Source organism: Streptomyces hypolithicus, assembly GCF_052934925.1.
Genome location: NZ_CM128811.1, coordinates 3460234 through 3517904, shown reverse-complemented (window position 1 = coordinate 3517904; position 57671 = coordinate 3460234). Strand labels below are relative to the sequence as shown.

Annotated in this window: 48 protein-coding genes (2 of these 48 only partly in view); 18 read left to right on the top strand and 30 right to left on the bottom strand. The window is 71.4% G+C overall.

Features of this window, described 5'->3' with window-relative positions; translation table 11 throughout:
• Positions 1–390 carry the 3' portion of a poly-gamma-glutamate biosynthesis protein PgsC/CapC gene (locus tag ACU6WZ_RS16685; RefSeq protein WP_447028844.1) on the top strand. The gene continues 93 nt to the left of window position 1, outside the view, so 390 of the gene's 483 nt are visible here — the last part of the coding sequence; its start codon lies off the left edge, out of view; it ends in the stop codon at positions 388–390.
• A gap of 29 nt (positions 391–419) precedes the next feature.
• Positions 420–1502 carry a C40 family peptidase gene (locus ACU6WZ_RS16680; protein ID WP_447028843.1) on the top strand — a complete coding sequence of 361 codons (1083 nt, stop codon included), beginning with the start codon at positions 420–422 and terminating at the stop codon, positions 1500–1502.
• A gap of 55 nt (positions 1503–1557) precedes the next feature.
• Here the strand turns inward: ACU6WZ_RS16680 and ACU6WZ_RS16675 are convergent, their stop codons facing one another.
• On the bottom strand, positions 1558–3426 hold the full coding sequence (locus tag ACU6WZ_RS16675; protein ID WP_447028842.1) for a DUF8823 domain-containing protein: 1869 nt from the start codon (positions 3424–3426) through the stop codon (positions 1558–1560).
• A 175-nt stretch (positions 3427–3601) separates the two neighbouring features.
• Complete coding sequence (locus tag ACU6WZ_RS16670; protein ID WP_447028841.1) at positions 3602–6043, bottom strand: hypothetical protein; 2442 nt, start codon at positions 6041–6043, stop codon at positions 3602–3604.
• A 201-nt stretch (positions 6044–6244) separates the two neighbouring features.
• Here ACU6WZ_RS16670 and ACU6WZ_RS16665 point away from each other — a divergent pair, with 201 nt between their 5' ends.
• From ACU6WZ_RS16665 to ACU6WZ_RS16655, 3 genes are all read left to right on the top strand, one after another.
• A complete protein-coding gene (locus ACU6WZ_RS16665; protein WP_447028840.1) occupies positions 6245–6982 on the top strand; it encodes a GOLPH3/VPS74 family protein in 738 nt (245 codons plus the stop codon).
• Positions 6983–7320: 338 nt separating this feature from the next.
• Complete coding sequence (gene relB, locus ACU6WZ_RS16660) at positions 7321–8178, top strand: type II toxin-antitoxin system RelB family anti-toxin (RefSeq protein ID WP_447028839.1); 858 nt, start codon at positions 7321–7323, stop codon at positions 8176–8178.
• Between the two features lie 225 nt (positions 8179–8403).
• Entirely contained in the window at positions 8404–8613 is a 210-nt protein-coding gene (locus ACU6WZ_RS16655) for a DUF397 domain-containing protein (protein ID WP_447028838.1), read from the top strand.
• Between the two features lie 102 nt (positions 8614–8715).
• Here ACU6WZ_RS16655 and ACU6WZ_RS16650 read toward each other — a convergent pair whose 3' ends face one another.
• From ACU6WZ_RS16650 to ACU6WZ_RS16635, 4 genes are all read right to left on the bottom strand, one after another.
• Positions 8716–9831 carry an ADP-ribosylglycohydrolase family protein gene (locus ACU6WZ_RS16650; RefSeq protein ID WP_447028837.1) on the bottom strand — a complete coding sequence of 372 codons (1116 nt, stop codon included), beginning with the start codon at positions 9829–9831 and terminating at the stop codon, positions 8716–8718.
• A 142-nt stretch (positions 9832–9973) separates the two neighbouring features.
• Positions 9974–12550 carry a bifunctional FO biosynthesis protein CofGH gene (locus ACU6WZ_RS16645; protein ID WP_447034077.1) on the bottom strand — a complete coding sequence of 859 codons (2577 nt, stop codon included), beginning with the start codon at positions 12548–12550 and terminating at the stop codon, positions 9974–9976.
• 110 nt (positions 12551–12660) lie between these two features.
• Positions 12661–12864 carry a hypothetical protein gene (locus ACU6WZ_RS16640; RefSeq protein ID WP_447028836.1) on the bottom strand — a complete coding sequence of 68 codons (204 nt, stop codon included), beginning with the start codon at positions 12862–12864 and terminating at the stop codon, positions 12661–12663.
• 133 nt (positions 12865–12997) lie between these two features.
• The gene (locus tag ACU6WZ_RS16635; protein WP_447034075.1) at positions 12998–13834 is read right to left on the bottom strand and encodes a TIGR03619 family F420-dependent LLM class oxidoreductase; all 837 of its coding nucleotides are present in this window, start codon (positions 13832–13834) and stop codon (positions 12998–13000) included.
• A gap of 184 nt (positions 13835–14018) precedes the next feature.
• On the opposite strand from ACU6WZ_RS16635, the gene afsR reads away from it, so the two are divergent.
• Positions 14019–17276, top strand: coding sequence for an SARP-family global regulator AfsR (afsR, locus tag ACU6WZ_RS16630; protein ID WP_447028835.1), 3258 nt, complete (start codon positions 14019–14021; stop codon positions 17274–17276).
• A gap of 192 nt (positions 17277–17468) precedes the next feature.
• Positions 17469–17633 carry a hypothetical protein gene (locus ACU6WZ_RS16625; protein WP_447028834.1) on the top strand — a complete coding sequence of 55 codons (165 nt, stop codon included), beginning with the start codon at positions 17469–17471 and terminating at the stop codon, positions 17631–17633.
• 36 nt (positions 17634–17669) lie between these two features.
• Here ACU6WZ_RS16625 and ACU6WZ_RS16620 read toward each other — a convergent pair whose 3' ends face one another.
• The 4 genes from ACU6WZ_RS16620 to kbpA form a co-directional block, all read right to left on the bottom strand.
• Complete coding sequence (locus tag ACU6WZ_RS16620; protein WP_447028833.1) at positions 17670–18065, bottom strand: PIN domain-containing protein; 396 nt, start codon at positions 18063–18065, stop codon at positions 17670–17672.
• Positions 18065–18346, bottom strand: coding sequence for a hypothetical protein (locus tag ACU6WZ_RS16615; RefSeq protein WP_447028832.1), 282 nt, complete (start codon positions 18344–18346; stop codon positions 18065–18067). Before ACU6WZ_RS16615 ends, ACU6WZ_RS16620 begins: the two co-directional genes overlap by 1 nt.
• A 110-nt stretch (positions 18347–18456) precedes the next feature.
• Positions 18457–21018 (bottom strand): protein serine/threonine kinase AfsK, encoded by a 2562-nt coding sequence (gene afsK, locus ACU6WZ_RS16610; RefSeq protein ID WP_447028831.1) that lies wholly within the window; start codon positions 21016–21018, stop codon positions 18457–18459.
• A gap of 188 nt (positions 21019–21206) precedes the next feature.
• Positions 21207–22055, bottom strand: coding sequence for an AfsK-binding protein KbpA (gene kbpA / locus ACU6WZ_RS16605; RefSeq protein ID WP_447028830.1), 849 nt, complete (start codon positions 22053–22055; stop codon positions 21207–21209).
• A gap of 284 nt (positions 22056–22339) precedes the next feature.
• On the opposite strand from kbpA, the gene ACU6WZ_RS16600 reads away from it, so the two are divergent.
• The 3 genes from ACU6WZ_RS16600 to ACU6WZ_RS16590 all read left to right on the top strand — a co-directional run bounded on the left by ACU6WZ_RS16600 (position 22340) and on the right by ACU6WZ_RS16590 (position 25103).
• Positions 22340–22987, top strand: a complete 648-nt coding sequence (locus tag ACU6WZ_RS16600) for a TetR family transcriptional regulator (RefSeq protein ID WP_447028829.1) — start codon at positions 22340–22342, stop codon at positions 22985–22987.
• A gap of 105 nt (positions 22988–23092) precedes the next feature.
• A complete protein-coding gene (locus tag ACU6WZ_RS16595; protein WP_447028828.1) occupies positions 23093–23743 on the top strand; it encodes a pyridoxine/pyridoxamine 5'-phosphate oxidase in 651 nt (216 codons plus the stop codon).
• Positions 23744–23861: 118 nt separating this feature from the next.
• Entirely contained in the window at positions 23862–25103 is a 1242-nt protein-coding gene (locus ACU6WZ_RS16590; protein ID WP_447028827.1) for a flavin-containing monooxygenase, read from the top strand.
• A 248-nt stretch (positions 25104–25351) separates the two neighbouring features.
• Here ACU6WZ_RS16590 and ACU6WZ_RS16585 read toward each other — a convergent pair whose 3' ends face one another.
• From ACU6WZ_RS16585 to ACU6WZ_RS16575, 3 genes are all read right to left on the bottom strand, one after another.
• Positions 25352–25819: an ATP-binding protein gene (locus ACU6WZ_RS16585; protein ID WP_447028826.1), complete on the bottom strand. Its 468-nt coding sequence runs from the start codon at positions 25817–25819 to the stop codon at positions 25352–25354.
• Positions 25820–26330: 511 nt separating this feature from the next.
• Positions 26331–26864, bottom strand: coding sequence for an EF-hand domain-containing protein (locus ACU6WZ_RS16580; protein WP_447028825.1), 534 nt, complete (start codon positions 26862–26864; stop codon positions 26331–26333).
• A 240-nt stretch (positions 26865–27104) separates the two neighbouring features.
• On the bottom strand, positions 27105–27479 hold the full coding sequence (locus tag ACU6WZ_RS16575) for an STAS domain-containing protein (RefSeq protein WP_447028824.1): 375 nt from the start codon (positions 27477–27479) through the stop codon (positions 27105–27107).
• 227 nt (positions 27480–27706) lie between these two features.
• Between ACU6WZ_RS16575 and ACU6WZ_RS16570 the strand changes: the two genes are divergently transcribed.
• The gene (locus ACU6WZ_RS16570) at positions 27707–28321 is read left to right on the top strand and encodes a sigma-70 family RNA polymerase sigma factor (protein WP_447028823.1); all 615 of its coding nucleotides are present in this window, start codon (positions 27707–27709) and stop codon (positions 28319–28321) included.
• The gene (locus ACU6WZ_RS16565) at positions 28318–29481 is read left to right on the top strand and encodes a zf-HC2 domain-containing protein (protein WP_447028822.1); all 1164 of its coding nucleotides are present in this window, start codon (positions 28318–28320) and stop codon (positions 29479–29481) included. The genes ACU6WZ_RS16570 and ACU6WZ_RS16565 overlap by 4 nt, the downstream gene beginning before the upstream one ends.
• Before the next feature lie 45 nt (positions 29482–29526).
• Here ACU6WZ_RS16565 and purU read toward each other — a convergent pair whose 3' ends face one another.
• Both purU and ACU6WZ_RS16555 read right to left on the bottom strand, forming a co-directional pair.
• A complete protein-coding gene (gene purU, locus ACU6WZ_RS16560; protein ID WP_447028821.1) occupies positions 29527–30405 on the bottom strand; it encodes a formyltetrahydrofolate deformylase in 879 nt (292 codons plus the stop codon).
• Positions 30406–30434: 29 nt separating this feature from the next.
• On the bottom strand, positions 30435–30881 hold the full coding sequence (locus ACU6WZ_RS16555; protein WP_447034074.1) for an SCO4402 family protein: 447 nt from the start codon (positions 30879–30881) through the stop codon (positions 30435–30437).
• A 171-nt stretch (positions 30882–31052) separates the two neighbouring features.
• Here ACU6WZ_RS16555 and ACU6WZ_RS16550 point away from each other — a divergent pair, with 171 nt between their 5' ends.
• A complete protein-coding gene (locus tag ACU6WZ_RS16550; RefSeq protein WP_447028820.1) occupies positions 31053–32396 on the top strand; it encodes an ABC transporter substrate-binding protein in 1344 nt (447 codons plus the stop codon).
• Positions 32397–32459: 63 nt separating this feature from the next.
• On the opposite strand, the gene ACU6WZ_RS16545 is transcribed toward ACU6WZ_RS16550, so the two are convergent.
• Both ACU6WZ_RS16545 and ACU6WZ_RS16540 read right to left on the bottom strand, forming a co-directional pair.
• Positions 32460–34034: a hypothetical protein gene (locus ACU6WZ_RS16545; protein WP_447028819.1), complete on the bottom strand. Its 1575-nt coding sequence runs from the start codon at positions 34032–34034 to the stop codon at positions 32460–32462.
• Between the two features lie 250 nt (positions 34035–34284).
• The gene (locus ACU6WZ_RS16540; protein ID WP_447028818.1) at positions 34285–35670 is read right to left on the bottom strand and encodes an NsdA family TPR-like regulatory protein; all 1386 of its coding nucleotides are present in this window, start codon (positions 35668–35670) and stop codon (positions 34285–34287) included.
• A gap of 253 nt (positions 35671–35923) precedes the next feature.
• On the opposite strand from ACU6WZ_RS16540, the gene ACU6WZ_RS16535 reads away from it, so the two are divergent.
• The 3 genes from ACU6WZ_RS16535 to ACU6WZ_RS16525 all read left to right on the top strand — a co-directional run bounded on the left by ACU6WZ_RS16535 (position 35924) and on the right by ACU6WZ_RS16525 (position 39187).
• Complete coding sequence (locus tag ACU6WZ_RS16535) at positions 35924–36622, top strand: bifunctional DNA primase/polymerase (RefSeq protein WP_447028817.1); 699 nt, start codon at positions 35924–35926, stop codon at positions 36620–36622.
• 40 nt (positions 36623–36662) lie between these two features.
• Positions 36663–37484, top strand: coding sequence for an ABC transporter ATP-binding protein (locus tag ACU6WZ_RS16530; RefSeq protein ID WP_447028816.1), 822 nt, complete (start codon positions 36663–36665; stop codon positions 37482–37484).
• A gap of 80 nt (positions 37485–37564) precedes the next feature.
• Positions 37565–39187 carry a transporter gene (locus tag ACU6WZ_RS16525; RefSeq protein ID WP_447034073.1) on the top strand — a complete coding sequence of 541 codons (1623 nt, stop codon included), beginning with the start codon at positions 37565–37567 and terminating at the stop codon, positions 39185–39187.
• 83 nt (positions 39188–39270) lie between these two features.
• Here ACU6WZ_RS16525 and ACU6WZ_RS16520 read toward each other — a convergent pair whose 3' ends face one another.
• Positions 39271–40146: an alpha/beta fold hydrolase gene (locus ACU6WZ_RS16520; protein ID WP_447028815.1), complete on the bottom strand. Its 876-nt coding sequence runs from the start codon at positions 40144–40146 to the stop codon at positions 39271–39273.
• Between the two features lie 555 nt (positions 40147–40701).
• Positions 40702–41394: an iron-dependent transcriptional repressor DtxR gene (locus ACU6WZ_RS16515; protein ID WP_447028814.1), complete on the bottom strand. Its 693-nt coding sequence runs from the start codon at positions 41392–41394 to the stop codon at positions 40702–40704.
• A gap of 176 nt (positions 41395–41570) precedes the next feature.
• Between ACU6WZ_RS16515 and ACU6WZ_RS16510 the strand changes: the two genes are divergently transcribed.
• On the top strand, positions 41571–42326 hold the full coding sequence (locus ACU6WZ_RS16510) for an SIS domain-containing protein (RefSeq protein WP_447028813.1): 756 nt from the start codon (positions 41571–41573) through the stop codon (positions 42324–42326).
• A 66-nt stretch (positions 42327–42392) separates the two neighbouring features.
• Here ACU6WZ_RS16510 and ACU6WZ_RS16505 read toward each other — a convergent pair whose 3' ends face one another.
• Positions 42393–43754, bottom strand: coding sequence for a PAS domain-containing protein (locus ACU6WZ_RS16505; RefSeq protein WP_447028812.1), 1362 nt, complete (start codon positions 43752–43754; stop codon positions 42393–42395).
• A 549-nt stretch (positions 43755–44303) separates the two neighbouring features.
• The gene (gene pdxH / locus ACU6WZ_RS16500) at positions 44304–44927 is read right to left on the bottom strand and encodes a pyridoxamine 5'-phosphate oxidase (protein WP_447034072.1); all 624 of its coding nucleotides are present in this window, start codon (positions 44925–44927) and stop codon (positions 44304–44306) included.
• 314 nt (positions 44928–45241) lie between these two features.
• Between pdxH and ACU6WZ_RS16495 the strand changes: the two genes are divergently transcribed.
• Positions 45242–46342, top strand: a complete 1101-nt coding sequence (locus tag ACU6WZ_RS16495) for a citrate synthase 2 (RefSeq protein ID WP_447028811.1) — start codon at positions 45242–45244, stop codon at positions 46340–46342.
• An 83-nt stretch (positions 46343–46425) separates the two neighbouring features.
• Here the strand turns inward: ACU6WZ_RS16495 and ACU6WZ_RS16490 are convergent, their stop codons facing one another.
• The 9 genes from ACU6WZ_RS16490 to ACU6WZ_RS16450 form a co-directional block, all read right to left on the bottom strand.
• Positions 46426–47103, bottom strand: coding sequence for a TetR/AcrR family transcriptional regulator (locus tag ACU6WZ_RS16490; RefSeq protein ID WP_447028810.1), 678 nt, complete (start codon positions 47101–47103; stop codon positions 46426–46428).
• Positions 47091–47828 carry an enoyl-CoA hydratase family protein gene (locus ACU6WZ_RS16485; RefSeq protein WP_447028809.1) on the bottom strand — a complete coding sequence of 246 codons (738 nt, stop codon included), beginning with the start codon at positions 47826–47828 and terminating at the stop codon, positions 47091–47093. Before ACU6WZ_RS16485 ends, ACU6WZ_RS16490 begins: the two co-directional genes overlap by 13 nt.
• Positions 47825–49414, bottom strand: a complete 1590-nt coding sequence (locus tag ACU6WZ_RS16480; protein WP_447028808.1) for a 4-coumarate--CoA ligase family protein — start codon at positions 49412–49414, stop codon at positions 47825–47827. The genes ACU6WZ_RS16485 and ACU6WZ_RS16480 overlap by 4 nt, the downstream gene beginning before the upstream one ends.
• 44 nt (positions 49415–49458) lie before the next feature.
• Entirely contained in the window at positions 49459–50622 is a 1164-nt protein-coding gene (locus ACU6WZ_RS16475; RefSeq protein WP_447028807.1) for an acyl-CoA dehydrogenase family protein, read from the bottom strand.
• Positions 50619–52601, bottom strand: coding sequence for an acetyl/propionyl/methylcrotonyl-CoA carboxylase subunit alpha (locus tag ACU6WZ_RS16470; protein ID WP_447028806.1), 1983 nt, complete (start codon positions 52599–52601; stop codon positions 50619–50621). The genes ACU6WZ_RS16475 and ACU6WZ_RS16470 overlap by 4 nt, the downstream gene beginning before the upstream one ends.
• A gap of 44 nt (positions 52602–52645) precedes the next feature.
• Positions 52646–54262, bottom strand: coding sequence for an acyl-CoA carboxylase subunit beta (locus ACU6WZ_RS16465; RefSeq protein ID WP_447028805.1), 1617 nt, complete (start codon positions 54260–54262; stop codon positions 52646–52648).
• 46 nt (positions 54263–54308) lie between these two features.
• Positions 54309–56102 (bottom strand): acyclic terpene utilization AtuA family protein, encoded by a 1794-nt coding sequence (locus ACU6WZ_RS16460; RefSeq protein ID WP_447028804.1) that lies wholly within the window; start codon positions 56100–56102, stop codon positions 54309–54311.
• Positions 56103–56128: 26 nt separating this feature from the next.
• Positions 56129–56932, bottom strand: a complete 804-nt coding sequence (locus ACU6WZ_RS16455; RefSeq protein WP_447028803.1) for a TIGR03084 family metal-binding protein — start codon at positions 56930–56932, stop codon at positions 56129–56131.
• Positions 56933–57032: 100 nt separating this feature from the next.
• Positions 57033–57671, bottom strand: the 3' portion of a protein-coding gene (locus ACU6WZ_RS16450; protein WP_447034070.1) for an EamA family transporter. 342 nt of this gene lie beyond the right edge of the window; 639 of the gene's 981 nt are visible here — the last part of the coding sequence; its start codon lies beyond the right edge, outside the window; the stop codon is at positions 57033–57035.

Here is a 57671-nt window from a genome sequence, read left to right as displayed (position 1 = left end):
TCCCCCGGCGGCATGATCACCCCCGGCTGGCTGGCCCTGACGCTCGTCGAGGACCTGCAGCGCGCGGCGATGGTCGTGGGCGTCACCGTTCTGACGTACGTCACCACGCTCGCCGTCCAGCGCGTGGTGATCCTCTACGGCAAGCGGCTGTTCTCCACCGTCGTGCTCATCGGTGTTCTCTTCCAGGCGACCGTGATGATCATCCTGTCGATGGAATTCCCGCTGATGTACACGAATCAGACGCTCGGCTTCATCGTCCCCGGCCTGATCGCCTACCAGCTCGTCCGCCAGCCCAAGGGCGCGACCCTGCTCGCCACCGGTTCGGTGACGCTCATGGCCTACGTCGTCCTCACCGCCGGAATCCTGCTCGGCGCGCTGCCGTCCGTCTGACCGTCGACCGTCCCAAGGGAGCTGACCTCATGAGTGCCAAGACCAAGCGCGGCCCCCGCCGGGGGCTGCACGCCGCCACCGTCATCGCCCTACTCGCCGGCAGCGCGTACCTCACCGTGGAGCTCCGCCAGGAGGAGCAGGCCAAGGCGCCCGCCGTCCAGGCGGTCACCGACACCCCGGCCCTGAAGACCTCGGGCTCCGGCCTGGCGTCCGGCAAGCAGACCTGGGAGCGCCTGAAGAGCCCCGCGCGCACCGTCCTGCGGGCCGAGGGCGGCCGGGTGCTGGCCACGTTCACCGACGGCGCCCGCACGGCGACGCTCACCGGACCGAGCCGTACCTTCACCGAGCCCGCGATGACCAAGTCCCGCATCGTCACCGACGACTGGGTGCGGCTGATGCCGGAGCCGTGGACGGAGGGCGCCGAGAAGGAGCAGTGGTTCAAGGACTGGTTCAAGGAGTTCTTCGCCTCCAAGGAGGACGACATCTTCGCGATCGCCTTCCAGTACGTCGACCAGGCCCCCGTGAAGAAGGACTCCGAGGGCATCTCGTACGCGGGTGACGCCGACTTCGGCCCGATCAACCCCGAGGGCAGCGAAGGCAACGACTACCGCCTGGAGGAGTCGGACTTCTTCGACTACCTGGGCATCCCGTACACCTTCCGCGACGGCACCTCGCTGCAGCCCGAGACGATGCGCGCCCGTTCCATGGACTGCTCCGGCTTCATACGTACCGTCCTCGGTTACCGGGCCCGCTTCCCCCTGAAGGCCACCGACAAGCTGGGTGACGGCCTGCCACGCACCGCGAACGGCATGGCGCGCACGGAGCTGGGCAGCGACGTCATCAAGCTGGCGGGGGTCGCGCCGGATTACCGGCCGAAGTCGATCGACGTGCTGCAACCGGGCGACCTGGTGTTCTTCAAGCTGGACAAGCGCACCAAGGAGCGGATCGACCACGTCGGCATCTTCCTGGGCCACGACACCGACGGCCATAAGATCTTCGTGTCGAGCCGCGAAGAGGCCAACGGGCCGACCATCGGCGACAAGGGCGGCACGTCCCGCCTGGACGGCAACGGCTACTACGCGAGCACCCTGCGCAGCGCGAAGCGTCTCTAGACCGCTGTCAGGACCCCGCCGTAAGGTTCAGGGTGTCTGTCCGGAGGACCGCGGCTCAGCGCAGCTCCTCCGGGCACGCCGTGCCGCGGGTCAGACCGTACGGCGCGGCCAGCCGGTACACGCCCGGCCTCGGCGCCAGCAGCTGCGTCCACTCGTCGCCCGCGGCGTCCTCCTCGGCCTTCACCAGGCAGCCGTTCGGGTTGGTGTACGTGCGCGGGACCGTCCCCCGGAGCTTCGACTGCGCGGTCTCTGCGGGCGGTTCGACGCGCTCGCCGTCCGCGTCGACCAGGCCCAGCCACGGCGAGTACGGGATCCGGATGAGCACCCGGCCCGCCGACTTCACCCGGACCGTCACCTCACCGGCGCCCGCCCGGTCCACGACGGTGGGCGGGTCGGCCAGCGGGGTGGGGTCCTCCACGCGGAACAGCCGCCAGTTCTCGTCGCCCCAGATCTCGTTCAGGTACGGCGGCCGGCCGGAGCCCACGAGTTCGTACTCCTGGGTGGCGCCGGACGGGTCCGGGTCGCCCTTCGGCAGCACGACGTAGTGCACGGCCCAGCGGTCCAGCCACTCGCGGTAGGTGTCGGCCTGGAGCGTGTCGTCGTAGAAGAGCGGGTTGCGCTCCATGTCGGCCTGCCGGTTCCAGCCGCGCGCGAGATTGACGTACGGGGCGAGCGCCGAGGCCTCCCGGTGGCTGCTGGCCGGGACGACCTCGACCCTGCCCTTCTCGGCGCCCACCTCCTGCAACTGGTTGACCAGCGGCGCCAGCTCGCGCGCCCAGGACGCGGTCGGCGCCGTGCGGACGACGTCGTCGACGCTCTTGACGCCGATCCAGACGTTGAAGCCGACGAAGGCCACCACGACGGCGTACCACTTGAGGGTGCGGGGCGCGGTGAACGGCAGCGCGGCGAGCAGCACGACGCCGGCGAACACCATGGCGAGGCGTGAGACGTTGCTGCCGATCTGTGAGTCGATCAGCCAGGTCAGCATCACGCCGATCCCGTAGACGGCCGCGCCGAAGCGGACCGTCTTCCACTCGGCGGGCACGAGCACCAGGACCAGGACGGCGAACAGGACGGGCAGCGACGCCGTGGCGACCGACATCGGCTGCGTACCGGAGAAGGGGAACAGCCAGGAGGACAGGGCGACGACCGCGACCGGGGCAAGGCCCAGCGCGTAGGCCCCGGGGCGGCGCCGACCCAGGAACAGCGCCGCCGCGACGACACCGAGGAACAGCCCGGCGACCGGGCTGCTCGCCGTCGCGAGCCCGGCCAGCGGCGCGGCGACGGCCGCCTTCGCCCACCGGTTGGCGGCCCAGCGGCGCGGCCAGCAGAACACCGCGGCGACCGCGCCGAGCGCGAACATCATGCCGAGGCCGAACGTGACGCGGCCCGACAGGGCGTTGCAGAGCAAGGCGAAGACTGCGGCGAGCGAGCACCACAGGGGGTTGCGGACGGCTCGGACGCGCACCAGGATCAGCGCGGTCAGGCCGGCCGACACGGTACCGACGATCATCATCGTCGAACGCACGCCGAGGACCGACATCAGGTAGGGCGAGACGACGCTGTACGAGACGGGGTGCATCCCGCCGTACCAGGCGAGGTTGTACGCCGAGTCGGGGTGCCGGCCGACGAACTCGGCCCAGGCGTCCTGCGCGGCGAGGTCGCCGCCGCTGTTCGCGAAGAGGAAGAACCACGCGATGTGAACGGCCGCTGCGGCGGTCGTCGCGAGGATCACGGGGTGCCGCAGGAAGCGGCGCGGACCGCCGGCCGGCGGTGCGGAAGGGGCGGCGGGTCCGGGGCCGGAGGCGGCGCGGGCGGGCGGCACCGACAGGCGTACGGCCGGCTGCGGCTCGGCCCGTACCCCGGCGGCGGTGGCGGTAGTGCTGTCGTCGCCGTCGGCGCGCGTGGACCCAGCGGTGGTCATTACTGCTCTCCCCGTCTCCACGGCTTCCCGGTTCTACCGGGTACCTGCACCCCCCCGACACACACCAGGACGCCGTCCCGGCGCCCATAGTTGCCCGGACGCTAACACGCACGCCCGACGCCCTGCTGCCGCCGGTTCCCACACCCGGCGGCAGCGTCGCGCTCATCGGCCCGCGTCACCCGACTCGGGTCAACTTCTCCCCGATCCCCGGCTCGACCAGGTCCTTCTGGAGCGCCACGGGGACCTTCACCTGGCTTGCTCCCTCGCCCACGGTCAGCTCACCGACCTCGGTACCGGCCCTGGCGGCGTGCGCGATGGTGGAACCGCCTTCGGACAGCACGAGGTTCACCTTCAGCCCCGCCCAGCCGACCGCCTTCACGTCCTTGGTCGCGACGACCGGCACGGTCCCGCCCAGGCCGTCGTCGACCGTGCCGACCACAGCGCCCTTCTTCACGAGGGTGCGGGAGGTCAGCGCGTCCTGCGTGGCGAGCATCAGCTCCTTGCTCGCCGCGATCGCGGTGCCGAGGATCGGGGTGGCGTGCTGGGCGAGGACCGCACCGACGATCAGCTGGTCGGTCCCACCGACCTGCTTGTGCGCGGCGAACAGGAGGTTGCCGCCGGCCTTCGTCGTGCTGCCGGTCTTGATGCCGAGGGCCCCGTCGTACGGAACGAGGTCGTTCCAGTTGCGCCAGCTCCTGCCGGACGGGTCGGTCCAGGAGGGCAGCTTGGTGACGTCCGTGAGCGCCGGCATCTCCACCAGCCGCAACCCGAGCTTCACCTGATCCTCGGCCGTGCTCACCGTCGTCGCGTTGAGACCGGACGGGTCGGTGTACGTGGTGTTGGTCATCTTGAGGTCCTTGGCGGCGGCGTTCATCTTCTCGACGAACGCCTCCTCGGAGCCTGCGTCCCAGCGTGCCAGCTGCCGCGCGATGTTGTTCGCGGACGGAATCATGATGGCCGCCAGCGCGTCGCGCAGGGTGAGCTTGTCACCCTCCTTGACCGTGTTGAGCGTGGACTCATTGTCCGACTCGTCGAGCCGGCCCTCGGCCTCGCCCTTCGCGTCGATCTCGATCGACGGACCGTCCTCGCCGCGTTTCAGCGGATGCTCCTTGAGGATGACGTACGCCGTCATGGCCTTTGTCACGCTGGCGATCGGTACGGGCTTCTGCTCCCCGGACGATCCCAGAACGCCGGCCCCCGACGCCGCCACGTAGGCCTGCCCGTTCTGGGGCCAAGGCAACGAAGGCTCTTGTCCTTCGAACGTGAACTCCGACTTCCCGGTCAGCGTCAGCTGCGGATCTGGCAGCGGGCGTACGGCCTGCGCGACCGCAAAGACGATCACGAGCAGCAGGGCCAACGGCGTCCAGATCTTGACCCGCCGCACGGCGGTCCTGACCGGGGTCTCCGGTGGGGGCGGGGTGTTCGTCAGCTCGGCGAGCAGATCGAGCGGCGGCCGGGGCGGCAGCGGCTGCTGCCGGGTCCGCTCGGGCTCGGGGACGGGACCGGTCGCGGCGTCGGACTTCGGAGCGGCGGTGGGCTTCGGCGCGGCGTTGGGCTTCGGCGCGGCGTTGGACTTTGGCGCAGCGGTGGCGGGCCGGGCCGCCCGCACGCCGTCCGGCTTCAGCGGGACGAACGTGCTGGTCCGCTCGGCGGCGGTCTCCGGCTCGGCGGAAACCTTCAGCGCGGTGGTCGGCTGGTCGACGGCCTTGCGCGGCGGCGCCACCGCCTTGAACACGGCAGTGGCCTGATCGACCCCACCCCGGGCACGGGAGTCCGGGCGGTCCGTACGATCGCCGGCCGCGGCCCCTTCGGCTTCCGCTTCTGCTTCGGCTTCTGCTTCGGCTTCTGCTGCGCCCGTACGCCCGGAGTCGCCGGCGTTGTCGTCGCCCGCCGGGACGTCGGCCGCGCCCGAGCGATCCACCCCTGCGGAGTCGTCCGCAGCCACGGAGCCGGCCTTCGGCGTGCCCGGACGTGCCGAGCCGTCGTCGTCGCCCGACGTGCTGTCTACGGCCCGCGCGCGCGGCGTGCCGTCGGCATCGAGGTCAGGATCGGGATCGGAGTCGGCGGCTGGTGGGCTGCCGATCTCGTCGGCACCGGACTCGTCCGCGGCGGCCGGCGCCTCGGCCTCACGGGCCGATTCCTGGGCGCTCTCGCCTTCGGCCGCGCCGGAAGCCGCGCCGGAAGTGGCTTCGGCTGCCTCGGAGGCCGCGCCCGGAGTCGGCTCGGCCCCGTCCGCACCGGCCGTCGGCTCCGCCGGAGGGGGTCCGGTCGGGGCGTCGGACGTATCCGAAGAATCCGACGCGTCGGACGCGTCGGACGCGTCGGACGCGTCCGGCGAAGGGTCCGCCGGAGCCGGGTCGGACGTCGCCACCCAGGCCGCGACCGCCGCCCGCAGGCGCACGTCGCTCTCCGGGGGCTCCGGCGTCGCGGAAGGTTCCGGGGGCATCTTGAAGACCGCTGTCGGCCGGTCCTTCCGCTCCGCCGCCCCGGCCTCCGGTTCCGGGCCCGCCGAAGCGTCCCGTTCACGGGAAACAGCCAGCCGCGGGTCACGTTCGCCCCGGGCCGTCTTCGCCGAGGACTTCCGCTGCTCCGACCTGTCGGGGGACTCGCCCGCCACCGATGCCTCCTTCATACGCGCCCGCGCAAAACGCCCACGGTTCGATGTCCGAACCATGTACCAGTGTCCCGTCTGAGACCCCGCACTCCTCGCTAGACGAGAACGACATACCTACTGGTTCCCGTACGAACCACCCAGGCGCTCTCGACAGATGAATGTGAGAGGGGTCACCCTGTCATTCATCCACGCGGGGAGGCATGGATGGGCAGGAGCCGAAGAACGATTCCGGAGGAGCTTCTGCTGCTCGCTCTGGACCCGACAACGGGTACCACAGCGCAGCCGCAGTCGCTCGACCTCGGCCTGGCCGGGGCACAGCTAGTGGAGCTGGCTCTGGCAGGACGGATAGCCCCAGACGGGGATCGTATCGCCGTGGTGATGGCACGGCCGACAGGAGATCCGACTTTGGACTCCGCACTGGAACTGCTGCGCAGGCGCGGCAGCCCGGTACGGGCGGTCCACTGGATTGGCGGGCCCCGGCTGGGGCTACGCCAGACGTACCTCTCGCATCTGGAACGGTGCGGCATGGTCCATGCCGTCGCGGGGCAGATGTGCGGGGTACTGCCGACAACTCGCTACCAGGCGACGGAATCGGCGCTCAGCCGGGAAATCAGGTCCCGGCTGGACAGCGCGATCCGCACCGGCGTACCGCCGGACCCGCGGACCGCGGCGCTCGCCGCGCTCGCTCACGCAGTGGGACTCGGCAAGCATCTCTACCCCGGCAACGAGGGGCGTTCATCGCGCTCCCGTCTAAGGGATCTGATCAGGCACGACCCCATGGGCGGACTCGTGGCGCACGCCGTGATGGACGTCCAGAACGGTGTGGGCGCACAGCCACGCCGCGCGGCAGCCGCAACGGGTGGTGGCCGGCCACAGTCGGCCGTACCGATGCAGCAGGCACCGTCGCGCCACGACGGCATGGCGCGCGCCGTAGCGCACTGAGCCGCATCGGCGCGGCACCGCAGCACCGCAGGACCGCAGTACCGCAGTACCGCAGCACCCGTAGGTAGGACCACGCCGCACCGACGTCCCCCAACGACCCGGTTCGGGAGCCGCACCACAGCGCGCGGGGTAGTGGACCGGTCGGCCAGGCCATCCTGGACCAGACCGGGCCGCCACCCCGCGCGCTCGCGTCAGCACCGTGTGTGCCCGTTTTCCAGCGCGGCCGGGAGCATTGGTGGCAGTCTGCTGAGCACAAGCGGGTGCCGGAGCAGGTCAGCCGCCTGCGGAAGTACATACGCGGCACCCGCACAACGCATTCAGCCGGAGGTGCAGTACCCGTGGCGTCCAACGTCAACCCCACCGTCAGGCGACGCCGATTGGGCCAGGAGTTGCGCCGACTCCGCGAGCTCAAGGGCATGACGGCCGAAGAGGTGGCGGAGCGCCTGCTGGTCTCCCAGTCGAAGATCAGCCGCCTTGAGAACGGCCGCCGATCCATCAGCCAGCGCGACGTACGCGACCTGTGCGGTGTGTACGAGGTCGAGGACCACCGCATCGTCGACTCGCTCATGCAGATGGCCAAGGACTCCCGCCAGCAGGGCTGGTGGCACGCCTTCGGCGACATCCCGTACAGCGTCTACATCGGTCTGGAGACCGACGCCGCCTCGCTGCGCGTGTACGACCCGCAGATCGTCCCCGGCCTGCTCCAGACGCCGCAGTACGCCGAGGCGCTCATCACCGGCGCACTGCCCGAGACGGCGGCCTCCGACGTCGAGAAGCGCGTCAACGTCAGACTCCGCCGACAGGAACGCGTCCTGGCGACCGAGCAGCCACTGCGCCTCTGGGCGGTCATCGACGAGGCCTCGCTTCGCCGCGTCGTGGGCGACAAGCAGCTGATGCGCGAGCAGCTGGAGCATCTGGTCGAGCAGTCGCAGCTGCCCCATGTGACCGTCCAGATACTGCCGTTCGACATGGGCGCGCACCCGGGCATCAGCGGCCACTACGCAATCCTGGAATTCCCGGACGCGGCGGACTCCAGCGTCGTCTACATCGAGGGCGTCACGAGCGACCTCTACCTGGAGAAGGCGAACGACGTACAGAAGTACAGCGTGATGTACGAGCACCTGCGCGCCCAGGCGCTCAACGTGGAGGCGTCACGGCAGTTCATCGCGGACATCGCCAAGGAGTACGCGCGCTGACCCGGCCGGCGCTGATCCGGCCCGCCGGTGCGGCCCCCGAATCGGGGCCCGCACCGAGGCGGCCGGTACCGTACACCGTCCCCACCCCCCTACGGAAGCCTCTTCCGGGATAAGCCATCCGGTCGGGTGAACGGCCGCTTCACTCGGATCAGTTCACGAGTAGCGTCGCTCACGCCAGCAAGAACGTTGGCGGCTTACCTCACGACCAGCAACATCGGAGCGAACATGGCAATCCATCAGGGCGCTACGGACACCTGGACGAAGTCCTCGTACTCCGGGGGCAACGGCGCGTGTGTAGAGGTCAAGTCCCCCGTCACCCACGCCGTCGCGGTACGGGACTCGAAGGCCCCCGACGGCCCTTCGATCACCTTCGCGCCCGGTTCCTGGACAGCATTCGTGGGCGGGGTCGGCCAGGGCACGTTCAACCTCGGCTGAACGGCCGTTCCTGCCGGGGCTGTCTTACCGCTGATGAGCCCTCTCGACCGGTTCGCCGTCCTGGCCGAGGGGGCTCCACCATGCCCGGCCGGCGTCGCCCCGTCAGCCCCTCGGGTAGCGGCTCAGCCAGCCGGGGGCGCTGACCGCGGGCCCGTGCAGCGCCGCCCCCTGCGTCATCTCCATCGCGAAGTCGTCGGCCAGTTCGAGCATCGTGCCCCGCCCTTCGAGCTCCGAGAGCCACCCCGGCGGCAGCGCGGTCTCCCCGTGCAGCGCCCCGAGCAGGCTGCCGCACAGCGCGCCCGTGGCCTGGGACGCGCCGCTGTGGTTGACGGCGAGGGTCAGGCCGTGGCGGATGTCCTCGCCCACCAGGGTGCAGTAGACGGCGACAGCCAGCACGTCCTCCGCGGTGCGGCCCTCCCCGAGGGACTCGACGAGGGCCGGCGACGGCATCCCCTGGCGTACGGCGCCGAGAGCCTGCTTCAGGGCGTCGGTGACCGGCTGGTGGCCGGGGCGCGCGGCGAGCTGGGCGAGGGCGCGCTGCACGGACGCGTCGACGGTCTCACCCCGCGCGAGGCCGTGCACGACGACGGAGAACGCCCCGGCGGAAAGGTACGCCGTGGGGTGCCCGTGGGTCTGGGCGGCGCATTCGACGGCGAGCTGGAACACGAGCGGCGGCTCCCAGCCGACGAGCAGCCCGAACGGCGCGGACCGGGTGACAGCCCCGGAGTCCCGGGCGGTGGGGTTCCTGGGCCGGTCGAGCGTGCCCATGGCGTCGTCGGCGAGCCCGGTCAGGCACTCCCGGGAGGGGTCGCGGCGGGCGTACAGCCACTCCTCGCGGGCGAGCCAGCCGCAGTCCTTCCTGCGCTCGTCCGGGCCCCAGTCGCGCTGCGTGGCCGCCCACCGCAGGTGGGCGCGGTACACATCGGTGGGCGGGTGCCAGGCGCCCGTGTCGCGGCGCACCTGGGCCCGTATGAGGCCGTCGACGGTGAAAAGCGTGAGCTGGGTGCCTGCGGTGACGGCGCCGCGTCGGCCGTACGCGGGGACGAGATCCGTGACGGCGTCGCCGCCGTGTGCGGCACAGATCTCGTCCAGGCCGAGCGCGGCCACCCCGGCGCCGAGCGCGTCGCCGAGCGCACCGCCGAGCAGGCAGCCCCGGACCCGGCTGCGGAAGTCCTGCTGCTCGGCACGGCCCCATATGGATGTGAATGGTGCGCTCACCGCTTCTGCCCTTCGCCCGTGGCCGCCCTACATCGTCTGCGCAGCACGTCTGGCGCAGCACTGTAATCGAAGGGGAAGTCACGACTCGGTCGCGGATCAGCCGGTGATCAGCCGCGGACCAGCCGCGGACCAGCCGGTGATCTTACGCATCCGTGCTGCCGCCTCGCTCCAGCACCGGCAGCAGCTCCGGAAGGTGCCCGTCCGAATCCCTCGCCGTCCGCTGCCGCTCGTCCGGCACCTCGCCGTACAACGTGGTTCGCGGTGTGGCGGGCCGGCCGACCGCGTCCGCGATCGAGATCAGCTCCCGCACCGACCGGTAGGACCCGTAACTGGATCCGGCCATACGGGAGATGGTTTCCTCCATCAGCGTCCCGCCGAGGTCGTTCGCCCCCGAGCGCAGCATTTCGGCCGCACCTTCCGCGCCCAGCTTCACCCAACTGGTCTGGATATTGGTGATGTACGGGTGCAGCAGCAGCCGGGCCATGGCCGTGACCGCCCGGTTGTCGCGCATCGTCGGGCCGGGCCGGGCGATACCGGCGAGGTAGACGGGCGCGTTGGTGTGAATGAAGGGCAGCGTCACGAACTCCGTGAAACCGGCCACGTTCTTGGACAGCGCGGCCTGTTGGATGCGGGCCAGTGTGCGCAGGTGGCCGAGCCAGTGGCGGGGCTGGTCGACATGCCCGTACATCATGGTCGACGAGGACCTGATGCCCAGTTCGTGCGCAGTCTGTACGACCTCGATCCACGTCGCGGTCGGGAGTTTGCCCTTGGTCAGGATCCAGCGCACCTCGTCGTCCAGGATCTCGGCGGCCGTGCCCGGGATCGACCCGAGCCCCGCCTCCTTCGCCGCCGTGAGCCACTCCCGGATCGACAGGCCGGTGCGCGTGGCGCCGTTGACGACCTCCATGGGTGAGAACGCGTGCACATGCATGTCCGGTACGCGTTCCTTGACCGCCCGCGCGATGTCGAAGTACGCCGTGCCCGGCAGGTCGGGGTGGATGCCGCCCTGCATGCACACTTCGACCGCGCCGATCTGCCACGCCTGCTCGGCCCGGTCGGCGACCTGGTCCAGCGACAGCGTGTACGCGTCCGCGTCGGTGCGCCGCTGGGCGAAGGCGCAGAAACGGCAGCCGGTGTAACAGACGTTGGTGAAGTTGATGTTGCGCGTGACGATGTACGTCACGTCGTCGCCCACCACGTCCCGGCGCAGTGCGTCGGCGATACCACACAGCGTGTCCAGCGCGGGCCCGTCCGCGTGCAGCAGCGCCAGTGCCTCGTCGTCGGTGAGCTTCGTCGGGTCGGCTGCGGCCTGTGTCAGCGCCTGCCGGACATCGGTGTCGATGCGCTGGGCCACCATGCCGGGGACGGCGGCCTCCCGCAGCGCCCCCCAGTCGCCGTACACGTCGTCGAAGTCCTCCCGCCGGTCGCCACTGCGGCCACGGGTGTCGATGGTGCGGTGCAGATCCGTCCGCCCGCTCGCGGTGAACCCCTCGTCGGGCTCCTGCCACGGCAGTCCCTTCGGCCGTACACCGTCCCGTGCCAGCCCCGTCTGCGGATCAGCGAGCGCATGGACGTGCGGGACCAGCCGGGGGTCGAGCCAGGGCTCGCCGCGCTGGATGAACTCCGGGTAGATGGTGAGCCGTTCGCGCAGCTCGAATCCGGCTGCGGCGGTCTTCGCCGCCAGCTCATCGATGTGCGGCCAGGGCCGCTCGGGGTTGACGTGGTCGGGGGTGAGCGGCGAGACGCCGCCCCAGTCGTCGATGCCCGCGCCGATGAGGAGGGCGTACTCCGCGTCCACGAGATTCGGCGGCGCCTGAATCCGGGCGCCGGGCCCCAGGATGTGCCGGGCCACGGCGATCGCGGCGGCCAGCTCGTCCAGTTCGGCGTCGGGCATGCCCCGCATAGCGGTGTCCGGCTTGGCGCGGAAGTTCTGCACGATGACTTCCTGGATGCCGTGGTAGGCGCGGGCGGTCTTGCGCAGCTCGAAGAGCGCGTCGGCGCGCTCCTCGTACGTCTCGCCGATACCGATCAGAAGCCCGGTCGTGAACGGCACATTGGAGCGTCCCGCGTCCTGAAGCACCCGCAGCCGCACGGCCGGTTCCTTGTCCGGGGACCCGTGGTGCGGGCCGCCCGGCTCCGACCACAGCCGGGTGGCGGTGGTCTCCAGCATCATGCCCATGCTGGGCGCGACCGGCTTGAGGCGCTGCAGGTCGGTCCACGACATGACGCCGGGATTGAGGTGGGGCAGCAGCCCGGTCTCCTCCAGCACCCGGATCGCCATGGCCCGTACGTACGCCAGCGTGTCGTCGTACCCCTCGGCCTCCAGCCACTCCCGCGCCTCGGGCCACCGCTCCTCGGGCCGGTCGCCCAGCGTGAACAGCGCCTCTTTGCAGCCCATTTCGGCGCCCCGCCGGGCGATGTCCACCACCTCGTCGGGCGACAGGAACATGCCGTGGCCGGCGCTGCGGAGCTTCCCGGGAACGGTCACGAAGGTGCAGTAGTGACACTTGTCGCGGCACAGCCGCGTCAGCGGAATGAACACCTTGCGCGAGTACGTGATGACCCCGGCCCGCCCCACGGCTTCCAGCCCCGCGTCACGCACCCGCGCGGCCGACGCGCTGAGATCCACCAGGTCCTCGCCGCGCGCCTGGAGCAGCACGGCGGCCTCGGCGACGTCGAGGGCGACCCCGTCCCGCGCCCGCCTCAGCGCCCGCCGCATCCCGTTGGGAGTGGTAGTGGTCTCGTTTCCGTGCGGTGCGCTCGTCGTCATGCCTCCGAGCATACGAGCGCACCCTCGCCGCATCCGGGGCACCGAGCCGCCACCGGCGGTCAGGGGGTGGACATGGAGCTGAACACCACCACACCCAGGATCATGCCGACGACCAGCCCGAGGGCGGCGACGATCAGGCCCGTGACCGCCAGCGGCTCGTCCCTGGACTTGGCGATACCGCCGAAGACCAGCCCGAGGACGCCGAACAGCGGCGGACAGAAGAACAGTGCCACCACGCCGAAAACGATCGCGACAATGCTCAATGGACTTTTCTGCACGTGCGTCCCCTCCCCCGAGGTGCCGGCCGCACGGCCGGCGCCTTCCCTGCCAGGTGGCCAAGGTAGCGGCGGCCGGCCGCCCCGGCACAGAGGGCGGAGGGTCCCGCTCGTATTCCGGTCAGATATACGTCACGTAGGAAGCGAACTCGTCGAGCACGCGCAGCACTTCCGCCTCACCCGCCGCCGGCAGTTGCAGCACCACCTCCGTCACGCCCAGCTCCGCGAAGTGCGCCAGCTTCCCCGGCGACGGCACGACGGCGTACGGCACCACGTGCAGCGACTTCGGGTCGCGGCCCGCCGCCTCCCACGCCCCGCGCAGCACCGGGACCGTCTCCGTGAGGCCGCGCCCACCGATCGGCAGCCAGCCGTCGGCGTACCGCGCGATGTGGTCGAACAACTTCGGTCCCGCCCCGCCCCCGAACAAGGTGCGCGGCGCCCCGCCGTGCGGCTTGGGGTGCGCGTCACTCGCCCGTACGGACGCGAAATCGCCGTCGTACGCCGTCGGTTCGGCGGCCCACAGCGCCCGCATCACCGCCAGCCGCTCCCGGGTCCGCTCCCGCCGGGTGGCCCACTCGACACCGTGGTCGGCGGCCTCCTCCCGGTTCCAGCCGTAGCCGACACCGAGCGTGAAGCGGCCGCCCGAGAGGTGGTCGAGGGTGGCGACCTGCTTGGCCAGGTCGATCGGGTCGTGCTGGGCGACCAGGGTGATTCCGGTGCCGAGCCCGAGCCGTTCGGTGACCGCGGCGGCCTGGCCGAGGGCGACGAGGGGGTCGAGCGTACGGCCGTACTCGCGCGGGAGTTCACCGCCAACCGGGTACGGGGAATCGCGGGACACCGGGATGTGGGTGTGCTCGGGCAGGAACAGCCCGGCGAACCCGCGCTGCTCCAGCTCCCGGGCGAGCCGTACCGGCGTGATCGTCTCGTCGGTGAGGAAAATGGTGGTGGAGATGCGCATGCGGGACTCCGTCATCGAGGCTCCATGTCGTCACGCCGAACCTACGCCCTACGGTTCCCCGCCGACCCCCTTCCCTTGCACGGGCGTTCACGCCTCAATAGCAGGGTGGACGCCCGTCCCGTCCGACACGTCCGACACGTCCGACACTCATCCGGCACGTCCGACACTCAGGGGAGCCGCAGGCATGACGGAACCGACTGGACCCCTCGCCAGACGCGCACTGCTGGCCACCGCCGCGGGCGCCGCCCTCACCCTGGGCACCGTGCGCTTCGCCCAGGCCGCTCCGCCGCCGGGCGGCGGCGAGCAGACCCGCACCGTACGCGACACCCTGCCGCCCGGATCGCCCGACTACGTCTACCTCCCGGTCGAAGTCCCGCGCGGCGTGCGTGAGATAGCCGTCGCCTACACCTACGAGAAGCCCCCGGTGCCCGCAGGCGCCCAGGGGAACGCCCTCGACATCGGCATCTTCGACGAGCGCGGCACCGCCCTCGGCGGGCGCGGCTTCCGGGGCTGGTCGGGCGGCGCCCGGACGGAGTTCTTCCTGCGCTCCGACGACGCGACCCCCGGCTACCTGCCCGGCCCCGTCCGCGCCTGGCGCGGAAGCGACGCCCTGAACACCGGGTCGCCGCAGCAGCGCGCCCTGCTCGCCGCCCTGCTGCTCCGCGACGGCAGGACGGCGACCGCGTCCGAGCTGATCGACGGGATCTGGGGCGAGGACCCGCCGTCACAGGCACTGGCGGCGGTACGGACGTACGCCTCCAGGCTCCGCAAGGCACTCGCCCCGGGGGTACTGGTCAGCGAGTCCGGCGGGTACGCGATCCGGGCCGGCGGCGGCGCCCTCGACCTGGCGGTGGCCCAGGAGCTCGCCGCCGACGCCGAGAAGTCCCGCGCGTCCGGCGACCGGTCCCAGGCCCGCACGCTGATCAACAAGGCGCTCGGCCTGTGGGACGGCGAACCCCTGGCGTCGGTGCCGGGCCCCTACGCCGAGAATCACCGGACGCGGCTGGAGGAATGGCGGCTCCAGCTCACCGAGACCCGCCTCGACCTGGACCTGGAGGTCGGCTGCCACGCGCAGGCCGTCGCGGAGCTGACCGCCCTGACGGCCGCGCATCCCCTGCGGGAACGGCTGCGCGAACTGTTGATGCTGGCCCTGTACCGCAGCGGCCGCCAGGCGGAGGCACTCGCGGTGTACGCCGACACACGCCGCCTGCTGGCCGACGAACTGGGTGTCGACCCGTGCCCGGAACTCTCCGCGCTCCAGCAGCGCATCCTCGCCGCCGACACCGACCTGGCCCGCCCCATCGAGCCCCCGGCCGCGGCCGCCCCCGCGTTCCTGCGCCCCGCCCAGCTCCCGGCCACCGTCGCGGACTTCACGGGCCGGGCGTCGTTCGTACGCGAACTGGGCGACCGCCTGGCCACGGCCGAATCCAGCGTCATGGCGGTGTCGGCGCTGGCCGGCATCGGCGGGGTCGGCAAGACGACGCTCGCCGTGCACGTCGCGCACGCGGCGCGCCCGCACTTCCCGGACGGGCAGCTGTACGTCGACCTCCAGGGCGCCGGGGCGCGGGCGGCCGAGCCGGAGACGGTCCTGCGCGCGTTCCTGCGGGCCCTGGGCACCCCGGACACCGCCATACCCGAGACCCTGGACGAACGCGCCGCCCTCTACCGCTCGGCACTCGACGGCCGCCGCGTGCTGGTCCTGCTCGACAACGCCCGCGACGCCGCCCAGATCCGCCCGCTGCTCCCCGGCACGGCGGGCTGTGCGGCGCTGGTGACGAGCCGGGCACGGATGGTGGACCTGTCGGGGGCGCACCTGGTCGATCTGGACGTCATGTCCCCCGACGAGGCCCTGCAGCTCTTCACGAAGATCGTCGGCGCCGAACGGGTCGCCTCCGAACGCGAAGCGGCCCTCGACGTGGTCGGCGCGTGCGGCTTCCTGCCACTGGCCATCCGCATCGCCGCGGCCCGGCTGGCGGCCCGCCGGACGTGGACGGTGTCGGTGCTGGCGGCGAAGCTGGCGGACGAGCGGCGCCGGCTCGACGAGCTCCAGGCGGGCGACCTGGCGGTCAAGGCGACGTTCGAGCTGGGCTACGGACAGCTGGAGCCGCAGCAGGCCCGCGCGTTTCGCCTGCTGGGCCTGGCGGACGGCCCGGACATCTCCCTGGCGGCGGCAGCGGCCGTACTGGACCTGCCGCTCCAGGACACCGAGGACCTGCTGGAATCCCTGGTCGACACCTCCCTGCTGGAATCGGCGGCCCCCTGCCGCTACCGCTACCACGACCTGGTCCGCCTCTACGCGCGCGCCTGCGCCGAACGGGACGAACAGCCGCCGGTGGAAAGGGAATTGGCCCTGTCGCGGCTGCTGGACTTCTACCTGGCGACGGCGGCGGAGGTGTACGCGCTGGAGCGGCCGGGCGACCGGCTGGTGGCCCACCTGGAGCCGGCCCGCTACCCGGGCCTCACCTTCGACGGCCGCCACCGGGCCCTCGACTGGCTGTACGCCGAGGCGGAGTGTCTGCTGGCCTGCGCCCAGCAGTCCACCGGTGCTGGGTCGGTGCGGCGGGCGGTCGACCTCCTGCTGGCGGCGAAAGACCTCTGCGAGTCGGGGGCCGGCTTCCGGCGGTACGAACAGGCGGCACACACGGTGCTCGGCGCGGCGCGCCGGACAGGCAATCGCCGGGCGGAGGGCCGCGCCCGTACCGCACTGATCAACGTGTTCCACATCGCGGGCCGCTTCGACGAGGCCGAGTCCGAGGCGGAGCGCGCGATGGCACTCGCGGCGGCCACCGGAGACCCGATTCCCGGCTGCTACGCGCCGAACATCCGTGGGTTCATCGCCATTTACCAGACCCGGTACGCCGATGCGGAGAAGTACCTCGGCATCGCGATCGACAACTTCCGTGCCGACGCGAACCACCCGAGCGAAGCCAGCGCACTGTGCAACCTCTCCCGTGCTCACCTGGCCATGGGCCGCACGAAAAGCGCCGTGGAACTGGCCGAGCGAGGCGTGGAGATCTACGACCGGCAAGGGCTCACGCTGCGCCTGGCCAATGGGCGTTACGCGCTGGGCATCGCCCTCGGCGAGGCAGGGCAGTTCGGGCAAGCACTCGACCAGCTGACGGAGGCGCTCGGGATTTTCCATGAGAACCGTCAGCCGCTGTGGGAGGGCGTAACCCATTTCCGGCTCGCCGAGGTACACCTCGCCGCGAGCCGCCCGACGCTGGCAGCGGCGCATGCCGAACAGGCCATCGCCCTGCGGGGCATCGGGGGCGAATGGCGGCGCGGCACCGTGCTGACGGTGCTGGGGAAGGCTCTGAACCAGCTCGGCCAGGCGGACAGGAGCCGCGCCTGCTGGAGCGAGGCGCTCGCGATCTTCGAAGAGCGGGGGGCCACGGAAGCGGCCGAGGTCCGTTCCTTGCTGTCGCAGCCGGCCGCGGCGTGAGACTGACCGGTCGTTCATCGTTCGTTTATCGCGACCCGGCAGTCTTTGCATATCGATTCGCCGCATCGGGGGGCAGACGGATCGACCGCGGCCGCGCCATCAGGTTGGGGCGGCCCAGCCCGTCCGGCAACCCTCGGGGGAGTTGCCGGGCGGGCTCACACGACCGTTTCGCCGATACACCTTGGAGCGACGATGAGCGACGCAACGCAGCCGACGGGCAGCCCCAAGCCCCTGAACAACCCCATGTCCGGCACCGGCAAAGACATCGCCAGGCCACTGGACAACCAGGTGTCGGGGGCGGGCCAGGGTGTGGCGAAGCCGCAGGACGACCACATGTCGGGCGAGCCCGCCAACTAGTGCCGCGGCGGTGGCGTCAGCCGGCCGGCGCCGGCCTCACAGTGCCCGGATCCGGACCCTTGGTGCGCAGAGCTTCGCCATGTCGTCCGCGTCCGAGGTGTAGAGGACCACGTCACCCGACCGCCGTCCGGCGATCACCGCGAGCGCGGCATCGATCGCGTACTTGTGGCCGTGCAAGCCGGTGTCCGCCAGCAGTGTGATCGCGGCATCGGCGATCTCTCTCGTGACAGGCTCGACCTCGATGCGGGACAGCCGCCAGTCCCACACCAGACGGCGGATCCTGCTGTGGTAAGCCTCGATCAACGTCATGGAGCTGGTGACCACGCCGATACCGACCCGGTCCGCGTCCTTGAGCCGGGCCAGCATCGCCCGCTCACCCGAAACGGCCCGTGACAGGCCTTCGGAGTCCAGCACGTAGCACGTTTCGGCCATCAGGCCGCCGCCTCCGTGGAGTCCCCGCCCGCGGCACCCTTGCGCTCACCGAACCAGCGCTCGTTGTCGCGCCGCTCCGCTTCCGCGGGCGCCAGCTCCTCCTCGGTGACCGGGCCGTACTCCCCCTCCAGGTCCGCGACCAGCTCACTCAGCCTGTCCCGCTCGCGTTGGCGCTCTATGGCCCGCGTGACGTACGCGCTGAAGCTTCCGGGGCCCACTTCGCCACGGATCTCCTCCGCCAGCTCCTCGGGCAGCGTGACCGTGTACTTCTTGGTTGCCATACCACAAACCATACCGCCGCCGTAGTGACCCACGCCACTTCGATAGGGGGGCGGAGGAGTGGGAGGAGGGCAGTCCCCGCAGCGCGCCCCGCAGCAGACCCCGCCGCCCGTCAGGCCCGCGCCCCCGACGCTCTCCCCGTGGCCGTGCCCTTCACCGCGTCCAGCGCGTACACGCAACGGTCCTTGCTGCAGGCGTACACCACCCCGCCCTGCGCCACCGGCGACCCCGTGATCTCGCCACCCGTCGCGAGCTTCCAGCGCAGCTGGCCGCCGCTCGCGTCCAGGGTGTACAGGCAGTGGTCCACCGACCCGAAGTGGACGCGGCCGTCCGAGACGACGGGCGCCCCGACGACCTCGCCGCCCGCGGCGAAGCGCCACTTGGGTGTGCCCGTCACCGCGTCCAGGGTGTAGAGCGCGCTGCCGCTGCCCACGTGGACGTTGCCCGCGGCGACCAGTACCGGCTCAACGGACTGCCGGGACTCCGTCGCGATGCGCCAGCGGTCCTTGCCCGTGGACGCGTCCAGGGCGTACACCGTGCCCAGATAGTCGGCGAGGTACACCCCGCCGCCGGTGATCGCCGGCCCCGGCGCGAAGGCCGGCGGCGAGAGGAACACCGCGGGGGCCTCGAAGTGCCACCGCACCCGGCCACCCGCCGCGTCGACGGCGAGGACGCGGGTGCCGGCCGCGACGTAGACGCAGCCGTCCGCCGCCGGCGTCAGCCGGACCGGGACCCCGCCGCAGGACGCCGCGTCGCCGACGGGGTACGACCAGCGTTCGCCGCCGGTACGGGCGTCGAGGGCGCGCAGCCTCGCGTTCTGCCACACGTACACCGTGCCGTCGTGTACGAGCGGTCCGGCCTCCGGCGTCTCGAAGTCGGTCTGCGCACCCGTCAGCTCCCACAGCTTCTGGCCGTTCGACGCCTCCCAGGCCTGGACGCCGCCGCCGCGCGTGCCGGTCACGACGGTGCCCCGGTCGGCCTTGAGGGAGTACACCCACGCCTCCGTCTGCAGCCGCCACCGCTCCTGGCCGTCGGCCGCGTCGAGTGCGTACAGCGTGGGCCCGTCGGACGCGTGGATACGGCCGCCCGCGACCGCCATCGCCCAGGCCACGTCCCGGGTCTTGAACCGCCGGCGGCCGCTCGCCACGTCGAGGGCGTGCACCTCGAAGGAGGTGACATAGACGAGGTCGCCCGCGACCGCCGGGGTGCCCCACACGTCGTTGGACATACGGAAGCGCCACGGCCGCCATCCCCCCGACGGCCCCGCCCCGTCCGCCGACTGGGCGGGAGGCGGAACGGACGGCGAGGGAGACGCCGGCGGAGAGGCCGACGCAGACGGTACGGGCGAGGGGGCGACGCCGCCGGTGACCGCACCGTTGGCGTCTCCACCGTTCGCTGATCCGCCCAAGCCGGCCGGGGGCCTGATCCACCCGGTGGCCCCCTCCGCCGGCCCCACGCCGAAACCGGCCCGCGCGGCGGTCTCGGCCACCCGCGGCCCCGGCCCGATCGGAACCCTGGCCCCGGGCAGCCGTACGGCGTGCTGCGGAGCGTGCCCGTGGAGCGCGCCACGGCCCGCGCCGGGTGCACCTTGCCCCGGCCGCGCCAGGACGTACCCGTCGTCCGCACCGCCGCCGGGCCCCTGCCCCGCAGCTCCCCGTCCCCGGCCGGGGACGAACGGGGGCGGCGGCGCGGTAGGCCGGGGCGGGGCGGAGTGCTCACGCGCCGGCGGCGTGCGCGGGGCGCTCGGTGCGCTCGGTGCGCTCGGGGGCACGGTGGGCCGCCCCCCGCGGCGGTGCTCGATCATCGCGGTCGCCCGCGCCGGCAGCCACGCCGACGCCGTACCGCTGTCGTCCTGCCCCGAACCGAACAGGTGCGGCGACAACTGCGCCTGGAGGTCGGCGGGGCTGGGCCTCAGCACGGCCTCCATCTGCATGCACGACTCGATCAGCGGCCGCAGCTCGTCGGGCAGCCCCGCCACGTCGGGGCCCTCCCGCAGCAGCATGAACACCGTCTCGACCGGGTTCGCACCGTGGAAGGGGGCGTGCCCCGTCGCGGCGAAGACCAGCGTGGAGCCGAGCGAGAAGATGTCACTGGCACCGGTCACGCTGCGCGAGTCGCGCGCCTGCTCGGGCGACATGTAGGCGGGCGTACCCACGGCGACGTTGGTCATGGTCAGCCGGGTGTTGGAGACGCCCGAGGCGATGCCGAAGTCGATGACGCGCGGCCCGTCCTCGACCACCAGGACGTTCGACGGCTTGAGGTCGCGGTGGACAAGACCGGCGCCGTGAATGGACTGGAGCGCCTCGGCGATACCCGCCGCCAGCCAGCGCACCGCCTGGGCCGGCATCGGCCCGCATTCATTCACTATTTCTTCGAGGGAGGGAGCCGGTACGTACGCCGTGGCCAGCCAGGGCACCGCGGCCCGCGGGTCGGCGTCCACCACGGCCGCCGTGTAGAAACCACTTACGGCCCGGGCTGCCTCCACCTCACGGGTGAAGCGGACGCGGAACAGCTGGTCCTCGGCGAGCTCGGTCCGCACCGTCTTGATCGCCACCCGCCGGCCCGACGCCGAGCGCGCGAGATAGACCAGCCCCATGCCGCCGGCGCCGAGCCGTCCCAGCACCTCGAACGGGCCGATCCGCCGCGGATCGTGCTGCGTCAGCTGCTCCACCACTTGCCTGCCACCTCCCCGTTCGAGGCCACGAACACAGCCCCATGCAGCGTCTCACCACTGGGCACCACCCAGCGGTGCGCACCCTGATTCTTCCTGTCAGAGGCGGTGGTGGCGAACCCGGGGGCGGACCGGGGTGTCTCACCCGGATTCGGACAGTCGCGCACGAGCGTAATGCAAGCAAAGTGCCGTTAGGCCGCGATTTCCTCGGGTTCGGCGAGCACGGCGAAGGTGGCGCCCTGGTCGTCGGTCAGCACGGCGATCCGCCCGTAGGGCGTGTCGAAGGGGGGTGCCTGGACGCGGCCGCCGAGCTCGACGACCTGCGCGGCGCACGTGTCGCAGTCGTCGACGACGAAATAGATCATGAAGTGGTCGGGCATTTCGGCCGGGAAGGCGTCGCCCATGACGCTGCGCCCGCCGATGGCGGTGTCGGGTCCGGGGTCGGCGTCCGCCGGGGACCACGTACGGAAGTCCTGGCCCGATTCGTCCAGGTCGAAGCCCCGAAAACCGAAGACCGTCTCGTAGAAGGGGTCGGTGCGCTCCTTGTCGCGCGCGTAGACCTCGGTCCAGCAGTACGAGCCCGGCTTGTCCCGCTTTTCGAACCCGCCGTGGTCTCCGGCCTGCCAGAGCCCGAAGACGGCGCCGCCGGGGTCGGCGGCCACGGCCATCGTGCCGAGCGGGGGCACTGGCTGCGGGTCGGTCACCATTTGGCCGCCCGCGTCCCTGATCTTCCGGGCCAGTGCGGCGGCGTCGTCGGTTGCGAAGTACATCCCCCAGGCGGTCGGCATGCGTCCGTCGCGCTTCGGGGTCAGCCCGGCCACCTTCTTCCCGTCGCTGAGCGCATGGACGGGGCCCCGCGGCAAACGGGCCCGTTCCACCTGCCCGACCGGGCTTGGGTCCCCCTGTCCGGCCGGGCTCGCGGGCCCGGCCGGGTCCTCGAAGGTCCAGTCGAACAGCGCCCCGTAGAACCGCTTGCCCGCCTCCACATCGGCGAGCGCCACATCCACCCAGCACGGCATGCCTTCTGCGTATACGGCCATGGGTCCGGGATCCTTCCGTCACCCCGCATCACCCTCACGCTAACGGGACACTGGCCGGGACGCAGAGCGAGAAACGGGACGAATGCCCGCAGAAAGGGCCCACTCAAGTTGGCCAAAGTTGTCCACAGGCTGTTGATGAGGCTATTCGGGCAGGAGTCGACCCGAGGGTGATGCGGGGACGGCGAGCAGCCGACGCCCGCCCGCCCGCACGGGTGGCAGACGGCCGGTTCCCCATTTGCAGTCGGCCGAATCGCGCTCCTCCACCCCGTCGGTAAGCTGACTGCATGACAGGACAAGTGCGCACCGTCGACGGCCGCGTGGCTGGCCGAAGAGGCCAGGCGACGCGGCAAAAGCTGCTCGACTGCCTCAGTGAGATGCTCAGCTCGTCGCCCTACCGGGACGTCAAAGTCATCGACGTCGCCCGCAAAGCAGGCACTTCACCAGCGACGTTCTACCAGTACTTCCCCGACGTGGAAGGCGCCGTCCTCGAGCTCGCCGAGGAAACGGCCAAGGAAGGCGCCGGGTTGACGGATCTCGTCGCCGGACGCTCCTGGGTCGGCCGGGCCGGCTGGGCGTCCTCCGAAGAACTCGTCGAGGGCTTCCTCGACTTCTGGCGCAAAAACGACGCCATCCTCCGCGTGATCGACCTGGGCGCGGCGGAGGGCGACAAGCGGTTCTACAAGATCCGCATGAGGATCCTGAACTCCGTCACCAACTCCCTCACGGACGCGGTGAAGGATCTCCAGTCCAAGGGCAAGGTCGACAAGGACATCAGCCCCGCCGCGATGGCCGGCTCCCTCGTAGCGATGCTCGCGGCGGTGGCATCGCACCAGAAGGGTTTCCAGAGCTGGGGCGTGAAGCAGACCGAACTCCGCCCCAATCTGGCCCTGTTGGTACACCTGGGCATCACGGGAAAGAAGCCGACGAAGTAGCTCCGAAGAGGCCCAGGAGCCTGCCACCAGTCCTGTCTACGCAGCGGCGGACCCCCGCGGTCCCGCCGCTGCGGCATTTCCGCGATCATGGTGTGAGATGGCGGCATGACCTTCCAGGACCTGCTCCGCTCCCAGCGCGTCTGGGACACCGAACTCCCCGTGTTCGATCCGGCGGCCGCACCCGTCGATCCCCTCACTCTCTTCCACCAGTGGTTCGCGCAGGCCGCCGACGCCCGGCAGCCGGAGCCGCACGCGATGACCCTGGCGACGGTGGACGACGCCGGCCTGCCCGACGTACGGACGCTGCTGCTGCACGACGCCGACCACCGCGGCTGGCACTTCGCCTCCCACGCGACCAGCGCGAAGGGCCGCCAGCTGGCCGTCCACGCGCACGCCGCGCTCGGGTTCTACTGGGCCACGCAGGGACGGCAGGTGCGGGTCAGGGGCCCGGTCTTCACCGGTACACCGCAGGAGAGCCAGGCCGATCTGCACGTGCGATCGACCGGCGCGCTCGCCTCCGCCCTGGTGGGGCGGCAGAGCGAAGTGCTGCCCCGACAGGAGGACTTGGCATGTGCCTCCGAGGCCGCGTGGGAGCGCGCGCGGGCCGAGCCGGGCGCCACCGCACCGACCTGGACGTTGTACGTCGTCGAGCCGCACGAGGTGGAGTTCTTCCAGGGCGACGAACGACGCCGGCACGTACGTCTGCGCTACCGGCGGGACGGCGCGGCCTGGGTCCGTGAGCTGCTCTGGCCGTGAGGCGCGGCTGATGTGAAGCGGGGCTGATGTGAAGCACGACTGTCCGTGATCGTTTCGCAACCCGAATCGGGACTTGACCGAGACCCATCAACCATCTGCGCCGTTACGCTCACAAATCATGCCCGACACCACTGCCGATATCGCCGGCGACACCACTGCCGAACGCCCCACCCGCCCCGTCTACGTCATCGGTGGCGGACCCGGCGGCCTGGCCGCCGCCGCGGCGCTGCGCGAGCGAGGCGTGCGGGCCGTCGTACTGGAGAAGTCCGGCTCGGTCGGCGCCTCCTGGCGCTCCCACTACGACCGGCTGCGCCTGCACACCACCCGCCGCCTGTCCGGCCTGCCCGGACTGGCGATGCCGCGCTCGTTCGGGCGGTGGGTTTCGCGGGACAACGTGGTGCGGTACCTGGAGAAGTACGTGGAGTTCCACGCGCTCGAGATCGTCACCGGCGTCGAGGTCTCGCACATCGAGCCCGCCCCGGACGGCGCGGGCTGGCTGCTGCACGCCACGGGCGGGCGGGAGCTGACCGGGGCGGCTGTGGTCGTCGCCACCGGCTTCAACCACACGCCGTACGTCCCCGACTGGCCGGGGCTGGAGTCGTACGGCGGCGAGGTCGTGCACGCGAGCCGGTACCGCAACCCGGGCCCGTACGCGGGCCGGGACGTCCTGGTCGTCGGCAGCGGCAACACCGGCACCGAGATCGCCGCCGACCTGACGGACGGCGGTGACCGGGAGGGCGGCGACCGGAGCGGCGCGGCCGCCGCCCGCGTGCGGCTCGCGGTGCGCACGCCGCCGTACATCCTGCGCCGCACGACGGGAGGCTGGCCGGCCCAGCGCACCGGAATCCTGGTGCGACGGCTTCCGGTCGCCCTGGTCGACCGGGCGGGCGACCTGGTGAGCCGCGTCTCGGTGCCCGACCTGTCGGAGCAGGGCCTGCCGCGCCCGGCCGGTGGGCTCTACTCGCGGGTCAGGGCCGGTGCGATCCCGGTCCAGGACGTGGGCGTGATCGACGCGGTGCGGCGGGGGAAGGTCGAACCGGTCGCCGCCGTCGCCTCGTTCGATGACGGCAAGGTGGTCCTGGCGGACGCTTCGCGGATCAGCCCGGACGCGGTGATAGTGGCGACAGGCTACCGGCGGTCCCTGGAGGACCTCGTCGGCCACCTCGGCGTGCTCGACAGCCGGGGCAGACCGGTGGTCCACGGCGCACGCACACCGCCGACGGCCCCCGGGCTGTACTTCACCGGTTTCACCAATCCCATCAGTGGCATGTTCCGCGAACTGGCCATCGACGCCCGGAAGATCGCGAAGGCGATAGCAGCGACCGGCAGAGCGGCACCGGCCGTCACCCCCGGCAGGTGACGGTCCCGGCCCCGGTCCCCGCCCCCAGGACCTGACAGTCGCGGGGTCGACGGCCGGGTGGCGGCGCTCTTCTGCTCGCCCCGAGCACCGCACAAGGGCCAGCACCCGGTTCCGGCGTGACCCGCACTCGCCAAGGACGGCCGCGGACCCGGCTCGGGCTGCCCTCGGCGTCCCCTCGCAGCGAATCGCCTCACCAAAGGGTCGGCCGGGCGTCGCCAACCGTCAACAAGGGGAAGGCGATTAGTGAATCATGCGGTATTTGTGACAGCACACGACGGCTCGTACGCAACGGCCTCGTACGCCCCCGACACCACCACGGGCGCCCCCCGGCCGACCTCGCACCAGATGCGCTTGCCCGCGCCCTCGGACTGCCAGCCCCAGCGGTCGGCGAGACCGTCGACCAGCTCCAGGCCCCGGCCGCCGGTGTCCTCGCCCTGCGCGTGCCGGGGCCGGGGCGGGCAGGCGCTCACGTCGGCGACCTCGACGCGGACCACGCCGTCGTCGGCGGTGCCGAAGAGCATCCGCAGGACCGCCGGACAGCCCGTGTGCACGACCGCGTTGGTGACCAGCTCCGAGATGAGCAGGATCAGGGTCTCGGCCAGCGGCTCGTCGACCCGTATCCCCGAGCCGACCAGTCGCGAACGCGCCCACCTCCGGGCACGCCCCACCTCGGCGGGGTCGACCCCTACCTCCAACTGCACCTGAAGCACCTGCACCGCTCACACCATCCGAACCGGCGGACACATCGCCTCGCGACTCCACAGGGTCACGGAACGTGATTCCCTTATGAAACAGCATGGTTGACGTACAGTCACCGCAACAAGCGCTTCGGGCATATTCCAGCGCGAAGGAGTACGCGTGCTGCATACTGTGCGACGCACGCTGCGGGAAGTCGAACGGAAGCGCGCTCGTCGCTCCCGCATGGTACGAGCGGCGCGCATCGCGCGGCCCGGGGTCACCGCACGGGCGACGCCGGGACTGCTGCGCATCACAACCACTCGCATCCCACGGAGCGTACCGGAGGCCGTGCCCGACTCCGGCCCGTGACGAGTAACGCCAAGGACACAACCCGGTATCGACGCACGGTAATCGTTCACCAGTCGGACAGGCCGGCCACCACGGAGTCACGGCTCCACTGCGTACGGCCACGGAACGTACGAAAACGCACGTTCCGTGAGCGTCGCGTCACCGGACCCCGGCAGGGTGGCCGGCAGTCAGCACGTCGACTCAGCCGCCGGCCGGCAGGTCCGGCTCCGCCGTCGTGTAGTAGGCCGCGAAGGCGTCCAGCACCTCGTCCTCGCTGATGAGTCCGTCACCGTCCGCGTCGAGCGCCCTGGCCACCTTGCCCGCCGACTCCGCCCGCACACCCAGCACCTTGAGGACGCGCTCGGCGGCCTGCGGTGTGACTCCGCTGCCATCGTCCTCGGCCGCCACGGCGATCGCCGCGTGCAGGAAGGGGCGGGCGATCTCGGCAAACCGCTGCGGGCTGTCGCGCAGCCGCTTCACCGCGCCGGTGACGAACTCCTCACGCGACACACGCTGGTCTCCGTCCACGTCGGCGATGCCGGCCATGCCCTGCCAGAAGGCTTCCGCCCCCATATAGAGCGCCTGCCCCTTGTCGCAGCGGGCCGTCGTGCCGAATTCGGCCAGCAGCGCCGCCGCGGCGGCGCTGAAGTCCTCACGGTCGATGTATCCGTTGCCGTCCTGATCGAAGCTCGCGAAACGGGCTGCCGTCTTGCGCTCGTACTCTGCGCTGTCCATGGGGGGAGAGTACGACGAAGGCGGCCGCGCCGGGGCATTCTCAGAAGCTGTTGTCCAACTCCCGCTGGGCTCGGGGCGTCTGGTGCGGCCGATCGCAAGGCGCCGGAGTGTCCTCAGGTGGGGTCTCCCCTGCTCGAACGGAGTTGAGAGCTTGGGGAAGGAGCCATCAGGACATTTCGGCAACGCCGCGAGCGGCCGGGCCAGGCGTTCCGAGCCCAGCGGGAGCTGGACAACAGCTTCTCAGGCGGAGAGCGCCTGCGCCTCGTCGTCAGCGGCCGTTTCCACGTCCGGGAAGACCTCGAAGAGGCGGCGTACACCGAGGGCCGCGAGCACCCGGTTGACGTGCGACCCCTCGACGGCACCGCGGGCGGGCAGTATCAGCCGCAGGTCCCCGCCGCAGGAGTGCATCAGACGGCGGGCGGCGATCATGACACCGACTCCGCTGGAATCGCAGAAGAGAACCTCGGACAGGTCGAGCACCACACGGTGGCGGCCCTGCGCCACCGCGTCGTGGACGTGCTGGCGGACCGCGGGAGAGGTCACCAGATCCAGCTCTCCGGATACATGCAGTACGGCCCAGGCGTTGTGCTCGGCCTCGATCACCTTTAGCGTCACGCGACTGGACCCTTCGTTCCACGGATACGGAAGTCCTTGTTCCATATCGCGGCTTCCCCACCGGTCGCCGACAAAACCCAACCGTAGAGGAGGGGCTCGATCCTTATCATCGCGGTCCGGGGAGCGGACGCACTTACCGCAAAGGGGCGTGCGTTGTCAGCGGCTCCGACTACATTCGGGGAAGTGACGAGGGGCACGGTGGGCAGGCGCACAGGGCTGGGGGCCGGATGGCGAAGGAAGCACCACCCCGCTGGGACCGCAGGATGCAGCAGCGGCTCGCCCGCGGCGAGGCGGCGGCACTCGGCGAGCTGTACGACCGGTTCGCCTCGCTGGTGCACAGCCTCGCCCACCGGGTACTCGACAACGACGCGGCTGCGGAGCAGGTCACGCGCGAGGTGTTCGGTTACGTCTGGGAGAACCCGGATGCCTACGAACCCCGGCAGGGCTCGATGAGGTCCTGGGTCGCCAAGCTCACGCACCGGCAGGCCGTGCACCGGCTGCGCCAGACCGAGACGGCCGCGCTCACCGGCGACAGCGGCGGCCCGGCCCGTTCGGAGGGCTTGGGCAGCGCCGCCGACGAGGAGCTGGAGCAGAAGGTCCGCCGGGCCTCGGTCGCGGCCCGCGCCGACTACATCGTGACCTCCATGCCCGCGCCGCTGCGGGCCGCGCTGGAGCTCGCGTACTTCCAGCGCAGGGACTACCGGCAGACGGCGGCGGACCTCGGCGTCACCGAGGACGAGGCACGCCGGCGGCTGCGGCTGGGCCTCCAGCTGCTGTCCACGGCGAACCCCAGCACGCAGGACGGTTTCCCGCACCCACCCGGCTACGGGTACGGACGATGAGCGCGCGGCAAGAGCCGCCGGGGCCGGCTCCGGACGAGACCCCGGCGCAGGCACCGGCCGCGCCCCCGACCCACCAGGTGCTCAAGTCCCTGCTGGGTGCGTGGGCGCTGTCCGCGTGCGCCCCCGAGGAGACCGAGGCCGTCGAGGACCACCTCACGGAGTGCGCCCCGTGTGCCGACGAGGCGTTGCGGCTTCGGGACGCGGTCGGTCTGCTCCACACCGAGCGCAGCCTCGATCTCGACCCCCTCCTGCGCAACCGTGTGCTCGACGGCTGCCTCGGCCGCAGGCCCGCGCGCATCCCCGTTCCCGGCTGGGCAGCGCCGTACGACGCCGAGACCGCGCGCCTGGACGCCCTGCTCCGCGACTTCGGCGACGCGGAATGGCACGCTCCGGTGCGCCTCAGATGGTTCGACGACGAGGAGGCGACGCACCGCAAGACGACAGTCGCCGGGGTCATCGGCCACCTGATGACCGTGGACGGCCTGGTCGCCTCGGCGCTCGGCCTCGACGACCCGCTGGGCACGGCGGGACCGGCGTCACCGTCGGAGCGTACCGAGGCGTTCTGGAGCGGCACCCACTTCCCAACGACCCGCAGGGTGCGCGAGCCGTGGCGCGAGCAGAGCCACGCGCTGATCCGCACGGTGTCCTTCGCGGGCCGCGGCGCCGCCGAGCTCTCCGTGTCGTACGGCGACTTCGCCCTGCCGCTGCGAGACGCCCTGCTGGACCGGGCCTTCGAATGCTGGGTGCACGCGAGCGACATCGCGGACGCGGTGGACTATCCGTACGAGCCGCCCGCCTCCGGGCACCTCAACCGCATGATCGACCTGGCGGCCCGGCTGATCCCCGCGACCCTCGCCGCCCGCCGCCGCGCGGGCCTCGCGGCCCCGGCCCGGCAGCTCGTCACAGCGGGCTCACCGGGCCGCACCCTGCATCTGGAGGTGGAGGGTACGGGCGGCGGCGACTGGTACATCGCCCTGGACTCACCTGCCGCGGTCGGCTCACCCGACCACACGGTCGCCCAGGTCGCCATGGACGGCGTCGAGTTCTGCCAGCTGGTGGCGGGACACGTCCCCCCGGAGGACGCCGCGGCCGGACAAGAGGGCGACCGGGGCGTGATCAGGGACGTACTCTTCGCGGCGGCGTCGATGAGCCGGCTGTAGGGCCTGTGCGGCTGCGCAGGGCGGGGCGGGACGGGACGGGACAGGCTAGGCGAAGACCACCGTGCGGCGGCCGTTGAGCAGGACGCGGTGCTCGCTGTGCCATTTCACCGCGCGCGCCAGCGCCTGGCATTCCACATCGCGGCCGATCGCCACCAGCTGCTCCGGGGTCACGTCATGGCCCACCCGCTCGACCTCCTGCTCAATGATCGGGCCCTCGTCGAGGTCGGCCGTCACATAGTGCGCCGTCGCACCGATGAGCTTCACGCCCCGCGCGTGCGCCTGGTGGTACGGCTTCGCGCCCTTGAAGCTCGGCAGGAAGGAGTGGTGGATGTTGATGATCCGGCCGTTCAGCTGCTTGCACAGGTCGTCGGAGAGGACCTGCATGTAGCGGGCGAGGACGACCAGCTCGACCCCCTCGGAGCGTACGAGCTCAAGCAGCTGCGCCTCCGCGTCCGCCTTGTTGTCCCGCGTCACCGCGATCTGGTGGAAGGGCACGTCGTACGAGCCGGCCAGTTCGGCGAAGTCCGTGTGGTTCGAGACGACGGCAGCGATCTCCACGGGCAGCGCGCCGATCCGCGAGCGGAAGAGCAGGTCGTTCAGGCAGTGGCCGAATTTGCTCACCATCAGCACGATCCGCATCCGCTCCTCGGGGCGGTGGATCTGCCAGTCCATCCGGAATGAGTCACCGATGGCGGCGAAGCTCGCGCGCAGTTTCTCGACCGTCACCGGTGCGTCCGCCGAGAAGTGGACCCGCATGAAGAACAGGCCCGTGTCGTGGTCGCCGAACTGCTGGCTGTCCTCGATGTTGCACCCGGTCATGAAGAGGTAGCTCGACACGGCGTGGACAATGCCCTGCTTGTCCGGGCAGGAAAGAGTGAGAACGTACTGGTCTGCCGGGGCAGGGCCGGGCTGCGGGGCGCTCATGCACCCGAGGATTCCACACCCGGCAGGGGTCAGGCCGCCCTGGTCACGATGCGGATGGCCTCCAGCGTGCGCGGCGCCGTGTCGGGGTCGTCCCCGTCGTTGGCCGCCAGCCGTATGTGCGCGTCGCGGGAGGCGCGTACCGCCTCGGGCCAGGCGTGGTGCTCCAGGTACGCCGATACGGGGGCGTCCGCGCCCACCTGATGCATGATCTTCAGCACCCGCAGCACGGCGACGTCGACGAGCGCTGCCTCCTGGGCGTCGCGGAATACCGTGCCGACGTACTTCTCGGCCGACCAGTTGTCCAGCCAGGTGTCCTCGACCAGCCGGTAGACGGCGTCGGTCACGTCTCCGTAGCCCTCCAGACCGGCCAGCCAGCACTCGTGCTGGAACGCGGGGTCGGAAAGCATGTGCAGCGCGGAACGCACGTTCGTGCGCCAGCGCCACCAGGGCATGTCATTGAGCGGCATGCCGCCCATGGTGGGGGAGCGACGGCCGCGACGGGAAGAGTTCACCGAACCTTGCACGGTTGCAGATCGTACGTTCCCCCACAGCACGGACGAACAGCCCCCCGTAATTCACCTCAATGTCACCCCACGTTAGGGCGTGCTCACTGTGCCGTTACCCATGGGGCGGAAGCGTGCACACACATGACCGGACGGCCACGCCCCTCCTCCCTGCGCCCACGCCTTCCGAAAGCCGCGGGCCTGATCGCCGCGGCGACGGCAACCGCGGTCGGTGCCTCACTGCTCGCCGGATGCGGAGTGCTCTCCGGGGAACCCGGGAACTCCGGGAACTCCAGCAACTCAGACGAGTCCCTCACCGTGATGACCTGGGCGCCCGAAGGAACCCAGGCCACGAACATGCCCGGCATGCCCGCCATGGCGAAGGCATACGCCCGCTGGGTGAACGCGAACGGCGGCCTCGCGGGCCGCGAGCTCAGGGTCCTCACCTGCAACGAGCACAACACCACCATCGGCGCGGCCAAGTGCGCGCGGCAGGCCGTCCGGGAGAACGCGATCGCGGTGGTGGGCTCGTACAGCCAGCATGGCAGGGCGTTCATGGCGCCACTGGAGACCGCCGGCATACCGTTCCTCGGTGGCTACGGCGCCTCCGACAAGGAGTTCTCCAGTCCGCTCTCGTACCCCGTCAACGGCGGGCAGCCGGCCCTCCTGGCCGGCAGTGGCCGGCAGCTCGCCGACGCGTGCGACCGGGTGTCCCTGGTACGCCCCGACACCGTCGCCGGGGACGCCCTGTCCGCACTGCTGGGCTCCGGGCTCACGCAGGGCGACCGCACGGAGCCCTTCGACGTGCGCGCCGCGGAGGACGCGAGCAGCTACAACGCGCAGGCAAGGCAGGCGCTCGACGCGGCGGGCGCCTTCGACGCGTACGGGACCGACAAGGGCTGCGTGACGGCCGTTCTCGGGGGCCGGACGGAGACATTCTTCGACTCGTTCCGCAGGCTGGAATCCGACGTGCGGCGGGACGTCTCCGTCGCGTCGGTCCTGGGCAGCGTCTCTCAGCCGCTGCTGGACCGCACGGGCGGCGAGAACGGACCGTTCGAGGGTGCGTACGTCACCGGCTGGTACCCGGTGGCGAGCGACGCGCGCTGGGAGCCGATGCGCGACGTTATCCAGGCGCACGCCTTCGTCGACAACAGGGTCGACCCGGCGGACGCAGGGGTGCAGACCACCTGGATCGCGTACACCGTGCTGAAGCAGACCGTCGAAGCGCTCGCCGACGGCGACAATGACCGCAGCATCACGGCGGACGATGTCGTGGCGGAGCTGAACCACGGCGGCGGCGTGGAGACCGGCGGCCTCACGCCGAAGCTCAGCTGGCGCCTGCAGGACATGCTGGCCTCGCCGGACTTCCCGCGCATCGTCAACCGGAAGGTGACCTTCCAAGTGGTGCGCGAGGGGCGGCTGGAGTCGGTGAAGGACGACTTCGTGGACGTGGGCCGGACGCTGGCACAGGCGCGGTCCGCGGGCTGACCCGGACGCGCTCCGGGGCCGGGAGGTCTCCCGGCGCCCCTTCTGCTTCCGCGGTGCCGGTGGTCAGAGCTGCGTGGCGGTGCGCTCGGTCAGGCCGTACCGCTTGGCGATCTGGTTCCAGATGCCTACGGCTTCCTTCTTGGCCTGGGACGCTTCCCCGCTCTCGCGGTTGCCCGCCTGCTGCTGCGGTGTGGAGCGGGCGCTGCCCTTCCTGCAGCCCTTCTTGCCCGCCACCTGGTCGGCCCAGGCCGCGTAGTGGTTGTCGGCCGCGGCGGACGCCTTCCACGCGGCGGTCAGCGACGCCGACAGCTTCGTGTGGTCGGGCAGCTTGTCGACGGTCAGCCCCTCCAGGCGCGTCACCAGAGCGGTGCGCTGCTTGGCGGCGGCACGCAGGTCGCTCGCCGCCTTGGGCAGGTTCTTGCAGGATCCGATGGACTGGACGGCACTGATCACCGAGGCGCGGCTGTCGTTGCTGTCGGCGAGCAGCGCGTCCAGGGACTTCGCCTGCGGCTTGGCCGGGTCCGGGGCGGCCTGCTGTGAAGCCTCGGCCTCGGCCGACTTGGAACTCGCTGCGGCGACCGGCGTGTTGCCCTTGGGCTTCTCCTCGTCGCCGCCACTGAGCAGCGCTCCGGCGCCGAGGCCGAGCACGGTGGCGCCGACGACGACCGCGGCGATCAGCACCAGGGGCGACGACCTGCGGCGCGCGGCCGGCCCGCCGGGAGCCGCGGGCGCCACGGGTGTGGCTGCCGGTGCGGCCGCGTTACGACGCGCGGCACGGCCCTGCGGAGCGGCGCCGAACTGCGGCTGCTGGTGCGGGGGCTGCTGGTGCGCGGCGGACTGCGGCATCTGTTGGGTGGAGTCCGCCGGCTGCGGGCCCGCGTCCGTACGGAAGAGGCTGTCGAACTCGGAGGGCGGCTGCCGGTCCTCGGGGGCGCCCGGCCGGATGCCGTACGGGGCCCCCGGCGGGGCCTGGGGCACGTTCTGGGCGGGCGGCACCGGCGGGAGGTACTGGGTGGCGTCCGCATCGGCGGCGGCCATGTGAGCGGGCCCCGCGGGGCCGACGTGCCGGCCGAGGAACTGCGTCGAATCCGACGGGTTCTCGGGCGGCAGGGCTCCGGGCCCGGCGGGCGGCACGTACGGAATGTACTGAGTGGCGTCCGCGTCGGCCGCAGGAGCACCGGCGGGGGTCTGCGCCGGCAGGGGCATCGGCGGCGGGGTCTGCTGCGGCTGGGGTAGGGACGCGCCGTACTGCTGCTGCGGGTGGGCCTGCTGGGGCGGCAGAGCGCCCGGCTGCGGCTGCTGGGCTGCTGCGTACTGCGGCTGCTGTTGTTGCTGTTGTTGCTGTACGGGCGGCAGGGTGCCGTAGTGCTGCGTCTCCTGCTGCGAGTGTGGCAGCCCGGCGCCGTACTGCTGCTGCGGGTGCTGCTGCTGCGGGTGCTGCGCCTGCTGCTGCTGCGCCGCGGCCGACTGGGGCCCCCAGGGATCGCCCCACGGCTGCCCACCCGCGGGGGCCACGTGCTCCTCGGGTGTCCCGGGGATCCAAGGACCGCTGCCGTCCGCGGGCAGCACGACACCTTCGTGCGCGGGTGGCCGGGCGGCGGGAAGCCGCGACTCGTCACCCTGTCCGCTCTGCGTCACCGAGACTCCTACGTGTGGGCGTGACTGTGTACTTACGAAACCGTCGGTTCACGCTACCGGGTGGCTACACCCCTCTGCCACGCGCCCACAGTCCCCACACAACACACCCGACGCCCCACCCGTCGCCCGTGTAACACGATGCGCCCTCAAGGCGCTGCTAATGGGCCCCGGCGCCCCCGCAGCACCGCTTCCACCGCACCGCCCCGCCGCACCGCCCCGCCCCGTCGCACCTCACTGCCGCACCGCCTCCCTACGCCGCCTGCATCTCCAGCCGGGCCCCGAACTCCCGTACCGCAGGCTCGTCGCGGTACGGCTCCAGCCGCTCCCGGAAGTCGTCGAGGTACTCCGCTCCCCGGTTCGACCGCAGCGAGGCCAGCAACTCCACCGCACGCGTGCCCGTGTGGCAGGCCTGCTCGACCTCGCGCTGCTGGACCTGAGCCGTCGCCAGCAGGACCAGACCGATCGCCCGACGCCTCACCCGTGTGTCCGGATGGCCGTCCAGGGCGTCCTGTGCGCGCCGCGCCGCCGCGTCCCCCTGGCCCAGGTCACGGGCACAGTGCGCCAGCTCGTCCGAGAGGTAGGCGTGGTCGAAGTGCGCGATCCACCCGGGATCGTCGCCCGTGTCGTGTGCCGACCGCTCCAGCGCGCCCAGCGCCCTCGCCGCCGTCGCATGACAGGCCCGCGCGTCGCGCATCAGCGCGTGCCCGCGCGCCTCCGCCGCGCAGAACATCGCCTCCGCGCGGGGCGTCACCCTCCCGCGCGCCCCCTCCTGGGCCGCCCGCGCCAGCTGTGCGATCTCCCGCGGGTTCCCCAGCTGGGCGGCCAGGTGGCTCATGGACGCGGCCAGTACGTACCCGCCGTAGGCACGGTCGTCCGCGGCCTGGGCCAGCCGCAGTGCCTGGATGTAATAGCGCTGGGCGAGTCCGGGCTGCCCGGTGTCGACCGCCATGTAGCCGGCCAGTTCGGTGAGCCGGGCGACCGCCGCGAACAGGTCCCGGCCCACCGATTCGCGGTACGAGCCGCAGAGCAGCCCGGAGACCACGCTGTTCAGGTAGTGGACGACGATCGGGCGCACGTGCCCACTGCCGAAGCGGTGGTCCAGGTCCACGAGGGCGTCCGTCGTCGCCCGTACCGCCGCAACGTCGGACGCGCCGACCCGCCCGCCGCCCGCGATCCTCGCCACCTGGCTGTCCCCCGCGGTGATCAGCCAGTCGCGACTCGGCTCGACGAGGGCGGAGGCGGCGACCGTCGATGCCGAGAGGAAGTCTCGGCGCCCCACATCGCTGCGCCACAGTTCACAGACCTGCTCGATCGCCCCCGGCACGGTCGGGGAGAACTGGAGGCCGATCCCGGAGGCCAGGTTCTTGCCGTTGGCCATGCCGATGTCGTCGATGGTCACGGTGCGGCCGAGTTTGCGTCCGATCGCTTCCGCGATGATGCCCGGCGCCCGTCCGCGGGGCTGCTGTCCGCGCAGCCAGCGGGCGACCGACGTCTTGTCGTACCGCAGGTCGAGGCCGTGTTCGGCGCCGCACATGTTGACGCGGCGGGCGAGCCCGGCGTTGGAGCACCCGGCTTCCTGGATGAGCGCCTGCAGCCGTTCGTTCGGCTGGCGGGCGACGAGAGGCCTGGCTGCCATTGACTACCCCCTGGTACCGCTGTGGTGTGTGGGTCGTGAACTGATCACTGCCCGGCGGATATACAGAGAATGCGGAACATGCCGGAAGAGAGCGGTATTGATGGTTTTTGGCCGTCATTCCCGCCCTCCATCGAGGTGGCTACCCTCCCGCCGAGCCACGGCCTCCCGCGCGCCCCCACCCATGCACCGATGCGCCCCCGCGTGCAGGATCGTTGTTCCTCCGCGAGGCTCCACGCGCCCGTAACTCAAGGTGATGCCGGGAGTTGAGCTGAGCGTGGAAGAGACCATCGGAGTCACGGACGCCGCCCAGATCCCCAAGCAACGCGGCGATCAACTGCTCGACAGCGCCGTGCGGTACGCGGAAGAACGGCACTGGGACGTGTTCCCCGGCACGTGGCTGGAGGCGCACGAAGGCGTCGAGCTCTGCTCGTGCGGCGTCCCCGCCTGCGCCTCGCCCGGTGCGCACCCGGACCGCCCCGACTGGGCGACCCAGGCGACGGGCAGCGCCACCGCGGCGCGCCGCCTGTGGTCGAAACAACCCCGCGCCTCGATCCTGCTGCCCACCGGCCGCACCTTCGACGCGGTGGACGTGCCCGAGTCCGCCGGGTTTCTGGCGCTGGCGCGCATGGAGCGGATGGACATGACGCTCGGCCCCGTCACCTGCACCCCCGACCGCCGGATGCTGTTCTTCGTGCTGCCCGGCGCCGGCGCCAAGGTGGCCGATCTGGTACGGAAGTTGGGCTGGACGCCGACCGCGATCGACCTGGCCACCCGGGGCGAGGGCGACTGGGTCGCGGGGCCGCCGACCCGGCTCGGCGGGATGGGCGCGGTGCAGTGGGCACGCCGGCCCACGCCCGCCAACCGGTGGCTGCCCGACGTCGAGGAACTGATCAGCCCGCTCGCCTACTCCTGCGGACGGGAGGCAGCCGCCGCGCGTACCCGCCGACCGTAGGGTGGTTCCCGTAACACGGGGACTCCGAGAGGCTGGCGACATGCCCGACCAGGCAGCGAGACCGCAAGAGGCGGGCGGAGCGCACGGCGCTGCGCCCGCCGCCGTACGCGCACAGGGTCTGTGGAAGCGCTTCGGCGAGCAGACCGCCGTCGCGGGCATCGATCTGGAGCTGCCCGCGGGCAAGTTCATCGGGCTGGTCGGACCGAACGGGGCGGGCAAGACCACCACCCTGTCGATGGTGACGGGGCTGCTGAGGCCGGACGCGGGCACGATCCTGGTCGGCGGGCACGACGTGTGGCAGGACCCGGTCGCGGTGAAGTCGCGCATCGGCGTACTGCCGGAGGGACTGCGGCTCTTCGAGCGCCTGTCCGGGCGCGAACTGCTGGCGTACTCCGGGCGGCTGCGGGGTCTTCCCGGCGACGAGGTCGACAAGCGGGCGACGCAGCTCCTCGACGTACTGGACCTCGCGGGGGCGCAGCACAAACTGGTCGTGGACTACTCGACGGGCATGCGCAAGAAGATCGGTCTCGCGTCCGCACTGCTGCACAATCCCGAAGTGCTCTTTCTGGACGAACCCTTCGAGGGGGTCGACCCGGTGTCCGCGCAGACGATCCGCGGCGTGCTGGAGCGGTACACGCTGTCCGGTGCGACCGTCGTCTTCTCCAGCCATGTGATGGAGCTCGTCGAGTCGCTGTGCGACTGGGTGGCGGTGATGGCGGCGGGCAGCATCCGCGCCCAGGGAACGCTCGCGGAGGTGCGCGGGAACGCACCGTCGCTGCAGAGCGCCTTTCTGGAGCTGGTGGGCGCGCGGGGACTGGACAGCGGAGAAAGCCTCGACTGGCTGGGCGGCGGAGCCCGGTGACGACTGGCTTTTCGAGCGTTCCCGGGAACGACGGTCTGAGCGTTCCCGCGAACGACCTGCCAAGCGTTCCCGGGCACGACCTGCCGAGCGTTCCCGGGCACGACCTGCCGAGCGTTCCCGGGATCACGCCTGTTTTCGTACGGCTCAAGCTGTCGCTGCTGCGCAACGGACTGCGGCAGTCATCGGGGCGCAAGGTCGCCTACATCCTGTCCGGGGTGTTCGCGCTGCTCTTCGCGGCGCTTCAGCTGATCGGTCTGATCGCGCTGCGCGGGAACGCACATGCGGCGACCGTCGTGGTGCTGCTGGTGGCCGTTCTCGGTATCGGCTGGGCGGTGATGCCCCTGTTCTTCCCCAGTGGCGACGAGACCCTGGACCCGACGCGTCTGGTGATGCTGCCGCTGCGGCCGAGACCGCTGATCCGGGCACTGCTGACGGCCTCACTCGTGGGAATCGGGCCGCTGTTCACCCTGTGCCTAGCCCTGGGTGCGGTGATCTCCGTGGCGCACGGCGCCGCGGCAGCCGCTGCCGGTGTGCTCGCCGTGCCGCTGACGCTGCTGCTGTGTGTGGCGCTGTCGCGCGCCATGGCGGCGGCGAACATCCGGCTGCTGACGAGCCGCAAGGGCCGGGACCTGGCGGTCCTGAGCGGTCTGGTGATCGCGGTGGGCATCCAGCTGGTGAACTTCGGTGCGCAGCGCCTCAGCAACGCGGGCGGCCTGTCGCGGCTCGACCCGGTCGCGGACGTGCTGAGCTGGGTGCCGCCGGCGTCCGCGATCGGCGCGGTGGGCGCGATGAGCGACGGGGCGTACGTCCGGGGCGCGGCCCAGTTGCTGCTGTCCGTGGCCGCCCTGGGCTGGCTGTTGTGGTTCTGGGAGCGCAGCCTGGTGAAGCTGATGACCGCCCCGGACGGCTCGACGCTCCAGGGCGCACAGACATCGCGCAAGGAGTCGTCGTCGGGCACGGCGGGCAGGCTCCTGCCCGAGGGGCGCACGGGCACCGTGATGCAGCGAAGCCTGCGGTACGTGTGGCGGGACCCCAAGACGAAGGCCGCCTGGGTGACGTCGCTGGCCATCGGAATGATCGTTCCCGTGTTCAACGCGCTCCAGGGAACGGGCTCGGTGTACCTGGCGTGTTTCGCGGCCGGGATGCTCGGCGTGCAGATGTACAACCAGTTCGGTCAGGACACGTCCGCCTTCTGGATGGTCGCCATGACGATCTCCACGAGGCGCGACGCGTACGAGGAACTGCGGGCGCGGGCAATGGCGCTGCTGGTTGTCACGCTCCCGTACACGGCACTGGTCACCGTCGTCACGGCAGCGCTGGTGGGTGACTGGCGGGCCCTTCCCGAGGCACTGGGCCTGTCCTTCGCGCTGCTGGGCGCGATGCTCGCGACGGGGGCGGTGGCCTCGGTGCGTTTCCCGTATTCGATCCCCCAGGACAGTGCGTACAAGAACGTCGCACCTGGGCAGGCCGGTTTGGCGTGGATCTCGATCCTGGGCGGCATGATCGCGGCGGCGCTGCTGTGCGCTCCGCTGATCGCGCTGACGATCTGGCTGCATGTGGCGGACGCGCAGGGCTGGTTGTGGGTGGTGCTGCCGCTGGGGGCGGCGTACGGGACGCTCATCTCCTGGGCCGGCGTGCGCTGGTCGGCTCCGCAGGCCGCAGCGCGACTGCCGGAGATCCTGACGGCCGTGAGCAAGGGCTGACCGCCGGTCACACGCCGGACACCGGAGGCCTGGTGGTCTGGTGCTTGATGTCTGATGCCTGTGCGTGGCGGCATGTCCGGCGGTCAGGAAACGACCGTCTCCTCGGCGGCCTCTTCCAGGAACGGTTCTATCGCCGCGCGCCAGGCCTCCGGCTGGTCGTAGTGGACGAGATGACCCGCGTCCGCCACCTCGGCGTACTGCCCGCGCGGCAGCACCCTGACCATCTCCTGGGCCTCCGCGCGGCCCAGTTCGCCGTCGAGGCCGCGGACCACCAGGGCCGGGCACTGCACCAGCGCGAGCTGCTCCCAGTGGGCGTCGTGCACCCAGGTCTCCCGGGAAGTGAGCATCTGGTGACGGGAGAACACCGGGCGCCAGCCGTCGGCCCGTTCGGCCATGGTCTCGGCGAAGAACTCGCCTCGGGCCGGGCTGGGGCGTTCCACCCAGGGGTCGTCCTCGCCGAACCACTTGCGGACGTCGGCCAGCGTGGCGAACGGGACCGGCCAGGACTTGAACCAGTCGTCCCACTCGCGCTGCGACGCGGCCCCCAGGGCGCTGGCACGCATGTCGCAGATCACCACGGCCCGGACGAGGTCGGGTCGCCTGGCGGCGAGCTGCCAGGCGGTGAGAGCTCCCATCGAGTGCCCGACGAGAGTGACGGGCGCGAGGCCCAGCTGCTCGACCGCTGCTTCCGCGTCCATGACGTACGCGTCACGGGTGTAGGGGCCGTCGGCCGGCTTCTCGCTTCGGCCGTGGCCCCGTTGATCGAGCGCGACGGCCCGGTGGCGCTCGGACAGCCAGCGCGCGGTGCCCGCCCAGTGCGAGGCGCGCCCCATCAGCCCGTGGAGCAGCAACACCCCGGGGGCGCGGTCCTTCTCCCCGCTCTCTTTGGGAGGGTCGGCGAACTCCCACGCCGCCAGGCGTACGCCGCCGGCTCCGGTCACGTCGATGCGCCGCACCATGTCTTGGCACCTCCTTCATTCCCCGGGTGGTCGGTCCGTCAGTCGTCGAGTTCAGCCAGACTATCGAACCTCTATTCGAAAATGCGGTTCCCGCTCCTAACACCCCTCGTTCGAGTGACGACCGCCAAGGATTGACCGGCGCTGCCGGGGGGAGATCTTCAGCGGGAGGCGGGCCGCTCGGGGAAGACGGTCCGCGGGGGCTGACCCTGGGAGCTCGGGGCTCCGGGTCGGCGAAGGGGAGGACCGGCTCCGGCGCCGCAGGGCGCCGGAGCCATCCCCTTCCCCACAAGCCTGTTGAGCAGCGCGAAGACGGGCGGCACCCAGTCGGTGCCGGCGTGACGGGTGCATCGCCTGCCCCTCCCCGGGGCCCCACCGGCGCACGGCCGGCGGCCCCCACGTCATGTGCCTCGGTCACAGCCTGGCACGCCGTCCGCCCGATCGCTGGGATTCCGGAGGATCGCCGAAGCGCCCGAGGATCACCGCCCCGGCCCCGGACGAACCCGGGGCCGGGGCGCGCGCCGCCCGGCCTCAGCGCTTGGCGTCTAACGCCCGGCGTCAGCGCTTGGCGACGAACACGTGCGACGCCACCTCGGCGTTGAGCTCCGCGGCCTCGCCACTGCTGCCGACCAGCACCCCGCCGGGGGACTCCGTCACGCTCACGACCGACCCGGGCTGTACACCCGCGCGGCGCAGCGTGTACATCAGCTGGGCGTCCGTCTGGATCGGCTCCCCGATCCGGCGTACCACCACCGTCTTGCCCTCCGGGCCCGGCGCCAGCTCGCTCAGGCTGACCATGTTGTCGTCGAGGAAGGCCTCCGCCCCAGTCGTCTCGCCCAGCTCCTCAAGGCCCGGAATGGGGTTGCCGTACGGAGACTCCGTGGGGTGGCGCAGCAGCTCCAGGACGCGCCGCTCCACCGCCTCGCTCATCACGTGCTCCCAACGGCATGCCTCCGCGTGGACCTGCTCCCACTCCAGGCCGATCACGTCGACGAGCAGGCACTCGGCGAGCCGGTGCTTGCGCATCACACGGGTGGCGAGCATGCGCCCCTCGCCGGTCAGCTCCAGGTGGCGGTCGCCCGCCACCGTCACCAGACCGTCGCGCTCCATGCGCGCAACGGTCTGGCTCACCGTCGGACCGCTCTGGTCGAGCCGCTCGGCGATACGGGCGCGCATGGGGACCACGCCTTCTTCCTCGAGCTCGAGGATGGTGCGGAGATACATCTCCGTGGTGTCGATCAGTCCGGACATTCGTGCCCCTCGATTGCTCGTGCGCTGGCCCTGCCCCAAGTCTGACGCATCCCACCGACAACCGTGCCTCGGTCGAGCGAAGCCGTATTGACAGAGCACTGGTCCAGACCGCAACGTGATCCGCGCCACGGCTACACCCACCGGCCGCACCCACAGCTGGAAAGGTCTCCTCCGCGATGAGCGAAAGCAAACTGGCCGGTCAGTTCTTCGACGCCGCGATCAGCCTGCTGCACCGGGTCCGCGACGAGGAAGCCGGGAACATCCGGGCCGCGGGCGCGGCGATCGCCGACGCGGTGGCCGCCGGCGGGCGGCTCTTCGCCTTCGGCGCCGGCCACTCCTCCCTCGCCGCTCAGGACGTGGTCTACCGGGCCGGCGGTCTCGCCGTGATGAACCTTCTCGCCGTTCCCGGGACCGTGGGCATCGACGTCATGCCGGCCACCCTGGGCTCCGCCCTGGAGCGCGTCGACGGGCTCGCGGGCGCCGTGCTCGACAGCAGCCCCGCCACGGCCGGCGACGTACTGGTCGTCATCTCCCTGTCCGGTCGCAACGCCCTGCCCGTGGAGATGGCGATGAACGCCCGGGCACTCGGGCTCACCGTCATCGGCGTGACCTCGGTGGCGTACGCACACGAGACGAAGTCGCGCCACGTCTCGGGAACGTTTCTCAAGGACCACTGCGACATCGTGCTCGACAGCAAGATCGCGGTCGGCGACGCGGAACTCACCGCGGACAGCGTCGAGGCCCCGTTCGCCCCCGCCTCGACGGTCGTCACGAGCGCCCTGATGCAGGCCATGATGGCTACGGCGGCCGGCGACCTGGCCGACCGGGGCATCGAACCGCCCCTGCTGCGCTCGGGCAACGTCGACGGCGGCCACGAGTGGAACGGCCGCGTGATGACGGAGTACCGCGACCGGATCTTCTTCCGGCACTAGGCAGCGTCAGGCGGCGTCCGGTCCGGCTCCCTCTCCCCGAGGCAGCGGCTCCGACTGCGGCTACGGCTACGACAGCGACTGCGACTGCGACAGATCGATCGCCGCCGCGACCCGCACGGCGATGTTCTCCGCGTACGCCGCGTCCGGGCGCTCGAACGCAACCCGGCTCGGCCCGCGCAGGAACGTCGCCACCCCCAGCGTCCTGCCCCGGCTGCGCAGCACCGCGCACAGGGCGTGCACCGTGCCGTCCGGCCACTGACGCTGCGCCGCCCAGCCCTCCGGGCCGCCGCTCGCCCGTACCGAACCCAGCCGGTCGAGACACTGGAACGCGGGGTGACCCCGCGGGTACGGAACCGGGATGCCCGCGTCACCGGTCGCCGGAAGGCACGGGCCGGGGGCGCCCGACGGAGTGGCCGCCGCCCGGACGAGACGGCCCGGACGGTCGCCCACGGTGAGGTCGATCAGTGCGTGGTCGGCGAAGCCTGCGAGCCCGAAGTCCAGGTAGGACAGCGCGGCCTCCATCGGGTCCTCGCACTCCGCGGCCGTACGCCCCGCCCGGTGCAACTGGTTGGCGCGAAACCTCTGCTGCGCGGCTTCCTGTTCCGCCGCTTTCGCCCGGGTGATGTCCTGGAACAGCCAGCCGACCCCCAACGGCACCGGTTCCTCCGCGAGCGGCGACGCCAGCCGCAGGAAACCACTGCGCCAGCACCGGCGCCGCTCCCCCTTGCCGCCCTCCTCGGCCGTACGCAGGGTCACCCACAGCTCGGCCGGGGCGGGCGGCGCCCCCTCCGCCAGTACGTGCTGGAGGGCACCCTCCAGCTCCTCCACGCCCTGGACGACGAGCTCCCCCAGCGGGCGGCCCAGCAGCGCCGTACGTCCGGCGCCCAGCGCCCGCGCGGCGTAGGCGTTGACGACGGTGGGGCGCAGGTCGACGTCCACCAGGACCACCCCCCAGGACGCGTCCTCGAAGAGTGCCTCGCTGAGCGCGATGGCGCGCTCCAGGTCGATCTGCGCGTGCACCTCGCTGAACGCGCAGTAGACCCCCGCGGGCTTGCCCTCGGCGCCCCTCACACCGGCCGACTGTGTCCGTACGAGAACACGCCCGCCGTCCTTGCGCAGCAACGCGAACTCGTGCACCTGACGGCCCTGCCCGTGCATCGCCGTCAGCAGCCGTCCCTGCACCTCGTCCGCATCCGCGCTGCGCACCGCCCAGCCCGCGAACCCGGCCCGCCCGACGGCGTCCTCGGCGCTCCACCCGAGGATCCGCTCGGCCTCACGGTTCCAGTGGGTGATCACACCGTCGGCGTCGAACGCGCACAGCGCCGCGTCCATGCCGTCGAGCAGCGCGGCCAGCAGATCACCGGAACCGGACCCCGACTCGTCGGGCCCGACCGCGTCGGTGGTCTCGCCCATCCGGGAAGCACTCACCTGGCACCCCCTGCAGGTGTTCGCCTGTACTGAATCGAACCGGGGATCATTCAACTGGAACGTGACCCAGAACACACTCACTTCGGGAAAATCGCTGTGCCGGGGAAATCGCTGTTCCACGGGAACCGATACCACCTCGGGCCGCGAAATTGGGTTGAGCGCTGCCCGAGTGGCTCCTAGGCTGGGTGCACACACCGAAAGGAGGTGATCCGAAAGTGTTTTCCCTTCGGACCAGTGAGGTGACTGCGGGCTGAGGCTCGCTGTCGCACTCCGTGCGGTGCCGGTGATCACCGGCCCAATCCAAGCAGTCACCGACCCGCGGGCTCGCCGGTAAGTCCGGCCGGCTCCTCTTCGGAGGAACCAGAGCCCGCGGGTTTCTGCGTTCCTAGGGGGTGTCTGACAATTCCCCGTGGGTCAAGGAGCGGCGTCCGGTGCGTGCGATCGCAAGGCGCCGGACAGTCCTCGTAGCGGAGCTACTAGGGCTTTTCGGCAACGCTGCGAGCGTGCCTGCCGGGCGTCGCGACGCCGCGGGGAATCGTCAGACACCCCCTAGGGGCAGAGGCGTTCGACGCGCCAGGCTCCGGTCTCGGCAACGTAGCGCAGGCGGTCGTGCAGACGGTTTCCGTGGCCCTGCCAGAACTCGACGTTCTCGGGAACGACCCGATAGCCGCCCCACTCCGGTGGCACCGGGACGCGCTCGGTCTGCGGATAGCGCGCTGCCAGTTCCTCGTAGCGCGCCAGCAGCTCTTCGCGTGAGGCGATCACCGACGACTGGTCGCTCGCCCACGCTCCGAGCTGTGAGCCGTGGGGGCGCGTGCGGAAGTACGCCGCTGTCTCGTCGCGGCCGATCCGTGTCGCTGTTCCGGTGACGGTGACCTGGCGTGCGATGCGGTGCCACGGGAAGAGGAGTGAGACGTAGGGGTTGGCGGCGATCTCGGAGCCCTTGCGGGAGGCGTAGTTCGTGAAGAAGACGAAGCCCCGGCCGTCGTACTGCTTGAGCAGCACCATGCGGGACGAGGGGCGGCCGTCGGGGGTGGCGGTGGAGACGACCATGGCGTTCGGCTCGTGGAGCCCGGCGGTCGCCGCTTCCTGGAACCACCGGTCGAACTGGGCCATCGGCTCGGCGGCGAGTTCCGCCTCGGTGAAGGCCTCGCTGCGGTAGTGCTCACGCATGGCGGCAGGATCGAGATCTCGGTTCGGCACGGTGCCATCCTGCCGCAGCGTCCGAGTCTGCCCGGCACCCGGTGCCGTCAACCCTCTCCGCACGAAATGGGGCAGTGTGCCGGTAATCACGCTTCCCCGCATCGGCGGAACCCGCCAAAATCTTGCTGTGGGCCACTGTGGCCTCCATACAGCAGGGGATATCGTGCCTGCTTCCGAAGCGGTGAGGTGACCACCGGCGGCGCGGGACGCCACCGGCGTGGTGGCCCAACCTGCGACCTGAACCCGCTGCCTGTTGCCGTTCACAGATCTTGAGGAGCCGCCTGATGTCCGACTTCGTACCCGGACTCGAAGGAGTCGTCGCGTTCGAAACGGAGATCGCCGAACCGGACAAGGAGGGCGGTGCGCTCCGCTACCGGGGCGTCGACATCGAAGACCTGGTCGGGCACGTGTCCTTCGGGAACGTCTGGGGTCTGCTGGTCGACGGCGCTTTCAATCCGGGGCTGCCGCCGGCCGAGCCGTTCCCGATCCCGGTGCACTCCGGTGACATCCGCGTCGACGTGCAGTCGGCGCTGGCGATGCTCGCTCCCGTGTGGGGTCTGAAGCCGCTGCTGGACATCGATGAGCGGACCGCCCGCGACGACCTGGCGCGCGCCGCTGTGATGGCACTGTCGTACGTCGCCCAGTCGGCGCGTGGGCAGGGTCTGCCGATGGTTCCGCAGAAGGAGATCGACACGGCGCAGACCGTGGTGGAGCGCTTCATGAAGCGCTGGCGCGGCGAGCCCGACCCGAAGCATGTGAAGGCCGTCGACGCGTACTGGACGTCGGCCGCCGAACACGGCATGAACGCTTCGACGTTCACCGCGCGTGTGATCGCCTCCACGGGCGCGGATGTGGCCGCTGCCCTGTCCGGTGCGGTCGGTGCCATGTCCGGGCCGCTGCACGGGGGCGCTCCTTCGCGCGTCCTGGGAATGATCGAAGAGATCGAGCGCACCGGTGACGCGACCGCTTACGTCAAGCAGGCCCTCGACAAGGGTGATCGTCTGATGGGCTTCGGTCACCGTGTCTACCGTGCCGAGGACCCCCGGGCGCGCGTTCTGCGGCGTACGGCGAAGGAGCTCGCGGCGCCGCGTTTCGAGGTCGCGGAGGCCTTGGAGAAGGCGGCCCTGGAGGAGCTGCACGCGCGGCGGCCGGACCGGGTGCTGGCCACGAACGTGGAGTTCTGGGCGGCGATCGTCCTCGACTTCGCCGAGGTCCCGGCGCACATGTTCACGTCGATGTTCACGTGTGCGCGCACCGCCGGGTGGAGCGCACACATCTTGGAACAGAAGCGCACGGGGCGGCTGGTGCGGCCTTCCGCGCGGTACGTCGGTCCTGCGTCGCGCAGCCCGCACGAGGTGACGGGGTTCGACGACATCGCGCGCTGAGCGGCCGGGCCCGCCGACGCCCCTTGGAGCCCCTGTGGGGCCCCGCGGGGCCCTGCGGGGGCGGGGGCCGGGCCCGGGGGCACTCAGGGGGCGTCGGGCAGCGCGTCGTCGAGCAGGGCGGCCCATTGGGCCACCACCCGGTCGCGGCGCGGCGCGTCGTCGGTGAGCAGGTTGGCCAGGCCGAGGCCGCGGGCCATGTCGAGGAGGCCCTGGACTGTTTCGCGTACGCCGGGGACCGATTCGTCGGCGCACAGGAGGTCCACGGCGATGCGGTGCGTCTCGCGGCCCACGCGGCTTTCGAGTTCGGTGACGCGGACACTGAGCTGGTCCTCGTTGGAGGCGGCGACCCACAGGTGCAGGGCGGCGCGGAAGAGCGGCCCGGTGTAGAGATCCACCAGGGCGCCGATGACTGCGGCGCGGTTGGCGGCGCCTTCGGGGAAGAGTGCGCGCAGGGCGGTCGAGCGTTCCTCGGCGACGTATTCGACCGCCGCGGTGAAGAGGTCTTCGCGGGTGGGGAAGTGGTGCTGGGCGGCGCCCCGGGAGACGCCGGCTCGTTCGGCGACTACGGACACCGTGGAGCCTGCCCAGCCGCGCTCGGCCAGGCAGGACACGGCGGCTTCGAGGAGTCGCTGCCTGGTGGCCCGGGAGCGGTCCTGCTTGGGGGCCTTGCCGACGGCCCCCACCGGGGCGGGGGCCGAGGTGGGAGCCTGGGGCGGGGTCGGGGTGGGAGCCGGGGGCGGGGTCGGGGTCACAGCACCCATGCGGGGTCCCGTCGTTCGAGGAAGGCCGTCACGCCTTCGGCCGCCTCCCGTGAGGCGAACAGGCGCGCGGACTGCTCGACGAGCGTGTCCGTGTCCCGGTCGAAGGCTGCCAGCACTGTAGCCGTGACCAGGCGCTTGGACTCGGCGAGCCCCTGCGGGGAGGCTCTGCGCAGCCCGTCGAGTACGGGCGCGAGCGCCTCGTCGACATCGTGCTCGCAGGCGATCGTCACCAGTCCGGTGCGGGCCGCCTCCGCCGCTTCGAAGCGTTCCCCGGTGAGGTAGAAACGGGCTGCCGCGCGCGGGTCGATGCGGGGCAGCAGCGGCATGGAGATGACCGCGGGGGCGAGCCCGAGCCGGGACTCGGTGAACGCGAAGCTCGCACCGGGCCCCGCCGCCGCGATGTCGCACGCCCCGAGAAGCCCGAGGCCGCCGGCGCGTACGTGTCCGGTCACCCGTGCCACCACTGGTTTGGGCAGTTCGACGACGGATCTGAGGAGGGCGACGAATGCCGCGGGGTCGGGCGGGGACCTGAGATCGGCTCCGGCGCAGAACGTGCCTCCCGCGTGGGTGAGCACCACCGCCCGCACAGTGGGGTCCTTCGCGCAGCCGGACAGGGCGTCGCCGAGGTCACCGACGAGCCCCGCGGAGAGCGCGTTGCGGTTCGCGGGTGAGCTGAGGGTGAGGGTGGTGATCCCGCGTTCGTGTGCCGCCGCTACCAGCGTCATGCGCCCTCCCTTTCGCGCAGGGCGCGCAGTTCGCGCAGTTCGCGCCTGAGGATCTTTCCGGAAGCGGCTCTGGGGACGCTGTCGATGAAGGCGACGTGGCGGACCTTCTTGTACGGCGCGACGCGCTCGGCAACGTATGCCGTGACGTCGTCCTCGGTGAGGCGGGCGGCCGGCTGCGGGACGACGTACGCCATGGGGGCTTCGTTTCCGTCGGCGTCGTACACGCCGATGACCGCCGCGTCCGCGATGCCTTCGTGGGTGAGGAGGAGGGCTTCGAGTTCGGCGGGGGCCACCTGGAAGCCCTTGTACTTGATGAGTTCCTTCACTCGGTCGACGACGTACAGCCAGCCGTCGGCGTCGGTCCTGCCCACGTCGCCGGTGTGCACCCATCCGTCGTCGTCGATCATCGCGGCGGTGGCGTCGGGCCGGCCGAGATAGCCCTTCATCACCTGGGGGCCGCGGATCGCAATTTCGCCGTCCTCTCCGATGCCCACGTCCTTGTGGGGGTCGTCGAGGGACAGGATGCGCATCTCCGTTCCCGGGAGCAGCTTTCCGACCGTTCCGGGGGGCGGATTCGGCGCGTTCACGGGAACGACGTGTGTGCCCGGGGACAGTTCCGTCATGCCGTATGCCTGGAGGACGGGTGGCAGTCCCAGGCGCTGCGAACAGGCCTGTGCGAGTGCGGCGTCGAGTGGTGCCGCGGCACTGACGATGTACCGCAGGCCGGACAGGTCGTAGTTGGCGACAGCGGGATGTTTCGCGAGGGCGAGAACGATCGGCGGTGCGACGTACAGGCCGCTGATGCGGTGCTTCTCGATCGCCGCGAGGAACTGTCCGAGGTCGAAGCGCGGCAGGACGACGACGGTCGCCCCCTTGCGCAGCGGGGCGTTCATCAGAGCGGTGAGGCCGTAAATGTGAAAAAAGGGAAGCACGGCGAGGATGCGGTCGCCGGGGCCCATTGGGATGAAGGGGTCGAGCTGCGCGAGGTTGGTGGCGATGCTGCGGTGCGTCAGCATCACGCCCTTGGGAACGCCTGTCGTGCCGGACGAGTACGGGAGTACCGCGATGTCCTGGCACGGGTCGATGGTGAGCTGTGGTTCGGGGGCGGTCGAGCCGAGCATGCCAAGGATCGAACGGTGTCCGTCCGCGTTGTCGCAGACGAAGATCTCCTCGATGCCCCCGGCGATTTCGGCGGCCCGCCGTGCGGCGGGCAGGAGCGGTGAGACGGTGACGATCCAGCGGGCAGAGGAGTCGCTGAGCTGCTTGGCGAACTCCTCCGCCGTGGACAGCGGGTGCACGGTGGTGACGGACGCCCCGGCTCGCGTGGCGGCGTAGAAGACGACCGGGTAGGCAATGGTGTTGGGGCTGTGCAGGGCGAGTACGTCGCCCTGCCGCACGCCGGTTTCGCTGAGTGCGGCGGCGATGCGCCGGTGGAAGGCGTCCAGCTGGCTGTACGTGATCGTGTCGCCGTTGGTGCCGTCGATCAGGGCGGGTGTTTCGCCGTACTCGGCGGCCCGGCCGAGCACCGCCTCGTGGATGGGCAGTTCGACGGGCTCTACGGATGCGTACTCGCTCTGGAACGCCATGACGGTCCCCTCCGCGGTGTGGGTGGTGGCCAGAATCGCGCGTACTAGTACGACTTGGGGAGACCCAGGGACTGGTGGGAAACGAAGTTCAGGATCATTTCCCGGCTGACGGGCGCGATACGGGCCACCCGGGCGGCGGTGATGAGCGAGGCGAGGCCGTACTCGCGGGTGAGGCCGTTGCCTCCGAGGGTGTGGACTGCCTGGTCGACGGTCTTCACGCAGGCCTCGGCGGCGGCGTACTTCGCCATGTTGGCGGCCTCGCCCGCGCCGAGGTCGTCGCCGGCGTCGTAGAGGCGTGCTGCTTTCTGCATCATGAGGCGGGCGAGTTCGAGTTCGATGTGTGCCTGGGCCAGGGGATGGGCGATGGCCTGGTGGGCGCCGATGGGGGACTTCCAGACGGTGCGTTCCTTGGCGTAGGCGACAGCCCTGCCGAGGGCGTAGCGGCCCATGCCGATGGCGAAGGCGGCGGTCATGATGCGCTCGGGGTTGAGGCCGGCGAAGAGCTGGAGGAGACCCGCGTCCTCGTCGCCGACGAGGGCTTCGGCGGGCAGCCGCACGTCGTCGAGGACGAGTTCGAACTGCTTCTCGGGGGCCTGGAGCTCCATGTCGATCTGTGAGCGCTGGAAGCCGGGGGTGTCGCGGGGGACGATGAACAGGCAGGGTTTGAGCCGACCCGTCCTCGCGTCTTCGGTGCGTCCGACGATGAGCGTCGCGTCGGCTATGTCGACTCCGGAGACGTAGATCTTGCGTCCCGTGAGCAGCCAGTGGTCGCCGTCGCGGCGTGCCGTGGTGGTGATCCGGTGGGAGTTCGATCCGGCGTCGGGTTCGGTGATGCCGAAGGCCATGGTGAGGGTGCCGTCGGCGAGGCCGGGCAGCCAGGCGGCCTTCTGTTCGTCGGTGCCGAAGCGGGCGATGACGGTGCCGCAGATGGCGGGCGAGACGACCATCATCAGCAGGGGGCAGCCGGCGGCTCCCAGCTCCTCCAGGACGATGGACAGTTCCGCTGTGCCGCCGCCCCCTCCGCCGTACTCCTCGGGCAGGTTCACTCCGAGGTAGCCGAGCTTGGCGGCGTCGGCCCACAGCTCTTCGGGGCGTCGTCCTTCGCGTACGACAGTGACGAGGTAGTCGCGCCCGTAACGCTTGCCGAGGGCGGCGACGGCGGACCTGAGCGCTTGGTGTTCCTGGGTCTCTGCGATGTCTGTGCTCATGACTGCTGGTCCTCCTGGGACTCGTGTGCCTGGACGACGGCGAGCAGGGCGCCGACCTCGACCTGGTGGCCGGGGGCGGCGTGGAGCGCGGTGAGCGTGCCGGAGGTGGGAGCACAGATGCGGTGCTCCATTTTCATGGCTTCCAGCCAGAGCAGGGGCTGTCCGGCGGTGACGTGTGCGCCGGACGCGAGGCCTTCGGCGACGCGGACGACAGTGCCGGGCATGGGGGCGAGCAGCGAGCCCGGTTCGGTGCGGGCGGCGGTGTCGGGGAAGCGCGACAGGGGGGTGAGGGTGTACGAGCCGCCGGTGGAGATGTCGGCGTACACCCGGCCGCCGGGGTACGGGGTCACGGAGAAGTGCCGGAGTACGCCGTCGATTTCGAGCGTCACGTGATCGGCCCGGGCGTCATTCACGTGAACGCCTTCGAAGCGTTCCGCGGTGAAGCTGCCGTCGCGGGTCGGCCGGTAGTGGACTGCGTGCTGCGCTCCGCCGGGTTCACATCGGTACGTTTTCAACTGTTCCCGGGAAGCGACGTTGCGCCAACCTCCGAGGCGGGCGGCGACCGTTGTGCCGCCGGCGCGCCGCGCCGCGGCGTCGGCGAGAGCGGCGGCGAGCGCGGCGAGCGCTCCTTCCGTGGCGGCGGACGCGGGTGGCTCGGTCAGCGCCGCCAAGTGGCGTTCGTAGAAGCCGGTGTCGAGCCGTGCGGTGGCGAAGTCGGGGTGGCGCAGTGAGCGTACGAGCAGGTCCCTGTTGGTCACCGGTCCGTGGATACGGGCCCGCTCCAGAGCGTGCGTGAGTGCGCGCACGGCTTCGGCGCGGGTGGGCGCGTGGGCGATGACCTTGGCCAGCATGGGGTCGTAGTGCACCCCGATGTGGTCCCCGGCGGCGTACCCGCTGTCGAGCCGCAGACCGGGGCCCTCAGGGACGCTCAGGGCGTGCAGGGGCCCGGTCTGGGGCTGCCAGTCGCGGGCCGGGTCCTCGGCGTAGAGGCGGGCTTCCACGGCGTGGCCGGTCGGGGCGGGCGGTTCGGCCGGCAGGGCCCCGCCCTCGGCGATCCGCAGCTGGAGGGCCACCAGGTCGATGCCGTAGACAGCTTCGGTGACGGGGTGCTCGACCTGGAGGCGGGTGTTCATCTCCAGGAAGTACGGGCGGCCCTCGGCACAGACGAGGAACTCGACCGTTCCGGCGCCCCGGTAGCCGACCGCCCGCGTCGCCGCCAAGGCCGCGTCGTGCAGGGTGGCGCGCAGGGCGTCGCCCAGGCCGGGTGCGGGTGCTTCCTCGACGACCTTCTGGTGACGGCGCTGGAGCGAGCAGTCGCGGGTGCCGAGCGCCCACACGGTGCCGTGAGCGTCGGCCAGCACCTGGACCTCCACGTGGCGGCCGTTTTCGACGTACGGCTCGGCGAAGACCTCTCCGTCGCCGAACGCGGAGCGCGCTTCCGCGGTGGCGGCCGTCAGCTCACCCGGGAGCGCCGCCAGGTCGCGTACGACCCGCATCCCTCTGCCGCCGCCGCCCGCCGCCGCCTTGAGGAGCAGCGGCAGATCCGCGTCGGTGATCCTGTCGGGGTCGACGGGGGCCAGGAGGGGCACTCCCGAGGCCGCCATGAGTTCCTTGGCGCGCGTCTTGGACGCCATGGCTTCGATCGCCTCGGGGGGCGGCCCGATCCACACCAGACCCGCGTCGAGTACGGCACGGGCGAACCCGGCGTTCTCGGAGAGGAATCCGTACCCGGGATGCACGGCGTCCGCGCCGGCCGCGAGTGCGGCCTTCACGACGAGGTCACCGCGCAGATAGGTGTCGGCCGCCGCCGTTCCCGGGAGGCGTACGGCAGCGTCCGCGGAACGCACGTGCAGCGCTCCCGTGTCCGCGTCGGAGTACACGGCGACGGTGGTGAGGCCGAGCCGGGCGCAGGTGCGAAAGACGCGGCAGGCGATCTCGCCGCGGTTGGCGACGAGGACCGAGGTAATCGTCCGAGGCATCAGCAAGGGCCCTTCACAGCATTGGCCTTTCGCGGCATTGGCTTTCACATCCGGAAGACGCCGAAGCCGCCGCGGGCGCCCTCGACCGGTGCCGTGTGGATCGCGGACAGGCACAGCCCCAGCACGGTCCTGGTGTCGCGCGGGTCGATGACCCCGTCGTCGTAGAGCCGTCCCGACAGGAACATCGGCAGCGACTCCGACTCGATCTGCTGCTCGACCATGGCGCGCATCCCGGCGTCGGCCTCTGCGGCCTTGTCGTCGTACGGCAGCCCCTTGGCGGCGGCCGAGGCGCGGGCGACGATCGACAGGACGCCGGCGAGCTGCTGGGGGCCCATGACGGCGGACTTGGAGCTGGGCCAGGCGAAGAGGAAGCGGGGGTCGTACGCGCGCCCGCACATGCCGTAGTGACCGGCCCCGTAGGAGGCACCCATGAGAACCGACAGGTGCGGGACTTTGGAGTTGGACACGGCGTTGATCATCATAGCGCCGTGTTTGATGATGCCGCCCTGCTCGTACTCCTTGCCGACCATGTAGCCGGTGGTGTTGTGCAGGAAGAGCAGCGGGATGTCGCGCTGGTTCGCCAGCTGGATGAACTGCGCGGCCTTCTGGGATTCGGCGGAGAACAGCACGCCCTGGGCGTTGGCGAGGATGCCGACGGGATAGCCGTGGAGGCCGGCCCAGCCGGTGACGAGGCTGGGCCCGTAGAGCGGCTTGAACTCGTCGAAGTCCGAGGCGTCGACGATGCGGGCGATCACTTCGCGCGGGTCGAAGGGGACCTTGAGGTCACCGGGGACGATGCCGACGAGTTCGTCCCCGTCGTACGTCGGCGGCTCGGCGGGGGCCGGGTCCCTGTGCGCCTTGCGCCAGTTGAGGCGGGCGACGACACGGCGGGCCTGGCGCAGGGCGTCGTGCTCGTCCAGGGCGTAGTAGTCGGCGAGTCCGGAGGTACGGGCGTGCATCTCGGCTCCGCCGAGGGATTCGTCGTCCGACTCCTCGCCGGTGGCCATCTTCACCAGGGGCGGGCCGCCCAGGAAGACCTTCGAACGGTCCTTGATCATGATGGTGTGGTCGGACATGCCGGGGATGTACGCCCCGCCGGCCGTGGAGTTGCCGAAGACGACGGCGATGGTCGGGATCTGCGCCGCCGAGAGCCGGGTGATGTCGCGGAACAGCGCCCCGCCGGGGATGAAGATCTCCTTCTGGGAGGGGAGATCGGCGCCGCCGGACTCGACGAGGCTGATGCAGGGCAGGCGGTTGGCGTACGCGATCTCGTTGGCCCGCAGGGCCTTTTTGAGGGTCCAGGGGTTGGAGGCGCCGCCGCGCACGGTGGGGTCGGTGGCGGTGATGAGGCATTCGACGCCCTCGACGACGCCGATGCCGGTGACCATGGAAGCGCCCACTGCGTACTCGGGGGAGGCACTGCCCCAGGCTGCGAGCGGGGAGAGTTCCAGGAACGGGGTGTCGGGGTCGAGCAGCAGCTCGATGCGTTCGCGGGCGAGCAGTTTGCCGCGTTCGTGGTGACGTGCGGTGTACTTTTCGCCGCCGCCGCCGAGGGCCTTCGCGTGCTCGGCGTCCAGCTCGGCGAGCTTGGCGAGCATGGCGGTGCGGTTGGCGGCGTACTCGGGGGTGTGGGGGTCGAGGGCGGTGCGGAGGGCGGTCACGGGGTAACCGTCGCCCGAAGGGCGTCAGGGGCGTCAGGTCGTAGCGTCAAAGGAGTGCCTCCGGGATGTCGATGTGCCGGGAGCGCAGCCACTCGCCCAGCGCCTTGGCCTGCGGGTCGAAGCGCGCCTGGGCTGCGACGCCTTCGCCCAGCAGGCCCTCGACCACGAAGTTCAGCGCCCGCAGGTTCGGCAGGACGTGTCGGGTGACGGCCAGTTCGGCCGTCTCGGGCAGCAACTCCCGGAAACGGTCCACGGTCAGCGCGTGCGCCAGCCACCGCCACGCCTCGTCCGTACGGACCCACACACCGACGTTCGCGTCCCCGCCCTTGTCGCCGCTGCGCGCCCCCGCAACGAGGCCGAGCGGCGCCCGCCGGGTGTTTCCCGCCGGCGGGGGAAGTGGCAGTTCGATCTCGCCGACCGGCTCAAGTGCCTCGGTGTGTACGGGATGCGGCACGGTCACACCTGCGCCGTCCGGCAGCACCGCGAGGTGTTCCACGTCCGCCGCGCGCACGTACACCGCCTCGAAGACGCCGTAGGGGGCGCCCTTTCCGGGCGGCGCGGTGACGTGGAAGCCCGGGTAGCTGCCGAGCGCGAGCTCGATCGCGGCGGCACTGACCGCGCGTCCGACGTTCGCCGGGTCCTGGTCGCGCACGACCAGCCGCAGCAGCGCGCTCGCGCACTCCTGGGTGTCGGCGTCCGCCCGGTCCGTACGTACCAGCTCCCAGCGCACCTCCGCCGGACGGCGCCGCCCGGCCGCGTCCAGTGCGTCCTCGACCTGGCTCCGTACGAGCGCGGCCTTCGCCTCGATCTCCAGGCCTGTCAGTACGAACTCGACTTCGTTGCGCCACCCGCCGACCCGCGTCACCCCGGCCTTGAGGGTGGGCGGCGGCGCCTCTCCGCGTACGCCCGAGATCAGCACGCGGTCGGGGCCGTCCTGGGTGAGGCGCACGGTGTCCAAACGTGCTGTGACGTCGGGGCCCGCGTACCGGGGAACGCCGGTTTCGTAGAGCAGCTGCGCGGTGACTGTTCCCGTGTCGACGCGACCGCCCGTTCCCGGGTGCTTCGTTATCACCGAGGAACCGTCGGAACGGATCTCGGCGAGCGGGAACCCGGGGCGCTGCAGAGAGCCCTTCTCGAGCGTTCCGAAGAACGCGTAATTGCCGCCCGTGGCCTGCGTTCCGCACTCCAGCACATGCCCGGCGACCACCGCCCCGGCGAGCCGGTCGTAGTAGTCGCAGTCGTCGTAGTACTCGCTGTCGTCGGCGCCCTGAACTCCCTGGCCGCCCTGGCCGCCCTGGCCGCCCTGGCCGCCCTCGTCGCCCCACCCGAACCACCACGCCGCCGGACCGGTCACCAGAGCCGCGTCCGTGACGCGCCCCGTCACCACCACGTCAGCCCCCGCCCCCAGGCACCGCGCGATCCCGCCGCCCCCCAGGTAGGCGTTGGCGGTCAGCGCACCTTCGGGCAGCGGCAGGCTGTCGCCCTCCACGTGGGCGACCCGCACCGGCACAGCAATGCGGTCCGCGAGTTCCCGTACGGCGTCGGCGAGGCCGGCCGGATTGAGCCCTCCCGCGTTCGCCACGATGCGCACACCCCGCTCGTGCGCGAGACCGAGGCTCTCCTCCAGCTGCCGCAGGAACGTCTTGGCGTACCCGAGCCGCGGGTCCTTCAGCCGATCCCGCCCGAGGATGAGCATGGTCAGTTCGGCGAGGTAGTCGCCGGTGAGTACGTCGAGTTCGCCGCCGGTGAGCATCTCCCGCACGGCGTCGAACCGGTCGCCGTAGAAGCCGGACGCGTTCCCGATACGCAGCGGCCGCCGGCTGCAGCTTCCGGCCGTCATGCCGCCCTGCGTCATCCGTGCGCCCGTCACGCGTGCGCCCCGCCCCGCTTCGGCTCGCGCCCCGCGCCGGCCGGCCCGGCGAAGGCCTGGGCGATGCCGAGCCACCGGTCGGCGTCGGCGCCCTCGGCCCGTACCGTGACGTCGTCACGGTGCGCCCGCTGGGTCACCAGGAGGCAGAAGTCGATCGCGGGCCCGGTGACCCGCTGGGCGGCGTCCGGCGGGCCGTACGCCCACGTCCCCGCTCCGTCCGGCGCCGTCAGTTCGACGCGGAACTCCTCGGTCGGCGGGGTCAGCCCGCGCACAGCGAAGGCGTAGGCCCTCGCCCGTACCCCGATTCGCGCCACATGCCGCAGCCGCGCCGTCGGCCGGCGGCGTACGCCCAGCGCGTCCGCGATGTCCTGGCCGTGCGCCCACGTCTCCATGAGCCGGCCGGTCGCCATGGATGCGGCACTCATCGGCGGCCCGAACCAGGGGAACCGCGCCCCCTCGGGTGCCGCCCGTATCGCGCGCTGCAACTGCGAGCGCCCATCGCGCCACCGGGCGAGCAACTCACCGACCGGCAGTTCCGCTCCCGAATCGGCGGCCTCGTCGACGAACCGCTCAGGTGCGGCCAGCGCCTTCCCGGCCTGCACGGCGAACCCCTCGGGGTCCGTGACGCTGAGCAGCGCCGCAGCGTCCGTCCAGGCGAGATGGGCGATCTGGTGCGCGATGCTCCAGCGCGGCGCGGGCGTGGCGAGCGACCACTGCTGCTCGCTCAGGCCCCCGACCAGCTGGTCGAGTTCATCCCCTTCGGCACGCAGATCGTCGAGCACGGCTGCCGGATCGGACACGGTGCGCTCCCCTCGGGGTAGGGCGGTGTGTCCCGTAGCGTGGCAGCCTGCCAGGAAACAAGCAAGCGTGCTTGCATTGTTTTCTGAACACCCGCAGAAGTTAGGCGGCGCCCTTGCGCCGCAACTGCCGTCCCTGACGCACACGGCCGTCACGGGCCTGCCGCCCCTGACGTGCCTGACTGCGCACCGCGCCCAGGCTCGCTCCGATCACCAGCGCGATCGCCAGCGCGTCCGTCACCGACAGGGCCTGGCTCAGCACGAGGAAGCCGGCGACCGCCGCGATGGCCGGCTCCAGACTCATCAGCACCGCGAACGTCGCCGCCGGCAGCCGCCGCAGCGCCAGCAGCTCCAGCGTGTAAGGCAGCACGGAGGACATCACCGCCACGGCCGCACCCAGCGCCAGCGTGCCCGGTTCGAGCAGCGCGCCACCCGCCCCCGCGATCCCCAGCGGCAGGCTGATCACCGCCGCGAGGGCCATCGCGAGGGCCAGCCCGTCGGCCTGCGGGAACCTCCGCCCCGTCCGCGCGCTGAAGAGGATGTACGCCGCCCAGCACCCGCCCGCTGCGAGCGCGTACGCCGCGCCCACGGGATCCAGCCGGTCGAACCCACCGCCGCTGAGCAACGCGACGCCACCGAGCGCGAGGCCCGCCCACACGACGCTCATCGCACGCCGGGAGGCGAACACCGACAGGGCGAGCGGCCCGAGCACCTCCAGGGTCACGGCCACACCCAGCGGGAT

Coding starts and splice junctions, on each gene's coding strand:
- ACU6WZ_RS16680 (WP_447028843.1), top strand. CDS start 420: ATGAGTGCCAAGACCAAGCGCGGCCCCCGCCGGGGGCTGCACGCCGCC.
- ACU6WZ_RS16675 (WP_447028842.1), bottom strand. CDS start 3,426: ATGACCACCGCTGGGTCCACGCGCGCCGACGGCGACGACAGCACTACC.
- ACU6WZ_RS16665 (WP_447028840.1), top strand. CDS start 6,245: ATGGGCAGGAGCCGAAGAACGATTCCGGAGGAGCTTCTGCTGCTCGCT.
- ACU6WZ_RS16655 (WP_447028838.1), top strand. CDS start 8,404: ATGGCAATCCATCAGGGCGCTACGGACACCTGGACGAAGTCCTCGTAC.
- ACU6WZ_RS16645 (WP_447034077.1), bottom strand. CDS start 12,550: ATGCGGCGGGCGCTGAGGCGGGCGCGGGACGGGGTCGCCCTCGACGTC.
- ACU6WZ_RS16635 (WP_447034075.1), bottom strand. CDS start 13,834: ATGCGCATCTCCACCACCATTTTCCTCACCGACGAGACGATCACGCCG.
- afsR (WP_447028835.1), top strand. CDS start 14,019: ATGACGGAACCGACTGGACCCCTCGCCAGACGCGCACTGCTGGCCACC.
- ACU6WZ_RS16625 (WP_447028834.1), top strand. CDS start 17,469: ATGAGCGACGCAACGCAGCCGACGGGCAGCCCCAAGCCCCTGAACAAC.
- ACU6WZ_RS16620 (WP_447028833.1), bottom strand. CDS start 18,065: ATGGCCGAAACGTGCTACGTGCTGGACTCCGAAGGCCTGTCACGGGCC.
- ACU6WZ_RS16615 (WP_447028832.1), bottom strand. CDS start 18,346: ATGGCAACCAAGAAGTACACGGTCACGCTGCCCGAGGAGCTGGCGGAG.
- kbpA (WP_447028830.1), bottom strand. CDS start 22,055: ATGGCCGTATACGCAGAAGGCATGCCGTGCTGGGTGGATGTGGCGCTC.
- ACU6WZ_RS16600 (WP_447028829.1), top strand. CDS start 22,340: ATGACAGGACAAGTGCGCACCGTCGACGGCCGCGTGGCTGGCCGAAGA.
- ACU6WZ_RS16595 (WP_447028828.1), top strand. CDS start 23,093: ATGACCTTCCAGGACCTGCTCCGCTCCCAGCGCGTCTGGGACACCGAA.
- ACU6WZ_RS16590 (WP_447028827.1), top strand. CDS start 23,862: ATGCCCGACACCACTGCCGATATCGCCGGCGACACCACTGCCGAACGC.
- ACU6WZ_RS16580 (WP_447028825.1), bottom strand. CDS start 26,864: ATGGACAGCGCAGAGTACGAGCGCAAGACGGCAGCCCGTTTCGCGAGC.
- ACU6WZ_RS16570 (WP_447028823.1), top strand. CDS start 27,707: ATGGCGAAGGAAGCACCACCCCGCTGGGACCGCAGGATGCAGCAGCGG.
- ACU6WZ_RS16565 (WP_447028822.1), top strand. CDS start 28,318: ATGAGCGCGCGGCAAGAGCCGCCGGGGCCGGCTCCGGACGAGACCCCG.
- purU (WP_447028821.1), bottom strand. CDS start 30,405: ATGAGCGCCCCGCAGCCCGGCCCTGCCCCGGCAGACCAGTACGTTCTC.
- ACU6WZ_RS16555 (WP_447034074.1), bottom strand. CDS start 30,881: ATGGGCGGCATGCCGCTCAATGACATGCCCTGGTGGCGCTGGCGCACG.
- ACU6WZ_RS16550 (WP_447028820.1), top strand. CDS start 31,053: ATGACCGGACGGCCACGCCCCTCCTCCCTGCGCCCACGCCTTCCGAAA.
- ACU6WZ_RS16540 (WP_447028818.1), bottom strand. CDS start 35,670: ATGGCAGCCAGGCCTCTCGTCGCCCGCCAGCCGAACGAACGGCTGCAG.
- ACU6WZ_RS16535 (WP_447028817.1), top strand. CDS start 35,924: ATGCCGGGAGTTGAGCTGAGCGTGGAAGAGACCATCGGAGTCACGGAC.
- ACU6WZ_RS16530 (WP_447028816.1), top strand. CDS start 36,663: ATGCCCGACCAGGCAGCGAGACCGCAAGAGGCGGGCGGAGCGCACGGC.
- ACU6WZ_RS16520 (WP_447028815.1), bottom strand. CDS start 40,146: ATGGTGCGGCGCATCGACGTGACCGGAGCCGGCGGCGTACGCCTGGCG.
- ACU6WZ_RS16515 (WP_447028814.1), bottom strand. CDS start 41,394: ATGTCCGGACTGATCGACACCACGGAGATGTATCTCCGCACCATCCTC.
- ACU6WZ_RS16510 (WP_447028813.1), top strand. CDS start 41,571: ATGAGCGAAAGCAAACTGGCCGGTCAGTTCTTCGACGCCGCGATCAGC.
- pdxH (WP_447034072.1), bottom strand. CDS start 44,927: ATGCGTGAGCACTACCGCAGCGAGGCCTTCACCGAGGCGGAACTCGCC.
- ACU6WZ_RS16495 (WP_447028811.1), top strand. CDS start 45,242: ATGTCCGACTTCGTACCCGGACTCGAAGGAGTCGTCGCGTTCGAAACG.
- ACU6WZ_RS16490 (WP_447028810.1), bottom strand. CDS start 47,103: ATGGGTGCTGTGACCCCGACCCCGCCCCCGGCTCCCACCCCGACCCCG.
- ACU6WZ_RS16485 (WP_447028809.1), bottom strand. CDS start 47,828: ATGACGCTGGTAGCGGCGGCACACGAACGCGGGATCACCACCCTCACC.
- ACU6WZ_RS16480 (WP_447028808.1), bottom strand. CDS start 49,414: ATGGCGTTCCAGAGCGAGTACGCATCCGTAGAGCCCGTCGAACTGCCC.
- ACU6WZ_RS16475 (WP_447028807.1), bottom strand. CDS start 50,622: ATGAGCACAGACATCGCAGAGACCCAGGAACACCAAGCGCTCAGGTCC.
- ACU6WZ_RS16470 (WP_447028806.1), bottom strand. CDS start 52,601: ATGCCTCGGACGATTACCTCGGTCCTCGTCGCCAACCGCGGCGAGATC.
- ACU6WZ_RS16460 (WP_447028804.1), bottom strand. CDS start 56,102: ATGACGGCCGGAAGCTGCAGCCGGCGGCCGCTGCGTATCGGGAACGCG.